The following is a 57671-nucleotide window of genomic DNA, read 5'->3' as shown; positions in this document are numbered from 1 at the left end:
TGAAAAAGGAAATCCAACATTAGAACTAAACGATAACGGTGGATACTTCGACCTTGCGCCGATGGATCTAGGGGAAAACTGTCGTCGTGATATCGTTCTTGAACTTGAAGAAATGGGATTTGAAATTGAAGCATCTCACCATGAGGTTGCTCCAGGGCAGCACGAAATTGACTTTAAATATGCAAATGCAATTCGCTCATGTGATGACATTCAAACATTCAAACTTGTTGTAAAAACAATTGCTCGTAAACATGGTTTACACGCAACATTTATGCCAAAACCACTATACGGTGTGAATGGTTCAGGTATGCACTGTAACTTATCATTATTTAAAAATGGTGAGAATGTATTCTTTGATGCAAACGGTGACTTACAATTAAGCGATGATGCTCGTCACTTCATCGCAGGTATTTTGAAACATGCACCAGCATTTACAGCGATAGCAAACCCAACTGTAAACTCATACAAACGTCTAGTACCTGGATATGAAGCGCCTTGTTACGTAGCATGGTCTGCACAAAACCGTAGTCCGTTAGTACGTATCCCTGCATCTCGTGGTATTAGTACACGCGTAGAAGTACGTAGTGTTGACCCAGCTGCAAACCCATATTTAGTAATGGCTACATTATTAGCTGCAGGTCTTGATGGAATTAAAAACAAATTAACTCCACCAGCAGCAGTAGATCGTAACATCTATGTAATGACAAAAGAAGAGCGCGAAGAAGCAGGTATCGTTGACTTACCAGCAACATTAGCGCAAGCATTAGTTACATTACAATCTAATGAAGTAGTATGCGGTGCACTAGGAGAACACTTACTTGAGCACTTCATCGAAGCGAAAGAGATTGAGTGGGATATCTTTAGAACACAAGTTCACCAATGGGAACGCGATCAATATATGTCTCTATACTAAGAGGCTTGAACCCTTGATACAACTCGTATCAAGGGTTTTTTAATTTCTAATTATTACACTTTTATGTGGTTGCAAAATGAAAAAAGCCACATAAAAGCCACGAATTAATAACAAGTAGTGATATCATAGAAAAACATTATCAGATAAACGTAAGTTTTATATAATTTGTGAAATAAAAAAGCCTTGATACTACGGTATCAGGGCTTTTTTAGTGAAGTTATTGGATATATTAACTACTAGATAATGGATTGTTTTTGGTTATTTTGAATCATGTTACTAAGAAAATCTTTTCAAAAGAATTGATTTTATCTTTTTTTTAATCACTTGTGCTATAACTTAATAATTCTTTACTGCCTGTACAACGCGACCAATTATTTTTACATCTTCAGCTGAAAGGTCGTAAGTTTTTGGTTCGTGGATAGGCTCGTTACTCAATGGTATTAAAGTAATGATGCTTCCGGATTTTGAAATCTTTTTCACGGTAGCATCATAACCATTGACTTTTACAACAGCAATTTGTCCGTTTTCAACATAAGGAGTTTCCTCTACTAAAACATAAGAACCATCAGGGAATTCGAGATTCATGCTAGTGCCTTTTACAGTAAGATAAAAATACTTTTTACGCTTGTTTAAAAATGTACTCAGCATGGGTAAATAGCCTTCGATATTTTCTTCAGCGAATATTGGTGTACCAGCTGCTACAGAACCAATGATAGGAATATGAATAATGTTTGATTGATCTTTTTGGATGGTTTCATAAATAGAAACTTCTTCTTTAACAGTATTGTCCTCTTGAGTTGCGAGTCTTTCTAAATCATCAGTAGTGATTCCTAATCCCTTACAAACTTTTATGACATTATCAACAGACGCTTTACCAATCCCTCTTGATAACATGGATTGCAGTGTTGTGGGGGGGAGACCTATTTTTTCGGCGAAGGCTCTTTTGCTATAGCCAGCTTCTTTTATTAAGCGTGTTACAACCTCTGCTTTTTTCATTACTTTCACCATCTTTCTTATTAAAATGTATACGATATTGCGTATTTCTGTATATATCATAACCTAACTAAAATTGTTAGTAAATAGAAAAGTATACGAAAATGAGTATTAAAATGCGTTTTTTGTTGACTAAATACGAAATTGAGTTTATATTTAAATGGAAATGAACGCAATATCGTACAAAAAAACAGGTGGTGAGTCAATGTATCCGAATTTGCGTGCAGAGATGGCGAGAAAAAGAATTATGATTACACAAATTTCTTCGCATCTGAAACTTCGCCACGCAACAGTGAGCGACAAAATAAATGGTAAATTTCGTTTTTATTATGATGAAGCTTTTGAAATTAAGAAAACTTTTTTTCCAGAACATAGTTTGGAATATCTTTTTGAATTTGAAGAAAATGAAGCGAATTGAAATCGGAGGAGATTTACTTAAAATGTAACCCTATAATCGAATTATTGAATGATGATTTAATAAGAGGGTTCATATCAAAGTATTTAATTTAAATTCCGATAACTAGTTAATTTGTAAAAAGAAAGTAACGAATTATGCGTAGTGCGAAATTATCTCAATGCAATAAAGATAGTCCAAAATTAGTAGTGAGGAGGAGATGAGGATGGGGCAATTAACTGACTCATCAGTACATAGTTCATTAGTATTTGAAGTTAATGGCAAAGTAGTAACGGATAGTTTGGTAATTGCGAAGATATTCAAAAAAAATCACTTCGACGTTTTGAAGGAAGTTCGAAAACAAATTGTATATGTAGGTGAAGAGTTTGGAGGAGAAAATTTTCACGAGTCCACTTATTTTAATTCAAAGAACAGGCGAATCCCTAAATATGATTTAACAGAAGAAGCATTCACGTTACTTGTTATGGGATATACCAGTAGAGAAGCGGTTGGAATGAAAATTAAATTTATGAAAGAGTTCAAACGAATGAAGCAATATATACAAAATCAACAAAATGTGCCAAAGGATCCAATGGGGGTTTTAAAGTTAACATTTGCTGCGTTAGAAGGACATACTCAGGAGATACAAGAGATAAAGTCTGAGGTGAAGGGTTTGCGAGAAAATACGCCGCTTTATGCTATCGAGTGTGAAGAGATAACAAGGGCTGTAAAAAGGTTAGGTGTTATGTTATTGGGAGGTAAAAATTCAAATTCTTATCAGGATATCGGCCTTAGAAGGAAGTTATATAGAGATATTTATAGTCAGTTACATCGGGAATTTGGTGTGAATAGTTATAAAGCTATTAAACGTTATCATTTGGATAGAGCAATACAAATTATTAATGAAGAATATTCAATTCCAACTGTTTTAAATGAAGAAATTACAGTTAAAAACTCACAAATAAATATGGCAGACATTCAGTAGGAGGAAAGAACATGCAAAGAAAGATTTTAGTAATTACTAGCAGTTTAGCAGGGTTACCAACTGTCAGTGAATTTAAAACAAAAGAAGATGCAAAAGAGCAGGTTAGAAAGCTTATTCAAAAAGGAATGAGTCAAAATGTGATTCGTATAACACAAGAAATTCCAATGAATATCGAAATTCAAGTGGATGTTGAATTTGAGGAATAAGAGAGGTTTAGAAGAAAATAGATATGGATAGCATGATTGTTTTGAATGAATGCATAAGAAAAGAATCCGTTGCAGCGGATTCTATAAGAAAAAATATCTCTAGATAAGTATAACATTGAATAGCGTTTTTGAGAATTTATGAGGTGGCTAGTATGGGGATTATTCGAGTGAAAAAAGATAGTAATTATTCCGTTATAAATAATACTGGTTTAAAAGATGAAAGGTTGTCATGGAAAGCGAAAGGAATCTTAGCCTATGCGCTTACATTACCAGACGATTGGACTTTTCATATTAGCGAATTAGCTCGACATGCTAAGGATGGAGAAGATTCGCTCCGTACAGGTTTTAAGGAATTAAAAGAATTAGGTTATGTAAAACGTTATCCTGTTCGTGATGGGAATACGAAAAAAATTACAAGGTGGGATACGGAAATTTACGAAACGCCACAAAGGAACATGCCACAAGTGGAAAACCAAGATGTGGTAAAGCCATATGAGGAAAATCAGAAACTACTAAATACTAATAGACTAACTACTAATAAACGAAATACTAATGATTATGATGATATGGATAAATTAGAATCTCGTGTATTCATCAATGAGAGGGTTAAAGTAAGTTGTAACTTTATTAAGGGGAGGGGCATTCCGTTAAGTGAAATTGCAATTGCAGAGTTGGGGAGTTTTTGTAATTTGTTTAGTGATGAGTTAATTCAGCATGCAATTAATAAAGCCGTTGATGAGAATGCGCCAAGATGGAACTACATTAAGGCTATATTGAGGAATTGGAAGGAGCAAGAAGTTAAAACATTAGTTGATGTGGCCATACTAGATAGACGTTTTGAAATGAGCAAGAAAAAGAAATATAACGGGACAGGTAGGAAGTATTCAAATAGAAAAGAGATTGTACCCGATTGGTTATATAAAGATGATGAATCAACAAATCTAGAAGAGGAAAGAAAAACTGTGCAGTCTATTGATGAAGAGCGTGAGAGATTACAAGAAGTGTTAAATAAATATAGGTCATAAGAAAAAACGTTAGATGATTTTGTTATTTTGAAATATATTACCTTAATAAAAAATAATACATTTATATTCTTTAAAGATTCCCGATGCATAGTGAACAGTATTATAAAGATATTAGTGAATGTTTGGATCAAGTATGAACCATTTGTAATTTCAGTTTATTTCTTAAAGTTCTATGGGAACTGTTAGAAGTTTTTTCAAAAGGATTCAGGAATTAATTACAATATCTGAATTCTAAAGATGTAAGGAACTTATCAATAGAGGGTAAAAAATGTTAGGAAAGGGTTGTGTTTATAAAATGAAAGATAATTTACAAGTAATAAAGATTGAAAAAGTTAATAAGCATATTCATTCTATTAAATTAGTATTAAGAGACTTTGTAAAAAGAACGAAAGTGGGTGAATCGGTAAGTGTTCGAATGGCTCAAAGATTATAAGAAGTTAGAAGAAGAAATTACTTATTTAGAATACAACTTAGATAAATCAAAAGCCGAATTGAAGCGTTGGATTAGTGGTGATTTGCAAAATGTACGATTAACCGCTGAATCGGAAGGGGCTAAGGTAGAAGGACGAATTGAAGTAATTGAATATGAATTAGCTTATAAGATGAATGAAGAGTATGATTTAAAGCTTTTAATTAATAAATTTACAGGACTGGATCATCAAATACTTAAAATGAAATATGTTGATGGAATGACTTTAGAACAAATAGCGTTTGAATTACATTATAGTACAGGCTATATTCGCCGAAAACATGCTGAAATAAGAAAGATTGTCAAGTTTTTAGATGGGTTTTAATGTTACCTTTTTGTAGGATACATGCAGTGTACAGAAAGTATTGAAAAAGTGATTTATAGTAGTAATATAAGATTTCGACGAAAGGGCAACTATTTTTATGGTTGCTCTTTTTGTTGTGAAAGAAGGTGAGTAACGTGAAGTGATTTTATAGATAAATGGGCATTTGGCTTCCGGTTATATTTAGTAAAGTAGTAGGTTTACAGGCGAAAATAATAGCAAATAAGGAGATGTTTAATGATGAATTTATTAGCTGCTTCAGTCAAAACAAAGAATTTGCCACAACAAGTGTTACGTTGGCAATCAATGGTAGAAAGTGAATGTTCCGCACAAGGAGTACCTGAGTTAGTTCCTTACGTACTTGGAATTATTATGGTGGAAAGTGGAGGGAACTCTGAAACAACACCCGATATTATGCAGTCCAGTGAATCACAAGGTTGGCCAATGAATACAATTAAAAATCCTAAGGATTCAATTTATTACGGAGTAAAGCATTTAAAGGGAGCTTTTGATGATGCAAAGAAAAATGGTATTACAGATTTAAGTGCCATTGTTCAATCGTATAATTTTGGACGAGCTTACCTTCGCTGGTTAGCTTCTAACAATAAACAGCATTCATTACCGGTAGCAGATTTGTATTCTAAAACAGTTGTTGCGCCATCACTCGGAAATACAACTGGTGCTATGGTGAAATATAGTCACCCTATCGCTGTTGCCTACAATGGAGGTTATCGATATAAAAACGGGGGGAATTTCTTCTACTCTGAAATTGTTAAACAATATGTAGATTTTGATGAAGGAACTGGTGGTGGTGACAATAAGCCGTTACAACCAAAAGGACTGGGAATTGCAACGTCTAAATACCCAGAAGGATGGGGCATCAATTTATATAGTGGCCCTGGAAAAGATGCTTGGTTCACAGGTCATGTCATTAATACAAAAATGCCATATTTAATTATAGATGCTGCTTGGTATGGCGGGAATGAAAATATGCTTTGCTTAGGTTGGGAAGCCTGGGCGAAAGAAGAACACTTTGAAGTGCAGTGGTTCCATGCTTACTCAAAATATCCAGCAGGTTATGGTATTAACACATATGATGGTCCAAATGGAAATTATAAAGGAAATGTGGATGGATCTTATCCATATGGTGTTTTTGCGAGAAAAGATGGTTACATTGATATTGGACAAAACACATGGGTAAAAGAAGAACATTTTAATGTAAGGTAATAACAAAGGTTTTTTATTATTTGATTTTAAATTATAAATTTTAATATATAGAAAAAATATAAAAGGGTGCTTTTTTAAGTGCCTTTTTATATTACGTATGAATAGAAAGGAAGATTATTATGGCAAAATTTATTTATCCAACAGATACAACGAGAGTAACAAGTGGCTTTCGGGGGAGCAGACCAGATCATCATGGGATAGATCTTGCTGAATCGGGCTATCATCCAATTTATGCAGCAGCTAGCGGACGAGTTAGTCGTTCTTATATTTCATCCAGTTATGGTGAATGTATTATGATTGTGCACACTATTGATGGGGTTACATGGGAAACAGTATATGCCCATATGCGTAGCGGTTCTCGAACGGTGAAAGAAGGTGATTATGTTACGCAAGGACAAACTATTGGAGTTATGGGTAGCACAGGAGAAGTTACTGGTCAACATCTACATTTTGAATTGCATAAAGGGTCTTGGAACATCAATAAGAGTAATGCTGTGAATCCATTAGACTACTTAGGAAAAGGAGACGGTGGTGGTACAACTGACCCTTCTGATAAACCACTACAACCAAAAGGGCTGGGAATTGCAATGTCTAAATACCCAGAAGGATGGGGCATCAATTTATATAGTGGTCCTGGAAAAGATGCTTGGTTTACAGGTCATGTCATTAATACAAAAATGCCATATTTAATTATAGATGCTGCTTGGTATGGCGGGAATGAAAATATGCTTTGCTTAGGTTGGGAAGCCTGGGCAAAAGAAGAACACTTTGAAGTGCAGTGGTTCCATGCTTATTCAAAATATCCAGCAGGTTATGGTATTAACACATATGATGGTCCAAATGGAAATTATAAAGGAAATGTGGATGGATCTTATCCATATGGCGTTTTCGCGAGAAAAGATGGTTACATTGATATTGGACAAAACACATGGGCAAAAGAAGAGCATTTTAATGTAAGATAATATCTTTAAATCAGCATGTATTAAGTAGGATGAAAAAACTTGTTATCATACCTCTTGAGATGAGAATAGTATCTGTAAAATGCTGGGTGGAATATAGGGTGCGATTTTTGAAAGAGCAACTGATGTAAAAAGTTGCTCTTTTTCTTTTTTTGAATGTGAGGACCATAACCCATTATATAGAATATGGCCTGTCTGAGTATTTAGTTTCTAGATGTACTTAATAATTCAGTGGAATTTTAAATGATAAAAAATAAAAAAAGGAGATAATCAGTAATGGAAATTAGAAAAAAATTAGTGGATCCAAGTAAATATGGTATAAAGTGTCCCAATACAATGACACCAGAATTCATCACAGTACATAATACGTACAATGATGCATCAGCAGAAAATGAGATATCGTATATGATTGGGAATAATAATTCAGTGTCGTTTCATGTTGCAGTAGATGACAAAGAAGCAGTACAAGGTATTCCGTTTGATCGTAATGCTTGGCATGCAGGTGATGGTAACGGAAATGGTAATCGTAAATCTATCGGAGTGGAAATTTGCTATTCTCTAAGCGGTGGGGATAGATATTACAAGGCGGAAGATAATGCAGCAATTGTTATTGCTCAGTTAATGAAACAATTCAATATACCGATTAGTAATGTACGTACACATAAATCGTGGAGTGGAAAGCATTGCCCACACCGAATGCTCGATGAAGGAAGAGTGGATCAATTCATTGAGAAGATAAACAAAGCATTTAATGAAGGTAATAATAAACCACTACAACCAAAAGGACTGGGAATTGCAACATCTAAATACCCAGAAGGATGGGGTATCAATTTATATAGTGGTCCTGGAAAAGATGCTTGGTTCACAGGTCATGTCATTAATACGAAAATGCCATATTTAATTATAGATGCTGCTTGGTATGGTGGGAATGAAAATATGTTGTGTCTAGGTTGGGAAGCGTGGGCGAAAGAAGAACACTTTGAAGTAGAGTGGTTCCATGCTTACTCAAAATATCCCGCAGGTTATGGCATTAACACATATGATGGTCCAAATGGAAATTATAAAGGAAATGTGGATGGATCTTATCCATATGGCGTTTTCGCGAGAAAAGATGGTTACATTGATATTGGGCAAAACACATGGGTAAAAGAAGAACATTTTAATGTGAGATAAGGATATGAGAGTAGGATCACTCGTATGATTCTCTTTGATTTTTGAAAAGGAGATGAGAACGATGGAAGAACAAATCTTCAATTCAATGATTCAACAAGGAGCATTCGCAGCTTTATTTGTGTGGATGCTGTTTACTACGCAAAAAAAGAATGAACAGCGCGAAGAACAATATCAAAAAGTTATTGAAAAAAATCAACAGGTCATTGAAGAACAAGCAAAAGCATTTAGTTCGTTGTCGAAGGATTTATCAGATGTTAAGCGGAAAATATTGGGAAACGGGGATGAGAAATAAAATATGATATTAAAGTATTTTTCACGTATGCAGGTTCTCAAATAGGAATTCGATTAATATATAATAATGAGAAAAAGCCCTAATACCGATAAGTATTGGGGCTTTTTCTCATTAGCTATAGTGAATAAGGCTGTGGTGGATTCTTCAAGAGGAAAGAGTGAATGAAGTCTAATGTTAATGTAAATGAAATGAAACCTTGAATGATACTTAGTTTATAGCACAGTCTTATTCAGGGGTTCGTTAGTTCATTTTCTAAATTTAGGGAATAAATATAGTTTAGTACCTTGCAATAAATAATACTAAGTGGTATATTATGGATAAAACAGGTACCGTGTATTGAACAGTACTAAGATAGGGAAGGAGGATGGCACTTGAACGTTCAGTTTAAAAAAGGTGTGCTTGAACTTTGTGTATTAGCACTTGTAAAACGTAAAGATAGTTACGGTTATGAACTTGTTCAGCAAATTTCTAATAAATTTTTAATATCGGAAGGGTCAGTATATCCTTTGTTACGTCGTTTGACGAAAGAAGGGTATTTTCAAACGTATTTAAAGGAATCTACGGAAGGGCCACCTCGTAAATATTATCAATTAACAGAGCAAGGGGAGACGCAATTTCATTTGTTAGTAACAGAATGGCGTGATTTTGCGAAAGGGGTACAAGAAATTATTGAAGGGGTGGAATGGGATGAGTAAAGAAGGGTTTCTTAAAGAATTATCAAGTTATCTTAGAAAGTTACCAGAGGAAGAGAGGCAAGATATTTTATTGGATTATGAAGAGCACTTTCAGTTTGGACTAGAAGAGGGGAAAACTGAATCAGAAATAATTCAGGGCCTTGGTTCTCCGAAAGTAATCGCAAAAGAGTTACTTGCGATGTATCGCTTCGATGAAATGAAAAAAAATCCATCGACTTCAAATGTGACAAGAGCTGTTATGGCAGCGATTGGACTTAGTTTGTTTAATTTTATTATTGTGTTAGGCCCGTTAGTCGCAATTATTGCTTTTATATTTTCTTTTTGGATCGGTGGTATTGCAAGTGTAGTAACACCATTTTTCGTTATTGGAAAAGTATTTATGGGTACTTTTATATGGTTGGATCTTTTCGTTAGTATAACGTTTGTTGGAGTAGGTTTATTGTTATGTATTATCGCTTTTTATAGTACAAAGTGGTTTAAGAGATTGTGTGTACGATATGTAATATGGAACTTCAAAATGATAAAAGGAGAATAAATGATGAAAAAACTATTTTTAATCGCTATCGCTTGTATCATTATTGGAGTAATAGGAATTTCCCAAACATATGAAAAAGCAGTACAAACTGCTGAAAAAGGCGATAAAGAAAATGTAATTAAAAACGAAACATTAAAAAATATAGAAGTTAAGTTAGATGCCGGGGATATTATTGTCCAAAAATCTCCTGACTCTTCTTTTTATATCAAGCAATCAGGAGATGTACGTAAACAAGAGATTCGTATCGCAGAAGATGGTGACACATTAAAAGTTATTGGGGAAAGAGAAAAAGGTGCTTCATTTGATTTTTCTTTTTACGATTTTAGGTTTCAAACGTCTAAATTGACTCTCCTTGTGCCCGAACGCTCTTACCAAGATGTAAAAGTAAATTCATCTGCTGGACAAATCGAAATGAGTGATGTGAAAAGTGATAGCGTAAGTGTTAGAACACTTGCTGGAGAAGTAGAGTTGAAACAAATAACGGCTAAGACTGTGGAGGGATCGACAAAAGCTGGTGAGGTGAACTTTAAGAAGGTATTAGGGAAAGTGACCGCAAAAACAACAAGTGGGGAAATAAATATTCAAGATCATGATTCTCAGTATAATCTAGAAGCAAGTTCAACTGCGGGAGATATAGATATTACTTTATCGGAAAAACCACAAGATGCGGTAATTACTGGGCAAAGTGCTGCCGGAGATGTAACAATTTTTAATGAAGAAAATAAAAATGTAACAATTGGAAATGGTAGTAAAAAGATTAGCGGTAAAACGGCTGCTGGAGATGTGACGATTGAAACTCGTTAATAAGAAATAGAATGCATGGAAATCTATCAAAATACAAAAAAAGAAGATAATTACCGTATATAAATAAGGTAATTATCTTCTTTTTATTATTTTTAATGTAAATCACGATATACGCCAATTACTTTCCCGATAACTGACACTTGTTTTAAAATGATAGGTTCTAATGAAGAATTTTCTGGTTGTAGACGGAAATGGTCTTTTTCTTTATAGAAACGTTTAACAGTTGCTTCGTTATCTTCTGTTAAAGCGACTACAATTTCACCATTATATGCAGACTGTTGTTGGCGAACAACAACTAAATCTCCATCGAAAATACCAGCTTCAATCATACTATCTCCAGAAATACGTAACATGAACACTTGGTCTGCTCCAGCAACAATACTAGCTGGAAGTGGGAAATGTTCCTCTACGCTTTCGACCGCTGTAATTGGTAAACCAGCAGTAACTTTTCCGACAATTGGAACTTGAATAACAGATTGTGTTTCCGTATCCATTCGGTCTTCACCTAAAATTTCAATGGCACGTGGTTTTGTTGGATCGCGTCGAATGTATCCTTTTTCTTCTAATCGTGATAAATGTCCGTGCACTGTAGAACTAGAAGCGAGGCCGACTGCTTGACCAATTTCACGTACGGAAGGTGGATATCCTTTTTCTTGTACTTTTAGCTTAATAAAGTCGAGAATGTCTTGCTGGCGTTTCGTTAACTTTTCCATGTTTTCTAACACCTCGTTTTCTTTCATTTTTCTTATTAATAAGTATAACATGTGAAAAAACATTCTACAAACATAAGTTCGAACAAATGGCGGATTTATGTTACACTATAGGGAAATAATAGGGAGAAAGAGGGGTTCAAAATGAATGCAATTATTTATGCACGTGTAAGTACAACGAAAGAAGCGCAAGAAACATCATTATTACGTCAAAAAGATGAATTATTGCATTTAGCTGAGCGCTATCAAATGAATGTTACTAAGGTGATTGAAGAGCAGGCTAGTGGATATACAATTGAACGTGACGGTATATTAGAGGTGTTGGATACAATTCGAGACGAACAAATCGATGTGTTACTTATACAAGATGAAACGCGCCTTGGTAGAGGAAATGCGAAGATTGCATTAATGCATTGTTTACATAAAGAAGGCATAAAAGTATATACGCATACACATAATGGTGAATTACAATTGTCGGATTCTGATTCGATGGTATTAGATATTATTGGTATTGTTGAAGAATATCAAAGAAAGATTCATAATTTGAAAATTAAACGAGGTATGCAACGTGCAGTAGAAAAAGGTTATCGTCCAGAAAATAATTTAAAAAATCGTCATTTAAGTGTAGGAAGAGAGAAAAAAGAAGTGCCAATTGAGGAAATTGTACGTTTGCGAAAAAGTGAACTCACGTTTGAAGAAATTGCAGCAACATTACGTGGATTTGGTCATAATGTTTCAAAGGCGACTGTACATCGTAGATATGTAGAGTATACGAAGCAATTGCTTGATAAAGAAGAGTAACTATTGTATGATAATAATCAGTTTTGATTAGAAGGGGGATTCGAGATGATTAATCACGAACTCGTTGAACGCATTAACTTCTTAGCGAAAAAAGCAAAAGCTGAAGGTTTAACTGAAGAAGAGCAACGTGAGCGTCAATCGCTACGTGAACAATATTTAAAAGGATTTCGTCAAAATATGTTAAACGAACTTAAAGGTATTAAAGTTGTTAACGAAGAAGGTACAGATGTTACACCGACGAAATTAAAAGCTTTAAAAAAGCAAGATAATGCAAAATTAAATTAAAAGATGGGCGAAGCCCATCTTTTTTATTTGTAAAAATCGTCATTTAATAACTTTCCAGTTGTTATTAACTGTTGCTTCTATCGTTCTATGTTCCAATATATAATTAGCGATAAGTTCAGACATATCTGTGGGTATATCTTTTACTACCGGTTTGCTTTGAAACATAAAGAAATTTCCCCCGCCACTTGCACGATAATTATTCATTACAACGTCATATTCTTCATTCATATTAAGAGGAGCACTGTTATGCTGTAAAGATTCTACTCTTTCACCAATTGGTTTTGAAATGTTTAATACGTATGAAATCCCTTCCCACATATCATAATTATAATGTTGTGGCTTTGGTTCTATGTAGGTAGGACTTACGGTGATGGATCCATCTGTTTTTAATGTGAAATAAGAAGCAGAGAGTTCAAGAGCATTTTTTATATCTGCTCCAGTTATTCTAATTACTTTTAATGTGTTTGGATAAATATAATTAGAAACGATATCACGCATTGTTACATGTTCAGGGAAACCTGGAGATGTATTATGGAACAAACTTGTACAAGAAATTGATACATTAGCTATATCCATCTGTATTTTATTTATGAATTCGATAAAAGGATGATCATGCAAACGAGTTTGCATAGCATCAGAAATTTGCATGTCCCCCTGAATGATTCCAATAGGTTGATCAAGCCACCTTTGTGTTTTCTCTTCGTAATCGGCTACCAATGAAAGTACATCTTGGTCCGCCTCAACTCCTTGTACAGATAATAATTCAGAACAACTCTCTTTTTTCACCCATTTATGTTTCGTTTTTTCGAATGTTACTTTTACTTTTCCGACTGAGTGTCCATTGCATCCGGTCTGTAAAATTGTTACACCGTTAGCCATTGTGTGAGAAATTTCTCGGTGTTGATGACCTGTTAGTAAAAGATCTATGCCTTCAATTTCATGGCACATTGCATATCCTTGGTTTTCACCTGTTAACACTTCAGTCGGTTCCCCGGTTTGTAAATCTCTTTCAAATCCACCGTGATAGGCTACGACTAATAAATCGGGTTTCTCATGTTCGCGAATATAAGAAACCCATTTTTTTGTAGTCTTTAATGCATCTTCAAATAGTAAATCTTTAATGTGATGGGCCTGTTCCCAATTTGGGATGTAATGTGTTGTTACCCCTAAAATAGCAATTTTTATATTGGATTCAATCTGTTTGATTAAATAAGGTTTTCCGAAATAGGGTTTTTTTATGTTTTTATCTAAAATGTTTGCTGATAGGTACGGGAAGTTCGCAGTAGTCACAGCATTATTTAATATATCCATCCCGTAATTAAATTCATGATTGCCGATAATTGCAGCGTCATACTGTAAGTAATTCGCTAATAAGGACATTGGATTTTTTTTGTTTTTTTCGTATGTAACGTAATGATAAGTAAATGGTGTTCCTTGAATAAAGTCGCCATTATCAATTAAAAGAACGTTTGTATTTTGGGAACGTTCTTTTTTTATAAGAGTAGAAATTTTAGCTAAACCAAGTTCTGCTGGGGAGTTATCTTGGTAGTGAATGGGATAAACAGTGCCATGTATATCGCTTGTTAATAAGATGTTTAAAGTTACAGTTTGATTTTGTTCCAATATGACTCACCTTTTCTATTGTTATCTTCCAATTAATCATATCAAATATGTGAAGTGAATTTTGATGTGAATGTATAGAATGTGTAAAGATTCTGTAAATAACCAATTGTGTATCAAAATATGTGATATATTTCTTCATGTTTACGGAAGGTTATTTTATAACAAGAAAAATGGAGGCATTAATATGTTGAAAAAAGTTTTTGCAATGAGTACAACAGTTGTACTAGCGGCGGGATTATTAAGTGGCTGCGGGACGAAAGAGTCAAGTGCAAGTAAAAATGAAGATACGAAAAAAGGTTATGTACCAAAGACCTTAAATGTTCAATTTGTTCCTTCTCAAAATGCGGATACGTTAGAGGCAAAGGCAAAACCATTGGAAAAGCTATTAAGCGATAAATTAAATATTCCGGTAAAAGTTAGTATTTCAACTAACTACAATACAATTGTAGAAGCGATGGCATCTAAACAAGTAGATGTAGGATTTTTACCGCCAACAGCGTACGTATTAGCACATGAAAAGAAGGCTGCAAATGTAATTTTGCAAGCACAACGTTTTGGAGTAGAGGATGAAACAGGAGCTCCTACAAAAGATTTAGTAGACTATTATAAATCTGAGTTTGTTGTTAAAAAAGACTCTAATATAAATAGTGTAAAAGATTTAAAAGGTAAAAAAATTGGTTATCAAGATGTAACATCATCAGCAGGATATGTATGGCCTGCAGCTGTTCTATTAAAAGAGGGAATTGATCCGCTAAAGGATGTGAAACCTGTTACATTAAAAGGCCATGATCAGTCACTTATTGCACTTTTAAATGGTGATGTAGATGCAGCTGTTGTATTCCAAGATGCTCGTAATATTGTAAAAAAAGATTATCCGAATATATTTGATCAAACGAAAATAGTGAAATTTACTGAGAAAATTCCGAACGATACAATTTCTGTACGTTCTGATTTAGATGCAGAGTGGAGCAAGAAATTACAAGATGCTTTCATTGAAATTGGAAAAAATGAGGAAGGCCGTAAAATCATTAAAGAAGTATATTCTCATGAAGGATATATTAAATCTGATGATAGTAAATTTGATATTGTTCGTGAATATGGAAAGACAGTGAAGACGCAATAATACATAGTGAAGTGGCGGCTAGCTGGAAGGTGTGAGATTTCAGTTAGTTTGCCGTTTTTTAGTTATTGATAATACATTGAAAGTAGGTAAGATGTGTGATAGAGTTTCGAAATGTTTCCAAAATGTATCCGAATGGAACAAAGGGATTGAATAATATAAATTTAAAGATTCAAAAAGGTGAGTTTATTGTAATGGTCGGATTATCCGGAGCTGGAAAATCTACACTTCTCAGATCCGTAAATCGTCTTCATGAGATTACCGAAGGAGAAATCATTATTGAAGGTGAGTCTATTACTGCTGCGAAAGGAAAAGGATTAAGGCGTATGCGCCGGGATATCGGTATGATCTTCCAAAGTTTTAACCTTGTAAAGCGATCAACAGTATTAAAAAATGTATTAGCTGGTCGTGTTGGATATCATTCCACATTACGTACAACGTTAGGTTTGTTTCCGAAAGAAGATGTGGAGCTCGCATTTCAAGCGTTAAAAAGAGTGAATATTTTAGAAAAAGCATATGCACGTGCTGATGAATTATCAGGAGGACAACAGCAACGTGTATCGATAGCTAGAGCATTGGCACAAGAAGCAAAAATCATATTGGCAGATGAGCCTGTTGCATCGTTAGATCCACTTACGACAAAGCAAGTGCTAGATGATTTGAAAAAAATTAATGAAGATTTTGGAATCACGACAATTGTAAATTTACATTCTATTGATTTGGCTAGACAATATGCGACACGCATTATCGGATTACATGCAGGAGAAATTGTTTTTGACGGTTTAGTAGAAGAAGCAACGGATGAAAAATTTGCTGAAATTTATGGGGACGTTGCTCAGAAAAGCGAATTATTAGAGGTGGTAGTAAAATGAATGACGTGACGATATATTCAAATGAAATACCGAAGCCGCCGAGTAAATTGAAACATATGTTAACGTTTATTTTAGTTATTTTAATGCTGTGGAGTAGTAGTGTACAAGTAGATGCATCATTTTCAAAACTGGTAGACGGTTTTCCTAATATGGTAGATCTATTGAAAGAAATGGTGCCACCTGATTGGAGTTATTTTCAAGTTATTACAACAGCGATGTTAGATACAATACGTATGGCGATTATTGGGACGACCTTAGGAGCGATTTTAGCTATTCCACTTGCATTGTTTGCAGCAAGTAATGTGTTTACTAACACATTTTTATACAGTCTAGCTCGAATGATTTTAAATTTTATACGAACGATACCAGATTTATTATTGGCGGCTATTTTCGTAGCGATTTTTGGAATTGGGCCACTTCCAGGTATTTTGGCTCTTACTTTTTTTTCAATTGGACTTGTAGCGAAATTGTTGTATGAATCAATTGAATCAATTGACCCTGGCCCATTAGAAGCGATGACAGCTGTAGGGGCTACTAAGGTGCAATGGATTGTTTATGGAGTCATTCCACAAGTAAAAGCACACTTTGTTTCCTATGTACTATATACATTTGAGGTGAATGTACGTGCAGCGGCTGTCCTAGGTTTAGTAGGAGCAGGTGGTATTGGACTATATTATGATCGTACACTTGGATTTTTACAATATCAACAAACTGCATCTATTATCATCTATACTCTTGTTGTTGTATTGGTAATTGATTATGTAAGTACATTGTTGCGGGAGAAATTATAATGAGTAAAACGACTATAATCGTACCAAAACCGAAGAAACCGAGTATATATCGCTGGGTTATTTTTATAGCAATTACATTTGTTTATGTTTGGGCCTTTTCAGGAGTACCACTAGAGGGAATAAAGGAAACGACGGGAGAAATCACGAAAGCAATTATGACAGGGATATTGAATCCAGACTGGTCGTATGTATCTTTGCCAGATGGTGAAGATTTATTACATGGATTAATTGATACGTTGGCAATTGCAATATTAGGAACATTTATTTCTGCATTTTTATCTGTTCCGTTTGCCTTTTGGGCGGCAACGAATATGAGTAGTGGAAAATTAACTTCAGGATCTGGGAAATTTGTACTTAGTTTTGTTCGTACGTTTCCTGAATTAGTTATGGCTCTTTTATTTATAAAAGCTGTTGGACCAGGCTCTTTTGCAGGAGTATTAGCTCTAGGATTACATTCTATTGGAATGTTAGGGAAACTATATTCAGAAGGAATTGAAAACATAGATAAAGGACCGACGGAAGCGTTACTAGCAACAGGGGCAAATCGATTTCAAATACTTTGGTATGCAGTGTTACCACAAGTGTTACCGGATTTTCTATCGTATACGTTATACAGATTTGAAATTAATGTAAGGTCCGCTGCGATATTAGGTGTTATTGGAGCAGGGGGGATTGGTACACCGTTAATTTTTGCGCTGAGTTCACGGAATTGGTCTCGTGTTGGGATTATTTTATTAGGTATCATTTTAATGGTAATTATAATTGATTTGATTTCAAGTTCGATTCGGAAACGGATTGTTTAACTTATTTGAAAAGCATCGAAGTTAGATGCTTTTTTATGTTTTTAAAAACATAATGAAAAAAGTAAGTATAGAAAAGAAATTTGTATAAATATACAGATAATTCCCTTTCTTTTTAAAATAAAAATAATGAAAAAGTATGTCATATTGAATACCCATACATTCCCGGAAACATTGATTTTTTTATAAAAAATCAAAAAAATATCAACATATTTGTCGATACATGTTGTATAATCTTGCGTGGGAAGCTATCATATAAATGTATAAAACGTTTACTAATATAAGCGAAGGGAAGAATAGCATGTCACATTCAATCGAACAACTTTCTATCAACACGATTCGCACATTATCCATCGATGCGATTGAAAAAGCAAACTCTGGTCACCCAGGAATGCCAATGGGTGCAGCACCAATGGCTTATACATTATGGACTCAATTTATGAAACACAATCCAAATAACCCAACGTGGTTTAACCGTGATCGTTTCGTATTATCTGCAGGTCATGGTTCAATGTTATTATACAGCCTACTTCACCTATCTGGTTATGATGTAACAATGGATGACTTAAAGAACTTCCGTCAATGGGGAAGCAAAACTCCAGGACATCCTGAGTACGGTCATACAGCTGGTGTAGATGCAACGACTGGTCCACTTGGACAAGGTATTGCAACTGCTGTAGGTATGGCAATGGCTGAAAGGCATTTAGCTGCTAAATATAACCGTGATGCGTATAATGTAGTAGATCATTATACATACGCTATTTGTGGTGATGGAGATTTAATGGAAGGCGTTTCTGCTGAAGCATCTTCATTAGCTGCTCATTTACAATTAGGTCGCCTTGTTGTGCTTTATGATTCAAACGATATTTCATTAGATGGCGATTTAAATCGTTCATTCTCTGAAAGTGTAGAAGATCGTTACAAAGCATACGGATGGCAAGTAATCCGTGTTGAGGATGGAAACGATATTGAAGCAATTGCGAAAGCAATTGAAGAAGCGAAAGCTGACGAAAAACGCCCAACGCTAATTGAAGTAAGAACGACAATTGGTTTCGGTTCTCCAAACAAATCAGGAAAATCAGCTTCACATGGTTCTCCACTTGGTGTAGAAGAAACAAAATTAACGAAAGAAGCATATGCTTGGACTGCTGCGCAAGATTTCCACGTAGCAGAAGAGGTGTACGACAACTTCCGTAAAGCAGTACAAGATGTTGGTGAAACTACGCAAGCAGAGTGGAACACTATGCTAGGTGAATATGCACAAGCATACCCAGAATTAGCAAACGAATTCCAAGCAGCAATGAACGGTCAACTTCCAGAAGGTTGGGAGCAAAACTTACCAACTTATGAATTAGGATCAAAAGCAGCAACTCGTAATTCTTCTGGTGCTGTAATTAATGCAATTGCAGAATCTGTACCATCATTCTTCGGTGGATCTGCTGACCTTGCTGGTTCTAACAAAACATACATGAATAACGAAAAAGACTTTACAAGAGACGATTACAGCGGTAAAAACATTTGGTACGGTGTACGTGAGTTCGCAATGGGTGCAGCAATGAACGGTATTGCACTACATGGCGGTTTAAAAACTTACGGTGGTACGTTCTTCGTATTCTCTGATTACTTACGTCCAGCAATTCGCCTTGCAGCATTAATGCAATTGCCAGTAACGTATGTATTCACACATGACAGTATCGCTGTTGGTGAAGATGGTCCAACACATGAACCAGTCGAGCAATTAGCAGCGCTTCGTGCAATGCCGAACGTTTCTGTTATCCGTCCAGCTGATGGTAACGAATCTGTTGCAGCTTGGAGACTGGCTTTAGAATCTACAAACAAACCAACTGCTTTAGTATTAACTCGTCAAGACCTTCCAACATTAGAAGGTGCAAAAGATGATACCTATGAAAAAGTAGCAAAAGGTGCATATGTAGTTTCTGCAAGCAAGAAAGAAACGGCTGATGTTATCTTACTTGCAACTGGATCTGAAGTAAGCCTAGCTGTTGAAGCTCAAAAAGCATTAGCAACAGACGGCGTTGACGCAGCTGTTGTCAGCATGCCATCTATGGATCGTTTTGAAGCTCAAACTGCAGAGTACAAAGAATCTGTATTACCAAAAGCAGTAACAAAACGTTTCGCAATTGAAATGGGTGCTACATTCGGATGGCACCGTTACGTAGGTCTTGAAGGAGATGTGTTAGGTATCGATACATTCGGTGCTTCTGCTCCTGGTGAGAAGATTATGGAAGAGTATGGATTTACTGTAGAGAACGTTGTTCGTAAAGTAAAAGAAATGCTTTAATGATTTCAGAAAAATCTCTCCGGCATGGAGAGATTTTTCTATGTAAATGAGTTTTTTCGACAGAAAAAGTTTTTTATCTCTCCACAGTCAGACAATCATTGCAAATTTTCTTATATATAATGAAGAGAAAAGGTTGTCCAGATTGGGAGGGGAAAAATGAAAACGTATGAATTGTATTTAATTCAAGAGGATATTGCGAAATCTTATTTTGGTCGTGAATATTTGTTTTTTGATTTATTTGCTCGATTTTCAGAATCTGGGTCCCTTTCGGAGAAAAAAGTGTTATATAAACAAATGATGTATATAACGAAACCATTGCAAGTAATGAAAATTCATCATAAATTAGAACAAGCTTTGCGCGTTCTTGGTAAATATGATAGAACACATCATACACATACACTTTATACGGGAGCGGAGTACGGTGAAATAATGGTGAAACCGCACTATATTCGTATGAATACCTCTGGAAATGTCTCTATGGAAACGACTTTCTTTGAGGTGTTAAGAAAGTGTGAATTAACATTTTTAGCTATGGATTATGAAAATACAAAGTACGGATGGCTGAATCCTCTAAAACAAGTACGAACATATGTGTAAAAAATGTCGAATTGTATCTTGTCTTATTGAAAAGGTTTTAGTACACTGTAAGGTAGACAACATGAAGGAGGAAAATATATGCCAATTTGGTTAGGTATTCTAGTGGGCGTAGTAGCACTAGTAGCAGGCGTGGCGTTAGGATTTTTCATTGCCCGCAAATACATGATGAATTACTTACAAAAAAATCCACCAATTAACGAACAAATGTTAAAAATGATGATGATGCAAATGGGACAAAAACCTTCCCAAAAGAAAATCAATCAAATGATGAGCGCGATGAACAAGCAACAAATGAAATAAGCGCTAAAAGACACTCACTAAGAGTGTCTTTCTTTTTGTTAGTTACAGTTTTTAAAACTTTTAAAAATTCTGTATTTTTGGTAAACTGAAAACATCGCTCATTTTAAGGGAGGAGGAAAAAAATGAAAGTGTTTATGAATTTAGCGTGGTTTTTTAAACAAGAAAAACGAGCGTACATAACCGGAATTATTTTATTATTTGGCGTTGCACTTTTAGAACTTGTAGCACCAAAAGTAATTGGAATCGTTGTAGATGAAATTAATGATGGAACATTGACGACCAATAAGTTACTAAATTGGGTTGTACTATTAGTAATTGTAGGTATTACGATGTACATATTACGTTACATATGGCGTATTATGATTTTCGGGTCTTCGTTAAAATTAGCTCGCCAATTACGAAAAAATTTATATGAACATTTTACAAAGATGAGTCCATCTTTCTATCAGTCAAATCGAACAGGTGATTTAATGGCACATGCGACCAATGATATTCAAGCGATCCAGCAAACTGCTGGAGCGGGTGTTTTAACGCTTGTTGATTCATTAGCTGTTGGGGGATGTGTACTCGTAGCGATGGGTTTTACAATTAATTGGAAGTTAACATTGTTAAGTTTAATTCCGATGCCGATTGTAGCCATTTCGACAAATTATTATGGAACGTTATTACATAAAAGGTTTCATAAAGCACAGCAATCGTTTTCGGAAATTAATGATAAAGTGCAAGAGAGTATGAGTGGAATGAAAGTGATTCGATCGCTTGGACAAGAGAAAGAAGATTTGCAGGCGTTTCGAAAAAAATCAGAAGATGTTGTGCATAAAAATGTGTTAGTTGCACGTATTGATTCGTTATTTGATCCGACAATCGCTTTTATCGTTGGATTTTCTTTTTTAATTGCAGTATGTTACGGATCGGTATTAGTTGTAAGAGGTGAATTAACAGTAGGTGATCTCGTTACATTTACGACATATTTAGGTACCCTCGTTTGGCCAATGTTAGCGTTTGGATGGTTGTTCAATATTATGGAGCGTGGGCGTGCTTCATATGACCGTGTAGAAAAAATTCTTTCACAAAAATCAGATGTAGTAAATAGAGAAGATGCTGTACATACGATAGCGAGCGGTAATGTTTCGTTTGCCGTTGATTCATTTTCGTATAAGAAAAATGAACTGTTACATTTAAACGATATTCACTTTGATTTGAAGAAGGGCGAAACGCTAGGAGTTGTAGGACGTACAGGTGCAGGGAAAACGACTTTATTAAAATGTTTAATCCGTGAGTATGATCATTTTAATGGTGAATTAAAAGTTGGGGGGCGAGATATTCGAGATTTAACACTTCATGGTGTCCGTTCTGCTATTTCATATGTGCCACAAGATCATTTTTTATTTTCAGCAAGTATTGGTGAGAATATTGCTTTTGGAAAGGCGGATGCTACATATAATGAAATTACCCAAGCTGCAGATATTGCTTGTATTCATAATGATATCCTCCAATTTTCAGAAGGATATGAAACAGTAGTAGGGGAAAGAGGCGTTTCGTTATCTGGTGGTCAAAAACAGCGAATCTCTATTGCTCGTGCTTTATTAACAAATGCTGAAATTTTAATTTTGGATGATTGTTTATCAGCGGTAGATGCAAAAACAGAAGAGACAATTTTAAGTGCCTTAAAGAGGGAAAGAGCAGGGAAAACGACGATTATTACTGCACACCGATTAAGTGCAATTCAGCATGCCAATCTTATTCTTGTTGTTGATGAAGGTAGAATTGTACAAAGAGGTACACATGAGGAATTAATGAAGGAAAACGGCTGGTATAAGGAAATGTATGAAAGCCAGCAATTAGAAGCTTTAGTCGAGAAAGGAGGCGTATGATGGTAGAGAAGAAGCGAAGTGATTTAAGTAGATTGCTTTCTTATATGAAGCCATATAAAGGGTTGCTATCTTTAGCATTTATCTTTTTAGTTGGTGCGACAGTAACGGAAATGATGGGGCCTTTTTTAATTAAACAATTCCTCGATGAACACCTAGTACCGCGGGATTTTGAACGATCAGCGCTCGTTACTTTATTTGTAATTTACATAGTTGCTCATTTATTAAAAGTATTATTTACGTATTTAAATCTATTGTACTTTCAGAACATTGCTTTTAAGATTGTTCAAGATATGCGAGTTGAAGTATATGAACATGTTCAAAAACTGTCATTAAGTTTCTTTGACCGTACGCCAATTGGTACGCTCGTATCGCGCATAACGAATGATACGGAAGCGATTAAAGATTTTTATGTGAGTGTATTATCAACATTTGTGAAAAATGTAGTCTTTTTAGTAGGTATTTTAATAGCGATGTTTTTATTAGATGTAAAATTAGCGTTATTTTCTCTCGTATTAATTCCGATAATGTTTGCGATTATGGTATTATATCGCCGGAAAAGTGCAGCTTTTTATTTAGAAGTACGTAATCAACTAAGCGTGTTAAATGCAAAGTTGAACGAGTCCATACAAGGAATGAATATTGTTCAAGTGTTCAGACAAGAAAAACGTATGAGAAAAGAGTTTGAAGAAGTGAATAATAAACATTATAGTGCAGGACGACGTACGTTGAAGTTAGACGCATTACTTTTACGACCAGCTACAGATTTAGTACATATTGTAGCTATTGCGTTAGTACTAGGTTTATTTGGGATTGATGCTTTAAAGAGCCCTGTTGAAGTAGGAGTTTTATATGCTTTTGTTAACTATATACATCGTTTCTTCCAACCTGTAAATGAGATGATGATGAAATTGTCCTTTTTCCAACAGGCACTTGTTTCATCATCACGTGTATTTCATTTAATGGATGAAAAAGATTTAGCACCAGTTCAAAAAGGAAATGAGAATCCTCAAGTAGTGGATGGAGAGATTGAATTTAAAAATGTTACTTTTTCGTATGATGGAAAGCGTGACGTTTTAAAAAATGTATCATTTCACGTGAAACAAGGGCAAACGGTTGCTTTTGTTGGGCATACTGGTAGCGGAAAAAGTACGATTATGAATTTGTTAATGCGATTTTATAATATTAAGTCTGGAAATATTGTAATAGACGGTGTAGGTTTAGAAAAATTTGAAGAACGAGAAATTAGAAAGAAAATAGGACTCGTATTGCAAGATGCATTTTTATTTGCTGGAAATGTAAAGCAAAATATTCGTATGTATAATGAAGAAATTACGGATGAAGAAGTAAAAGAAGCTGCTCGATTTGTTCAAGCGAATACGTTTATTGAAAAGTTACCAGATCAGTATGAAACAGAAGTAGTAGAAAGAGGAGCAGCATTTTCAAGCGGTCAACGGCAATTAATTGCTTTTGCTAGAACGATTGCAACGAATCCGAAAGTATTAGTATTAGATGAAGCAACAGCTAATATCGATACAGAAACAGAAGAGGCTATTCAAACAGCGTTGCAACAAATGCGAAAAGGTAGAACGACGATAGCTATTGCGCATAGGTTATCTACAATTCAAGATGCAGATCAAATTTTTGTGATGCATGATGGAGAGATAGTAGAAAGAGGAACACATCAAGAATTACTGAGTGAGCAAGGTTTGTATTATAATATGTACTTGTTACAAAATAAAGGGAGTTTGCAAAAGGCCTTGTAAATACAAGGTCTTTTTTATTTTGTATACAAAATATATTTACTCTTTGTTTCTGTAGCATAAATGTCGTGTCCTCTTATGAAACTTGTACATATTGTATGTATACGAAGTAAAAAAATTGATAGGAGATTTTATATGCAAAACAGATCAAGTTCAAATGTTACGTTTATTGATGTGTCTCATTGGGAAGGGAATATTGATTGGAATGCAGTGAAGGCATCTGGAATTCCAGCAGCGTATGCAAAAGCGACAGAAGGTGTAAATTACATTGATCCTACTTTTACTAAAAATGTACAAGCAGCCCGAAATGCGAATGTATTAATTGGTGCATACCATTTTGCACGCCCAGAACAAAATGATGCAATTTCAGAGGCGAAATATTTTGTGAGTATATTACAAAATAACCAGACAGACTTAATGCCAGTTCTGGATTTAGAATCACCAAAAGATCCGAGTGATAGTAATTTAACTGGTAGCGCTATATCCAATTGGGCAAGGAGCTTCATAAATTATGTGAAACAGGCTACTGGAAAAGATGTAATGTTATATACAGGAGTTTGGTATATTAACGAGTTCGGAATTAGCGGATTAAGCGATATTCCGCTTTGGATTGCTAGATACTCGAGTACACCTCCTGCTGATGCTGGTGGATGGACAGCGTGGACAGCATGGCAGTACACAGATTCTGGACAAATTTCAGGTGTAGGAAATTGTGATGTATCAGCTGCAGTTTCATTAGAAGCTTTACAAGGGAATGGATCAAGTGGTGGAGGTAATGTTTCTTCGCCTAATAATGCAACTCCAGTGTACGGAGTTGCTATAATTAATGGAGATAATGTGAATTTGAGAAGTGGACCATCTTTGCAGTCTAGTGTAATTCGCCAATTGAATCGTGGCGAAACATATGAAGTTTGGGGAGAACAAGATGGATGGCTTTGTTTAGGGACAAATCAGTGGGTATATAATGATCCGAGTTATATTCAGTATAAACATTATGTGGCGACTATTACTGGTGATAATGTAAATTTGCGTGATGCTCCATCATTAAAAGGAAATGTTATAAGACAGTTACATCATGGTGAATCGTATCGAGTATGGAGTAAGCAAGATGGATGGCTTTGCTTAGGGACAAATCAATGGGTATACTACGATCCAAGTTATATTCAGTATGGTGTACAATAGAGTGAAAATAAAAGGTGCCCCGTCAGAGGTGCCTTTTATTAAAAATATACAACTTTTACAAAGTCTATATCGAAACCATAGTATACTATAGTAGATATATTTATAAAAAATAATCGAAAATGAAATAAAGGGGTAAAAATATGAATTATGTGCTAATAGGTGCGGTTTTAATATTATTAGCTGTAGTATTTGTGCTGTTTTATAAAAATAAACAGTTAGAATCAGAGAGTCAGCAAGTAGAATTTGAAAAGAAACAAGCTATTGAAACGTATAAAAATGAAATTGCAGCTACGGTGATAGAGCATACAGAACAACAAAATAATTTAAAAAATATGGAACAGAAAAAATACAATGATTTACAAGTAAGTGCAAATAGAGAAATTGAAAATATGCGTATGATGAAAAATCAATTAGCTATGCAGCATAGTAAAGAACGTAGTGAAATGCAAAATAAACATAATAATGAAATACATATGTTTCAAAAATTAATTGCAAATTTACGAGAATATACTAAAAACGGCGCTGAAATGAATACGTACGAGACATTACATTATATGAAACGGGGATTTATAGAGCAAGGCATCATATTAGATGCTGAATTTCAAATCATGCCGAATGTTTTTATTAAAAATAATAGTGAAATAAATGATAATCGAATCCATCATCTCATCTTGTGCAAAACTGGTATTTATCTACTTGAGACGAAAGAATGGGGAGAGAAATTAATTCATGGTTTAACGAAAGAAAATGCTGGTATATATTCATTTATGATTGATGAAATGGGTAAGTATCAACAAGAAGTTGAAAAAGAAGAGACATTTGAATATATAGTAGGTAAAGATTCGTCAACTATACAAGTGAAAAATGAAGGGAATCCAGTATATAAGGCGAAGAAACTATCTCAAATTTTATACAGTTGTTTGAAAGAAATGCAGGCTAATAGTATAAAAGAAAAGGTAAAACCAGTTGTATATTTTTATAATAAAAATGGAAAAGCAATAGTAGACCTTTCTAGTGAGGAAACACCTAGATTAAAAGATCGGGAGCAAATTGTAACGTTCTTCAGAAATGAAATCTTAGCAGGGAAAGTAGTATATACAGTGCAAGAATTAGAACAGATTCGAGAAATGATTAGCCGGATGAATTATATAGTGAGTTAAAAGGAGAGATCTTTCTGAACGCTATGCTACGTGGCATTTTGTATGTCTATTTTTGTTTGTATATAGTAATGTACATTGTATTTATATTCGTCATTGATATGGTCCATATACGCTTAAGTGTAAGGAGCATTTTTGTAGTATTTATACCATTTGTTTTATTAGTCATGATTCAAAGGGCTATTTTATATGTTTCTAAAAATCGTAATGAAGAAAAGAAGCAAATGTTGGGGGGTTTTAATAGTAGCACTCATACCATTAATAGTGTGCACTGTACAACTAAGTGTAAATGAATATACATCAAAGTTTAATCAAAATAGATGGTTAAATCATGCAGATAAGCGGGTACATATGGTAGATGATCTATTACAAAAATATAAATTAATAGGGAAATCAAATGAAAAAATTACACAATTGTTAGGAGCTCCAACGGAAACGAGAAGTGGGGAAGAAGGGGTTATCACTTTGTATTATCTTGGGACTGAACGTGGCTTTATTCCAATAGATAGCGAACAGCTTGTTTTACAATTTGATAGAGATGGTAAAGTCATGGAATATACGGTGCATAAAGATTAAAGAAACGTAGAGGGAAGCTATATGTTATAGCTTCTTTTTTATTTTTCAATATGTCACGGAAGGTGGAGAAGGTTTTTGAATGGAATAAGGAATGAAAGCGGAGGTGATGCATATATATAGATGCATTGGGTGATTATTCGCCCGATTGGTGAGGGTTAATAATCAATAAGTACGGACAAAAACCCCACTGATTAAAGTTTCACTTTATCATATTGTATAAATGAAAAGGAGGTAAGACGGTGAAAGCAATCCCGACTGATGTCCTGAGTAAAGAATTGATGGAAAGAGAAGGAGTTATCTCTATTACAGTAAAGGAATTTGAAAAGATAGAAGTAGCTGGAGTGGTGGTCGCTGGTCCAGCAGTTATTTTGATCAATCAAGATTAAGTACATATCATTGAAATAAAAAGCATCCGTCTAGGATGCTTTTTATTTGTATGTAAGGATAAATATGATGGATAATTGTGTTACTGGAGGGAAAGTCTGTGGCAATTATTATAACAATGTTAGTAATGGGTATTTTATTAGGATTTGTTGGAGCTGGAGGAGCTGGGTTTATTATTGCGATACTCACTTTAGTATTCCAAATTCCTATTCATGTTGCTCTTGCAACATCTTTAACTGCAATGGCATTTACGACATTATCAGGTGTTGTAAGTCATTACCGTGAAGGCAATGTTGCACTTATTATAGGCGGGATTGTTGGGGGATTTGGCGCAATTGGCTCTTATATTGGTTCTAAATTTGGTTCACTTATACCAGCACATCTTCTTCATTGGTTTACAGCTGGGATGTTATTTTTATCGGCAATTTTTATGTTTATTAAATTAATTATGTTCCAAAACAAAGAACAGTCGTCTTTATATAAACATAAAGAGTTTTCCGTGAACTACTTGTTGAAATGTGTATGCCTTGGATTAGTTACTGGAATGATGGCTGGTTCATTTGGGATTGGTTCTGCACCGTTTATTCAACTTGGATTAATGGTTCTATTGGGACTTACGATTCAGCAATCTGTAGGGACAACAATGCTTGTTATATTACCGATTGCAATTGGAGGCGGGCTAGGATATAGTTCGGAAGGATATTTAGATTATATATTGTTATTGCAAGTATTGATTGGGACCATGTTAGGGGCATACATTGGCGCGAAGTTTACAAATTATGCACCGCGAACGCTTTTGAGGTTTTCGATGATTATGACACCGGTTTTAGCTGGATGTATGCTATTGATGGAATAAAGTGAAATTATAATCAGTAGGGGGTTACTACCTATAAATAGCGGGATAAAATTAATATAGCAAACTATTAATATATTTTACGAATGAATTATATAGGTAATTCATATTTCCCATATAAAAGGATTTGTTTTAATATTATGAGTGTAAAGTTCGAGTATTCGAAGTACTACTTGAATTATATCCCTATCCCTTTTCTAAAAATGCGAACAAGTTTTGCCCTATTCTATTCAATAGTTAATTGCATAGAAATATATTGTTCGATGACCATTATGGAACGTACATAATGGGAAAATCCCGATCCTTAAAGAGGATGCCCCTAATCTTCATGTGAAAATATGATCGGATATGAAAGCTGACCAATTTATGGTCAGCTTTCTTTTTGTTCGAAAATTATTTCTTCTTTAATCTCTGTTTGCAATAATACAGTTTTTCCGAAGCGACGTTTGCATTCCGCGCGCACTTTTTCAAGGGCTAGTAGCTGAGTAGTGGCGGGAACTGTGACAATAGCTTGGCGAGGTTTTCGATTTTCTTCACAAAAGACACATTCCACAACATAATTAGAAATCATATTTTCATCCTTCCAGTTTTAATTTCTAAGAAGGGATTGTCTATGAAGTTGATGTAACTTTTCGTCATTGTTTTATTATTTTCCTCTTTTTTTCAAGGGGAAAATAATAAAGAAGGCGAATTTTAGTAGGGGAGGGATGTTTATGGAGAGATGGATAGGTAGTGCAGCGGTATGTGTAAATGAAAAAAATGAAGTTTTAATGGTATTGCAGGGCAAAGAGGGAGAAGAAAAAAGGTGGTCTGTCCCAAGTGGAGGACTTGAAAAGGGAGAGACACTAGAAGAATGTTGTATCAGGGAAGTTTGGGAAGAAACAGGTTACAATGTGGAAGTTGTAAATAAAATATATGAAAAAGAGGGTATTACATACGGAATTCCAGTGTATGTCCATTATTATTTTGTTAAACAAATAGGCGGTAATATGAAAATCCAAGATCCTGATGAGTTAATACATGAAATTGCTTGGAAAGGGATATATGAAGTTGAACAATTGTGTTTAGCTTTTCCAGAGGATTATGAATTGCTGTGCCAATATATAAATAAAGAAGCAAGTATGTAAATACTTGCTTCTTTAATGTATCCAAGACAAGAAAAGCGGAACGATAACTAAACTAGCGCCTGCTGTTAAAAGCATGGATAAACTTGCAATTGTTCCTTCCACAGGACCGATTTCGAATGCTTTTGATGTACCGGTTCCGTTTGCGCTCGTTCCTAACATAATACCTTTTGCAATTGCTGTTTTAATACGGCAAATACGTATGAGAGAAGGACCGAGCAATGCTCCTGTTAAGGCAGTTAAAACGACAAATACAGCAGTTAATTGTGACATACCACCAATCATTTCTGAAATAGCCATTGCGATTGGTGTTGTTACGATATGTGGCGCTAAACTATGTTCTAGTGATGAATCAATTTGAAAATAATTTGCTAGTAGTGCTGAAGTAATGACTGATAAAAACGAACCGACAATGACATTAAGTAAGATAGCCATTCCATGTTTCTTTAATAAATCAAAGTATTTATAGATTGGCCATGCAAAAGCAACTGTTGCGGGTTTTAATAATTCAGTTAACCAGTGACCACCAGATTCATATGTTTCATAAGGTGTATCTAATCCGAGCAATAAAGCAATTAAAATAATGGGACAGACGAGAAGAGGAGAAAGTAGACTCCAATTCCAGCGTTGATACATTTTTTTTGATAGCCAATATGTGAATAGTGTTAATAGTAAACAAAGAAATCCGATCATTGCGTTGATCCTTTCCGCTTTAGTAGCAATTCTGTTAAAAGTCCTGTAACTAAGGTAACGCAAAGAGTGCTAATCATAATAATTAAAATGAGATCGATTCCATATTGTGTTAGTGTATCTCTGTAACGTATGACAGCGACTGCAGAAGGGATGAAAAATAAAATAAGTTCTTTTAATAAAAAATCTGCTCCGTCCTGTATCCATTCTTTTTTAACTAGGTTAAATTTTAATGAAATTAATAATAAAAAAATACCGATTATACTTCCTGGAACTGGGAGGTGTGCCTGTTTTACAATCCATTCACCTGTCCAAGCGAAACAAAATAGTAATAAAATTTGTCCGCTTAACTTCCACCATTTCATACAGTAACCACCTCTTTCTTTTTTTACATAAAAATTGTAAAAAAGAATTAACAATTTCTACTATACGTTCATTCAAAATATTTGTCTAATATATAAATTATATGTTATTAATATATTAGACATATTAATCGAAAGTGAAAAGGGTGTCCAAAAATGGAATTACGGCATTTGCAATATTTTGTTGTTGTGGCAGAAGAGTTACACTTTGGACGGGCGGCTGCTCGTTTACAAATGACACAACCACCACTTAGTCAACAAATACAGCAATTAGAAAAAGAAATGGGAGTTACATTATTTTCAAGAACGAAAAGAAAGGTTGAACTAACAGAAGCAGGAGAAATGTTTTTAAAAGAAGTAAAAAAGGCGTTTGAACAAATTGAAAAAGCAGTAGAAGTTGCACAAAGTGCGCAAAGGGGAGAAGTAGGATCACTTTCAATTGGTTTTGTAGGTGCGGCGATATATGATATTTTACCATCAATTGTTAGGGAATATAGAAAGAAATTTCCGAGAGTGTCTGTTGCATTACATGAATTGTCAACACCAGATCAAGTTCATGCACTTCATGATAACCGTATCGATATTGGCTTTTTACGTCCACCAATTCCAACGCAATTATTAGAATTAGAGCCAATTCAAAGGTTATCATGCACCTTATGTTTACCAAAGGCACATCCACTTGCAGAGAAAGATAAAATACATATAGAAGATTTACGAGATGAGCCGTTTGTATTTATTACGAGACCAGTATGGCCAGCTTTGTATGATACAATTTTATCTCTTTGCAGAGAAGTTGGATTTAGTCCGCGTATTGTACAAGAAGCAACAGAGTATCAAACAGTTATGGGGCTTGTAGCAGCAGGAATTGGAATTACAGTAATACCGGTGTCGGCAAATAAGTTATATAAAACAGAAGTTGTATATAAAGAGTTATATGATTCTAATTTTGTTGCAGAAATGTCAGTGGCTTACAAAAAAATGAATAGTAATCCAGAGCTGCTAGAGTTTTTAAAAATTGCAAGAGAGAAGAAAAGAATAGAAGTAGAAGACGAGTAATAGTAGTAACAGAAAATGGATTTAATTCAGATCCATAAAAGTACACCTTATTAAACAATAAAGCGGAAATGCAACTTAAGTTGCATCTCCGCTTTATTGTTCTTTTTTTAGCTCGATACTAAATAGATAAACGTGTTCATTTTCTTTTAAGAGTAGATCAATACCTGTTTCTTCATCAATGGTAGGAATGCTTACAGTTTCTTTACTGGTTTGGATTACAGCAGCTAAAACTGTTTTTAGATTGTATTTTAAATTTTTTATGAATTGGATTGTAGTAGTTGCAGAGCTATTTACGCTTGGTGGCGCTTCTTCAGGAACAAGTGTTGAACCACCATTAATATTAATATACCATTGCCCTTTTTCTTGTACATCTTCATTAGAGTGGGGGTATGGCGATATGAAAGAGAGTTTTATTTTCTTGTCTAGAAAATGTGAGGTAGCAATGTAAGCAATTTCTTTTGTTTTTTTACCATTGTTATAATAATCAATTGTAGCATTTATTTCATCTTTATCATTTTTAAGCGTAATGTTATAAAACATGCTATTTCCTTCTTGAAAAGGAGTCATTTGTAAAATAGAAGCTTGCTCTTTTGTTAATTTGTATGGCTCAACAATGGCAACTTCATTGTTTTTTAGTTGGCTACAACTTGTGAGTAATAATAAAGACAAGATTGATAGTAATTTTATACGCATGCAATCTCCTCCTTTTTACAATTATATTCTAAATGTGATTTTTTTATCATTTCGTTTTCTAGGACTAAAGACTTAGAAGAAATTCCGATTGTAGTGCGATGTTTAAAATGTCATATTTTTATACACTAGTAGTATAGAATGCGTATGTAATAAGGTAGGGGAAGAATTTTATGTCTTTATGTCGGTTAGCGAGAAAAAATATTAGAACATTTGCTACCAAAAGGATGAAGCAATTTATTTGGATTGCTATGAGTACTATGATTTTGTTTTTTATGATATCGTTACAATTTAATGAAGGAGCCATTTGGAAAGTAGGGGATACATTTGTATTTCAAATGTATTTTTACACACTGTTTATTGTACTAATTTTCATATGTATTTTTACTACATATAAAATGATGTCCTCCCTTTTGCTAGTGAGGAGAGAGGAGTTTACATCTTATGTAGCAGAAAATATGAAAAGAAAAGAAGTACTATGTTTATTATGTCAGGAGCAATTATTCATTTATGGAGCAGCATTTGTTTTCGGATTAATTAATGGGATGCTATTTTTGAAATTATTCACGGTTATCTTTATGAAAATCGCAGGGATACAAGGAGTAAATAGTGCGCCAATTACAATATATGCAGTTGTAATTATTAGTATAATTATGATGACTGTCGTTTTAATAACGATGATGCAATGTTATCGATTTGTTCGAAGTTTAAAAGATGAAAATTCGTTGCGATTAAAAGAAAGGGCATGAGAAATCATGCTTTTTTCTATTTTACACATAAAAATAATCATGTTACAGTGAAAAGACCTGACAAAGAATGGGAAGGAAAGGTTGTATAGAATGACAAATGAACAATCAATTGTAAAAGTCGATCGGTTAACGAAGCGAATTGGCTCAAAGACACTTGTACAAAATATTAGTTTTGAAGTGAAAAAAGGCGAGGTTGTCGGTTTACTCGGACCAAACGGTGCTGGAAAAACGACTTTAATGAGAATGATGGTTGGTATGATCCGTATGACAGAAGGTGAAGTATGGATTGATGGTCAATCTGTGAAACAGCAATTTGAAAAAACCGCTGCGAAAATTGGGGCGGTAATTGAGACACCCGAATTTTATCCTTTTTTGAGCGGGTATGAAAATTTAACATATTTCGGACGAATGAATGGTAATGTGACCGAAGAACGTATCGATGAAGTAGTGAAATTGTTAGGAATGGGACAAGTAATTAATCGTAAAGTAAAAGCATATTCACTTGGCATGAGACAACGTTTAGGAATCGCTCAGGCGCTTATTCACGATCCGGATGTGTTGGTACTAGATGAACCGACGAATGGATTAGACCCTAGTGGAATACATGAAATGAGAATGTACATAAAAAAAATTGCACATGAACAAGGAAAAGCTGTACTTGTATCGAGTCACTTACTTTCAGAAGTTGAATTAATGTGTGACAGAGTTATCATTATTCAGCACGGGGAATATGTGGCTACGCAAAACATTCAGCATAGTCAAAGTGAAGAGATGGAGACAATCCGTATACGTGTAGATGATGCGAATAAAGCAGCGGAAATGTTAGGGCATGATGTTTTAGTAAAAGATAATGAATTAATTATTCACGTAAAAGATGAAGAAATCCCAAATGTTATTCGTACATTGCTTGAGAAAAACATTCAAGTGTATCGTGTATATGAAGAAAGAAAAACGTTAGAAGAGCAATTTTTAGAATTAACAGGGGGAAAAGATATTGTTTAATTTAGTATATAACGAACTGTATAAAATATTTAAGCGGAAGCGAACGATTATTCCATTTGCAGTTATTGCAGTATTAATAATCGGATTAGGATGGGTTACGGTAAAGTATTTTGAACCGGAAACAAAAGGATGGAAAGTAGATTATACAGAACGTACTGTAGAAATTGAGAAAAAGCTTGGCATGAAAAAAGAAGCTATTTTAGCAGAAAAATCAGGGGATGAGCTTGTAAAAGAATACCAGCTTAAAATGAAGCATTTAGATACGGATACAGCACCGGCAAGCAGTTCTCCATTTTCTTTCATGAGAGATACAGGTTTTATCGTATTTCCAATTTTGCTCCCATTTATCCTCGTGTATGCAAGTACAATTTTTGCGAATGAATATAGCTGGGGAACATATAAATTTTTAACAATCCGTCCGGCGAGTCGATTTAAAATTTTAACAGCAAAGTTTTTAGCAATCGTTATATTTGCAGCTTTATTATTTATATTTAATATGATTTTCTCCGCTTTATGTGGACTTGTTATTTATAAATTCCAACAGCCTGCATGGAGTGAGTTTATTTTCCAAGATGGAAATATTATAAAACAAAATATTTTTGTAGAAGCAAGTAAATATTATGTTTTATCGTGGTTACCAACGGTTGTGTACGCATCGTTTGCATTTATGATTTCTGTGTTAACGAGATCTAGTGGAGGTGCAATTGGTATTTCGCTATTCCTTGCTTTATCAGGCAATATTGCTTTATTAGCAGCCACTAGATATAACTGGGCGAAATATTTATTGCCAGCAAACACAGATTTATATAGTATTTCAAAGAATGGAAGTTTTATTGATGGAGTAACATTCCCATTTGCATCATGTATGTTACTACTTTATTTGTTCGTATTTTTATGTATTTCATATACTGTGTTTTTAAAACGCGATTTAACTTAATTAGAAAAGCCGTTCAGGGTGCTGAGATGCACTTTGAAGTGCACCCCAATTGTTAGACACAGCCTAACAATTGGAGGTGCATTTTTTATGGCTAAATTTTCTTCAAAAGAAAAAATCCAAGCGGTGAAACGATATTTAGATGGTACAGAAAGTGGAAAAACAATTGCTAAATCTATAGGAGTTAACCCTAGCGTACTTCGTGAGTGGATTAGACGATATGAGTCTTCAGGTGAAAAGGCCTTTGAAAAGTGCTATACATTCTACCCAGCCCAGTATAAACTAGATGTACTTTATTATATGAATGAACACGGGACATCTATCAGAGAAACAGCGGCACTTTTCAATATACCGTCTTATGAAACACTTCGGAAATGGAAAATAGCTTATGAAACAGGAGGATTGGATGCCCTACAATCAAAGAAAAAGGGGCGTCCAACCATGAAAGATAAAAAAATAAAACCAGTAGATGAAGGATCAATCGAAGCCTTACAAGCGGAAAATGAGCGTTTACGTATGGAAAATGCATATTTAAAAAAGTTGAATGCCTTAGTTCAAAACAAAGAAAAATCACCAAACAAGACAAAGCGCAAGTAATCTACGAGTTAAGGCATGAATTTCCTATCAAGGAGTTACTTCAACTCGCAAACATTCCACGTAGTACGTACTATTACTGGATGAAACGTTTTAATCGTCCTGATCCAAATGCGGAGGTAAAAGAACGGATTCAAGCTATTTATAATGAACACGATGGGTGTTATGGTTATCGTCGTATTCGTGATGAACTTATGAATCGTGGACACAAAGTAAATCATAAAAAAGTGTATCGCCTTATGAAATTATCACGTATACAATTGGTTCAAGACCGACCTATTCCCTTGTTTCAGCGATGTTGGAACAAGCTCTTTATTGTGTAACCGATCCGGATAAACTCCTCATTCACTCTGATCAAGGTTGGCACTATCAAATGAAACAATACCGTCATTCTCTTAAGAATTGTGGCATAACTCAAAGTATGTCTCGCAAAGGAAACTGTTATGACAATGCCGTTATTGAAAATTTCTTCGGTATCATGAAATCGGAATTTCTGTATCGAAAAGAATTTGAAAGTATAACACATTTCAAACAAGAATTAGCAAAGTATATAGAATACTATAATCATAAAAGAATTAAGGCAAAATTAAAGGGTATGAGCCCAGTACAATACCGGGCTCATACCCTAGAGGCTGCCTAATGAAACGACCTGTCTAACTTTCGGGGGTCACTTCACTTTGAACGGCTTTTTTTATGAGAATTGTTTAAGTGCTCTTTCGGCTAGTAAAGCAAAGTATTCTGCACTTATAGGCAGTGCCTCTTCATTAATTGTAAAAGCAGGATGATGCCATTCATGTGTACCGCTCGTTCCCATAAAGACGAATGAACCTGATATTTCCTGTTGGTAAAATGAAAAATCTTCTCCAGCCATTGACGGACTAGGCGAGATGATATTAAGATTCATCTTTGTGGCAACTTGAGTAGATAAGTCTGTAAGAGCTTTATCGTTGTGAACAGCAGGAGGACCTGAAAAAAAACGGAATTCCGTTTTTACACCTAATGCATCAGATACACCTTTAATAATACGCTCCATGAGTGCTGGAATCTTTTCACGTGTTTCAGCTTGGAACGTGCGAATCGTTCCTTCTAACGTAGCTTTTTCAGGAATCACGTTCCACGTATTTCCTGCATGAATATTTGTAACACTAACAACCGCATTATGAGATGAACTTATATTTCGGCTTACAATTGTTTGCAGTGCCATCACAATTTGAGAGGATGCGACAATAGGATCTACGCCAGCATCTGGTACAGCCGCGTGTGTACCAACCCCGTGAATTTCAATTTCAAATCGATCAACTCCGGCCATCAGTGGACCATCTTTAATGCCAATTGTACCTACTGGTAAATCAGGTTTATTATGCATGCCGAAAATCGCTTGCACATTACGTAAATGTCCAGCATCAATAACTTTGCAAGCGCCATTACTACTTTCTTCAGCTGGTTGGAATATGAAGCGAACCGTTCCATTTAGGGAAGATTCTCTTTCTTTTAATAAGAAAGCAGTACCTAAAATAGCAGCTGTATGAAAATCGTGTCCACAAGCATGCATTTTCCCTCGTACTTTAGATGCATAGGACAAATGTGTTTCTTCTTGAATAGGAAGGGCATCAATATCAGCACGAACTGCTACAATTGGTCCGTTTTTATTACCAGACACTTCAGCGATAATTCCTGTTTCTAAATTGGAATCAATGATAGTAATGTTTTTTTCTTCTAACCAATTTTTTATGGCTTTTGTTGTTTCGAACTCTTCATATGATAGTTCTGGATACTCATGTAAATGTCGACGGATGGAAATAAGTTTTTCTTTTAGTTGATTTGAAATAGATACCATGTAGTATGCCTTCTTTCTTCAGCAAAATCTTTACCATAAGTATACAACAATAAAAGAGAGGATTTTCAAATGAAAATCCTCTCTCGTTCATGCTGCGACTTTTTTATGCGTATGATGTTTACGATAACGTCCACGCATTGCGTATGCAATTTGCGGGATTGCAATCCCGATTAAAATAAGTGATACACCGAACCATTGTGAAGATAGTACAGCCTCTTTTAAAACGAATACTGACATAATTGTTGTAACTGGTAGTTCCGCTGCACCAAGAATAGTTGCTAAGCCAGAACCGATTTTTGGAATACCGATTGTAAAGGCAATAGATGGAATTACGATACTAAATGTTCCTAATCCTAAACCGTATTTCCAAAGACCTTGAGAAATGGCACCATTAAAAATAAATGTTGGTGGGAATACAATCATGACTAAAGTTAAGGCACCAGTCATTAAGAGAACACCGCGCGGTAATGAAGGTACTTCAACAGCAACTTTTCCGCTTACGAAAATGTATGTTGCGAATGTAACAGCAGATAATAAACCTAAAATAATCCCAGTCGTATCGAAAGCACCTGCTGATTGTTCAAGTAAACCACTTGATAAAAATGTCCCTACAAGTAAGAAAATAACAGAAATAACTTTTTCTCTTGAAGGTAATGCTTTTGTTGCGACTGCTTCAATGATAATTCCGACCCAAACGAATTGGAATAAAAGAATAATTGCAATAGAAGCTGGTACAGTTTTTAATGAAGCATAATAAAAAATTCCGGTAAAACTTGCAGATGTTCCTGCAACGAATAAAAGTAATGCTTGCTTTAAAGGAACGCGATGTCTAGAAAATAGAAGTGTAATAGCAAGCAAAATAATCCAACCGAACAAATATTGGCTGCCAATTACCTCTCCAAGTGAAAATCCTTCTGCATATGCAAGCTTAACAAAAATAGCTAAAATTCCATAACTACACGCTCCTAATAAAACTAAAAGAGAATAACGAAGCATGAAAAATTCCTCCCATCTATATGAAGTTGTTCCGTATCGAAAATATATAACTAGAGGGAAGTATACAAAATTAGAAATAAAGGGTCAAATGAAAGAAAAGTATGACATTTTATAGAATAATAATAAAAGTATGATATTTATGCATAATCTTGAAATTATTAATAGTAGAAGTATTATAAAATCAACTTTGCATTGTATAGAGACAGCATTTGAAAAAAATATTTTTTAAACCAATATGTATATAGACGTACTAGTAGCGTGCTAATTATTTGAGAAACTATGTTACCTTTGTTATGGTAATAACAATTAAAGGAGTTTCATAATCCATTTGAGTTTTTTCTATATAATAGAAGGAAATGAAAACGTTTTATTAGAAACTGTGAGGAAGTGCGGTTTTTCTTATTGCCACGTTGTAAAAGTGATTTCACGAATTGTTCATAGTATTTTTATGTGTTTTTGTTACAATATTTAGGGAGAGGAGTGGAATGATGCAAGATATTAGTATTTTTTTAGCGTTTGGCGCCGGGTTCTTATCATTTATTTCCCCATGTTGCTTACCGCTTTATCCGGCATTTTTATCGTACATAACAGGTATGTCGGTTTCTGAATTGAAAGAAGAAAATGCAATGCTTCGCAAAAGAAGTATGATACATACAGCGTTTTTCTTACTTGGATTTTCAATTATATTTATTGCAATTGGATTTGGTACAAGTTTTATTGGAGGAATCTTTACTGACTATAAAGATTTAATCAGACAGTTAGGTGGTATCTTTATCATCGTGTTCGGCTTAATTATTGTCGGGGTGTTTAAGCCGAAATTTTTAATGCAAGACCGTAAATTTACATTTAAAAATCGTCCAAGTGGCTATTTTGGATCAGTACTAATTGGATTAGCTTTTGCAGCAGGGTGGACGCCATGTACCGGACCAATTCTAGTGTCCGTAATTGGATTAGCAGCAACAAACCCAGAATCAGCAATGATTTACATGATTGCTTACATACTTGGATTTGCTATCCCGTTTTTCGTACTGTCATTCTTTATTACGAAAATGTCTTGGATTAAAAGAAATAGTATGGCCTTCATGAAAGTCGGAGGATATATTATGATTGTTATGGGTGTTTTCCTATACTTTAACTGGATGACGAAAATTATCGTATATTTCTCAAGTTTATTTGGTGGTTTTACCGGTTTTTAGTATTATTCTGCGAAAATGTTGGAAATACTAACGGAAAAGCATATAATGAAAGTATATTTTGCATATAGCCACAAAAAAGGATGAGAAAATATGAACATAGTTCTTTTATCAAGTATCGTTGCTGTTTGTATGGCTGTCGGTGCGATGTTTATTCGTTTAAAAGCAGCTAAGAAACCTGCAACATTGAAAAAAATTATACTTCCGCCATTTTTTATGAGCACGGGCGCATTGATGTATGTTTTTCCTGAATTTCGATTAACCCCAGCAGAAATGTTAGAAGCAATTGGTGTCGGTTTGATTTTCTCTATTTTTCTTATTAAAACATCTAAATTTGAAATTAGAGGACAAGAGATTTATTTGAAGCGTTCAAAAGCCTTTGTTTTTATATTAATTGGATTACTTGTAGTGCGGATTGTATTTAAAACATACTTAAGCCAATCTCTTGATTTAGGACAACTTAGTGGCATGTTCTTCTTACTTGCGTTTGCGATGATTGTGTCATGGAGAATTGCAATGTACCGTTCCTTTACGAAATTACAGAAGGAAATGGAAAAAGAAGATGGTTTTTATAATGAAAAAGATATGAAGCTAACTTAAAAACTGTATATGTACCAAATAAAAAGACAGCGTCAAAGGCGCTGTCTTTTTTATCGAAAATAATATGAAGTTACTTTGCGAGTAAAGATCGATAGTTAGAATAATCAATCTTTTTTTCTTGTAGTTTTTTAATTAAAAATTTATGATCACGCTTTGGTGTGGCAATGATATATCCTTTAATAATTAAGTCTTGTGTAATTTGAGAGGCATTTTCTTGTAATGCAAGTTCCCCGATTTTTCCAGCGATCTTTGATTTTGCAACATCGCGAAATAGTTCTGGAACAGGACTTACAAGCTCTTCTAACAATTGTTTTTGTTCGTCAGCCCATAAATGTCTCGTTTTATTTATGTAGTGTTCTTCCCAATCCAAAATGGACATGCCGTCTTCTTTTGGTAATCGTTTTAAAAATTTTCTGAACATAAAGTATCCACCGATAGACATAAGCCCTAATAAAATAACCGTCCATAATACAATGAACCAACTGAACCATCCTTCGAGCAAGCATATCCCCCCTTAATGATAGCGGTTTTCTTTTATTCATATTATATACAGTGAGATTCATAGAAAGCAAGAACGCTTGGTCATTTTGACCAAGCGTTATAGTTTAAACGAAGTATAGTTGTTCAACACATAAATTATTATTATCGTCTTCAACATACTCAATAATAAGTGTGCCAACTTTACGATCTTTATCTTCAGTTGTGAAAATAGAGTAAGAAGTAAAACGTGTTTTTGATAGGCCGCTTATATGTGTAGGTAAAGAAATGTAGTCGTTATCGCGGAAGAATTCCATCAGTTCAATATCCTCAAATTCTTTTCGGTCAACTTGTTTGTTTGTATAGCGGCGTTGAAGTTGTTTTAAAGACTCATTCCAAGAAATTGCTTTTGTGTCGTATACCATTGTTCTATCTCCTTACTGTATGTAATCATTAAGAACATACGTTCTAATCTAGTATACTCTTTTTATTAGAAAAGGGAAAGCAAAAAATAATGTAAGCTTGGATTTCCAAGCTTACATTATTGATGCGTCCGTCATAATCTCTATTTTTCATTATAAGTTAGATAAGAATAAGAAACAAGATGATATATATAATGTTGAGAGTTTTCAAGATTCTGTATATTATAGATGTACTAAAGTGTAAGGGAATGAGAGGCGTGGCATACGTAATTTCACTACAAGGGCCGATGGCTAGCGGAAAAACAACATTAGCAAAAAGGTTAGAAAAGAGAGGGTTTCAAGTTATATATGAAAATCCATATCCAATTGTAGAGAAGCGAAAAAAATTGAATTTAGATATGAATTCAAAAGTAGGGTTTATTATGAATCAAAAAATGTTTATGGAAGCAAAAATAAAGGAGTTTCAAAATGTGAAAGATTCAGTCGAAATTTTTGATCGCGGACCAGAAGACATTGAGTTTTTTACACTCTTTTATCCAACGATTATAGGGGAAGAGTGGGATATAGAAGCTGAATTGAAAGGTGAATTATATAAATTAAGAGAATGCCGTTCGGATGCGATTTTTTACTTAGATGTTACGAAGAAGAATGTATATGATAGAAAAAATAATGATAGAACAAGAAACAGAAGTACGTTTGAGGAGCAATTTCAATTAGTAGAAACTGAAAAAGACTGGTATAAACAATTTCCGGTAACTTATGTGGACACGAATAGATTAACAGTGGACGATCTAGAGGTATATTTTATGGACTGGTTAAAGGAGAGAGGGCTATGAAAAAAATACTTTTATTTGTATACCCAACATTTGCAGAGTTTGAAATAACGGTAGCTACAGCATTGCTGAAAAATAAATTTGAAATCATTACAGCGAGTGTAACAAAAGAATTGATTATAAGTGAAACAGGTTTGCAAGTGCAACCACATATAGAATTAAGGGAAGTGCGTGTAGAAGAATATGAGGGGATTATTATTCCAGGCGGAGATGCGATACATATGAAGGATGCGGAAGGACTCTTTTCAGTCATCCGTCAATTTCACGAGCAAGAAAAATTAGTAGCTGCTATTTGTGCTGGACCGTATGCGCTAGCAAAAGCAGGCTTATTCAAAGAAATCTCGTATACAGTGACCATAGATTATCAAAAGCTTGATTGTTTTCCAGTAGAAAATTTTGTGTATAAAGAAGTTGTGCAACACTCAAATATTATTACAGCACAGGGGCATGCTTTTGTGCCATTCGGAATAGCGGTTGCCTCTTATTTTGGAGTAGCGAACGAACATAATACAAACTTTTATGGTGGTAAGGGTAATGTAATGATGGAGAATTTGTTATGAGAAAACGTGAAACAGCTAGCGAATGCTAGCTGTTTATTTTTGACATCGATAAATTGCTAACGTTTTCGGATCGCGCCATACACCGTTATGAAGTGATAATTCATTTTCTACTTCTTCTTTTAGCCATTCCTTCATTTCCGTGTGAAGATATGTATTATCAGGTATATTTAGCGACGGAAACATGCTAGAAATATAGTTTACTATTGGGGTAGCATGATGAAAAACGAGCGCATTATGAATAACTGTTTCTCCAACCGTTGGAAAAACGGATTGTAATATCTCTTTACCATTTTCTAAACAAAATGGAGTGACTGATGATGTTGTTTTCGGTAAATCAAATGCGTCTAACATGCGGTTACACATTTCAACTATACGAGGTAATGTAACGCTAGAATTTGTTGTAGCTAAAAGTGAGCCACTGGGACGAATTACTTTATGGAATCCTTGAATTGTTTTTTCAACATCTTTCATGTGATATAACATATGTCTTGCGATTATTAGGTCATAATAATTTGTTTCGAAAGGGAGTTTACCAGCATCCCCTCGTTTCCATTCTATTAATTTATTCGTCTTAGCAGCTTCAGCAAGCATAGCTTCGGATTGATCCAACCCGGTTAATGGGCCTTTATGACCATTTGTTTGTAAAAGGGAAAGGAATTTTCCGCTAGCGCACCCAACCTCTAATATGCTTTCTTCCCCTTGAAGTTGTAAATGTTCAATAACGATTTCATCTAAATTCACTTGTTTTTCTTCGTAATGTTTATGCGTATCGATACGTGTTTGTAAATTGTTACTGACGCTATATTGCCTTTTTACATCATTCATTTTTTCATATTCCACTTTCGTACAAAATTGTTGGATCGCATGTGTTAATACATCCGTTTTCTTTAAACCTTCGTAATGGAGTGCTGATTCAAACCTTTCAAGTAATTTTTCTTCAATTCGAAAATGAATATCTTTTCGCTTCGTCATTGAAATCTCGCCCCTTTGTATCTGTTAGTGAGACTATAGCACGCCTGAAAAATTTGTGTAAATCATTTGTGTACACAAATGGAGGAGATTAAAAAAATGTTTGAATGTGAGTTTAAACTATTGACGATTTAACCGTTTTCATATATTCTTAAATTAAGTAATATTCAAATAATTCAAAAGAAATGAGAGAGTCACATGCTTCTTCAAGGAACACATCGAATTGGTCGTATGGCCATGCTGTTGGCACTTGCGGATGAGAATGAAAGTCCTGTATTATCCATTCCAAAAGGTTGGAAGTATTGTACGGGGAAAGTGGGTTCGATGAATTCGCAAAAGGTTGTCGCAGCAATGGAAACAGCGGCTAAAAGCAACCAAGTTATTGAAACAGACGTTTACAGAGAAACACATGCACTTTATCATGCAATTATGGAAGCTTTGTACGGAGTGACGAGAGGTCAAATTCAGTTAGCAGACGTTCTTCGTACAGTAGGACTTCGTTTTGCGATTGTGCGCGGTACACCATACGACGGAAAAAAAGAAGGCGAATGGGTTGCTGTTGCGCTTTATGGAACGATTGGTGCACCTGTAAAAGGATCTGAGCATGAGGCGATTGGTTTAGGAATTAATCACATATGATTTGCCCATAGTCTATTAGTTAGAAGGGGGCCTTACTTTTTTAGGACAAAAGTCTGTCTTAAAAAGATAAGGTCCCCTTTTGCCTTTTTAAGGAGGAAAAATGATGATTACGTTAACAGGACATACATTGACAGTTGAAGAAATGAAGAGGTTATTACTGGAAGGGGAAGGTGTAACAGCTTGTCCAACTAGTATGCAAAAGGTGGCAGAGTGCCGCGAAGTAGTTGAGAAAATTGTAGAGGATGGAAAAGTCGTTTACGGTATTACAACTGGATTTGGAAAGTTTAGTGACGTGCTTATTCAAAAAGATGATGTAAAGGCACTTCAACACAATTTAATTCAGTCACATGCATGCGGGATAGGCGATCCATTCCCTGAAGAAGTATCACGCGGTATGTTAATTTTACGAGCGAACACGATGCTTAAAGGAGTATCAGGCGTAAGGCCGCTTGTTGTAAATATGCTTCTTGAATTTGTAAATCGCAAAATTCATCCAGTCGTTCCGCAACAAGGTTCACTTGGTGCGAGTGGAGATTTAGCGCCTTTATCTCATCTTGCGCTCGTATTATTAGGTGAAGGTGAAGTGTTCTATAAAGGGAAAAGAGTCCACGCAATGGTTGCTCTTACAGAAGAAGGTCTTGAGCCGATTGAACTTGAAGCAAAAGAAGGGCTTGCATTAATCAATGGTACGCAGGCGATGACAGCACAAGGAGTTCTTTCTTATATAGAAGCAGAAGCAACGGCGTATCAAGCTGAATTAATTGCTTCGATGACAATGGAAGGGTTACAAGGCATTATTGATGCATTTGATGAAAATGTTCATAAAGCACGTGGTTATAAAGAGCAAGTGGAAGTAGCGAGCAGAATTCGTGACATCCTTCATGATAGTAAGTTAACGACAAAACAAGGAGAACTACGTGTACAGGATGCCTATTCACTTCGTTGTATCCCGCAAGTACACGGTGCTTCTTGGCAAGTTTTAAATTATGTGAAAGAAAAGTTGGAAATTGAAATGAATGCAGCGACAGATAACCCACTTATTTTTGATGGCGGAGAAAAAGTAATTTCAGGTGGTAACTTCCACGGTCAACCAATTGCATTTGCGATGGACTTCTTAAAAGTAGGGATGGCAGAACTTGCAAATATTTCAGAGCGTCGTATTGAGCGTTTAGTAAATCCGCAATTAAATGATTTACCTCCATTTTTAAGTCCAGAACCAGGACTTCAGTCTGGTGCAATGATTATGCAGTATGCAGCAGCATCACTTGTTTCTGAAAATAAAACGTTAGCACATCCAGCGAGTGTAGATTCAATCCCGTCGTCAGCTAACCAAGAAGATCATGTAAGTATGGGAACAATTGCTTCACGCCATGCACATCAAATTATTCAAAATGCAAGACGTGTTCTTTCAATTGAGATGATTTGTGCGATGCAAGCGGCAGAATATCGCGGAATTGAAAATATGAGTACAGTGACGAAGAGCTTCTACCATCAAGGGCGTCAGCAAGTACCTTCTATTACAAATGACCGCATATTCTCAACGGATATTGAAAATATTGCACATTGGTTAAAAACGAATTATTCGATAAAAGAAAGATTAGATGTAAACGCAGCACTATAAAATGAGAAAAGGGAGAGATTGAAATGGAAAAAGTACAACAAACAATTCGCGCGCCAAGAGGTACAGAGTTACAAACGAAAGGTTGGGTGCAAGAAGCAGCACTTCGAATGTTAATGAACAATTTAGATCCTGAAGTTGCTGAAAAACCAGAAGAACTAGTTGTATATGGCGGAATTGGCCGTGCGGCTCGTAACTGGGAAAGCTACCATGCAATTGTTGATTCATTAAAAACGTTAGAAAGCGATGAAACGTTACTTGTTCAATCAGGAAAACCAGTTGCCGTTTTTAAATCACATGAAGATGCACCGCGCGTTCTGTTAGCGAACTCAAACTTAGTACCAAAATGGGCGAATTGGGATCACTTCCGAGAACTAGAGAAAAAAGGTCTTATGATGTACGGACAAATGACAGCTGGTAGCTGGATTTACATTGGAACACAAGGGATTCTACAAGGAACATATGAAACATTTGGTGAAGCAGCTCGTCAACATTTCGATGGTTCATTAAAAGGTACATTAACACTTACTGCTGGTTTAGGTGGTATGGGTGGTGCACAACCTCTTGCTGTAACGATGAATGGCGGTGTTGTCATTGCTATTGATGTAGATAAGCGTAGTATCGATCGTCGTATTGAAAAGAGATATTGTGACATGTATACAGAATCATTAGAAGAAGCATTAACTGTTGCGAACGAGTATAAAGAGAAGAAAGAACCAATTTCAATTGGCTTGTTAGGAAATGCGGCAGAGATTTTACCAGAACTAGTGAAGCGTAATATTACGCCAGATTTAGTTACGGACCAAACATCTGCTCATGATCCATTAAATGGTTATATTCCAGTAGGTTACACATTAGAAGAAGCAGCGAAACTTCGTGAAGAAGATCCAGAACGTTACGTACAATTATCAAAAGAAAGTATGACAAAGCACGTAGAAGCAATGCTTGCGATGCAAGAAAAAGGCGCAATTACATTTGATTATGGAAATAACATTCGCCAAGTTGCATTCGATGAAGGTTTGAAAAATGCTTTCGATTTCCCAGGATTCGTTCCAGCATTTATTCGTCCATTATTCTGCGAAGGAAAAGGACCATTCCGCTGGGTGGCACTTTCTGGTGACCCTGAAGATATTTATAAAACAGACGAAGTAATTTTACGTGAGTTTGCTGATAATGAGCATTTATGTAACTGGATTCGTATGGCACGTCAGCAAGTCGAGTTTCAAGGACTTCCATCACGTATTTGTTGGTTAGGTTACGGTGAGCGTGCGAAATTTGGTCGCATCATTAATGAAATGGTTGCAAATGGTGAATTATCAGCACCGATTGTTATTGGTCGTGATCATTTAGATTGCGGATCAGTAGCATCTCCAAACCGTGAAACAGAAGCGATGAAAGACGGTAGTGATGCAGTAGCAGACTGGCCAATTTTAAATGCATTAATTAATAGTGTAAATGGTGCGAGCTGGGTATCTGTTCACCATGGTGGTGGCGTTGGTATGGGTTATTCACTTCATGCTGGAATGGTTATCGTTGCAGATGGAACAGAAGCAGCAGCAAAACGTATTGAGCGCGTATTAACTTCTGATCCTGGTATGGGTGTTGTTCGTCACGTTGATGCAGGATATGACTTAGCTGTGGAAACTGCGAAAGAAAAAGGCGTTAACATTCCGATGATGAAATAAGGAGGAGAAAACATGCTGGACACTTTACTAATAAATATCGGTCAATTACTAACAATGGATCAAGAAGATGGCTTGTTAAGACGGGAAGCGATGAACACGCTTCCTGTTATCGAAAATGGTGTGGTTGGAATTGAAAATGGTGTTATCACTTTCGTTGGAACAGCGGAAGAAGCGAAAGGACTTCAGGCGAAAGAAGTTATTGATTGCGGCGGGAAAATGGTTTCTCCTGGTCTTGTCGATCCGCATACTCACCTTGTATTTGGTGGATCTCGTGAAAATGAAATCGCACTAAAATTACAAGGAGTTCCGTACTTAGAAATTTTAGAACAAGGCGGAGGTATTCTTTCAACTGTAAATGCAACGAAACAGGCGTCGAAAGAAGAACTTGTTCAAAAAGCCAAATTCCATTTAGACCGTATGCTATCTTTCGGAGTTACAACTGTAGAAGCAAAGAGTGGTTACGGATTAGATGATGAGACGGAATGGAAACAATTAGAGGCAACAGCACAATTACAAAAAGAGCATCCAGTCGATTTAGTTTCCACATTTTTAGGCGCTCATGCAGTTCCTAAAGAGTATAAAGGTAGATCGAAAGAATTTTTACAGTGGATGTTAGACTTATTGCCAGAAATGAAAGAGAAACAATTAGCTGAATTCGTTGATATTTTCTGCGAAACAGGTGTGTTCTCTGTCGAAGAATCAAAAGAGTTTTTATTAAAAGCGAAAGAACTTGGCTTTGATGTGAAAATTCATGCAGATGAAATCGATCCACTTGGTGGTGCGGAAGCAGCTGCTGAAATTGGTGCAGCATCAGCCGACCATTTAGTTGGCGCTTCTGATAAAGGAATTGAAATGCTTGCAAACTCTAATACAGTAGCCACTTTATTACCGGGAACAACTTTCTATTTAAATAAAGAAAGCTTTGCCCGCGGCCGAAAAATGATTGATGAAGGTGTTGCAGTTGCGTTAGCTACAGACTTTAACCCAGGTAGCTGTCCAACTGAAAATATTCAGCTTATTATGAGCATTGCGATGCTAAAACTGAAAATGACACCAGAAGAGGTTTGGAATGCCGTAACGGTTAACTCATCATATGCCATTAACCGTGGTGATGTAGCTGGGAAAATTAGAGTCGGTCGTAAGGCAGATTTAGTTTTATGGGATGCTTATAATTATGCTTACGTACCGTATCATTACGGCGTAAGTCATGTAAATACAGTATGGAAGAATGGTAATATTGCATATATAAGAGGTGAACAATCGTGGAGCACGGCCACTATTTAAAGAAGAATGCAAAGTTTATCGATCGTGAAGTGACGAAATGGAGTGAGATGATTAAAGATTGGGAGGAAGGTGTAGAAATATTCGGTGCTGCCTTAATTGGAGCACCCCTTTCTAAACCATCTATTAGTCATTCAGGAGCAAGCTTTGCTCCAAAAACAATTCGTGCGATGTTAGATGCATATAGTACGTACGCAATTACAGAAGAACACGACATGAAAGAAAGCGTCTTATATGATTGCGGCGATATTACGATGCATGTAACGGATATAAAAGAAAGTCATAACAGAATTACAAAAACAGTTGGTCATATTACGAAAGCAAATCCGAACATGATACCAATCGTTCTTGGTGGTGATCACTCGATTAGTTTTCCTAGTATAACAGGATTTGCAAACAGTAAAGGAAAGGTCGGTATTATTCAATTTGATGCCCATCATGATTTACGTAATTTAGATGATGGTGGTCCGTCAAATGGTACACCGTTCCGTAGTTTACTAGAAAATGGTATCATTACAGGAAAACAACTTGTTCAAATTGGAATTCGTAATTTTTCTAACGCACGTGCGTACCATGAATATGCAATAGAGCATGGTGTAACAGTGTATACAATGAAAGACGTACGAGAGCGAGAAATAAAAGATATTATCATGGAAAGTATTGAAGTATTAAGAAAACAAGGTGTGACTTCTATTTATATTTCTCTTGATATGGATGTACTAGACCAAGCGTTTGCACCAGGTTGTCCAGCAATTGGCCCTGGCGGAATGGACAGTATGTCTTTACTTGATGCGATTGAATTCCTTGGTAAAGAACCGCTCGTTCAAGGAATGGATATAGTAGAGATTGATCCAACTCTTGATTTTAGGGATATGACGAGCCGAGTAGCTGCGCAAGTAATTATGAGTTTTCTTTTAGCGAGGGAAACAATTAGTAAGCGGGTTAGTATATAGACGGAAGAGTAGATCTTTATCTATGCCTTATCAAAAACACATTACTACTCAAATGTAGTGATGTGTTTTTATATTAAAAGAGAATGTGTGTGGAACCGTTAATAAAATTGCGGGTTGTTATAGTGTATTCTGTAAAATTAATTTCTTGCTTCTGAAGTGTTGACGTGTAAAATAATTTTATGATAAAATAAAATTTTGCTAAAAAACTAAAAACATGTTAAACTTGAGAAGGTTACCATATATGGAGGTGGATTATTTGTTTCAAATTGGCGATAACATTGTTTATCCAATGCAGGGAGCAGGTATAATTAAAGCCATAGAAGAGAAGGAAATCTCAGGAGAAAAACAACAGTATTATGTTATAAAAATGTCGGCTAGTAATATGGAACTAATGATTCCAGCAGGGAGAATATCGAATTCGAATATACGACCAGTTACGGATATAACCGCATTAGTACACATAATGGATATTTTTCAACATGGGGAGTCAGATAGATTACTTACGTGGAAACAAAGGTATAAATTGAACACGGATAAAATAAAGACGGGTAAAATGCAAGAAGGTGCTGAAGTTGTGCGTGATTTAATGCGTATACAGAAAGAAAAAGCACTTAATGCAAGCGAAAAGAAGATGTTAGATAACGCATATGAATTTTTGATTAGTGAACTGGGATTAATTGAAGGTATCACAGAAAATCAGATAAAAAGCTTTTGTTAAGGTTCATTACAAATAATGTATTATATCCCAAAAAAGATCTTGAATTTTTTGGGAACATAGTTATAGAAAATTTATCATTTCAAAGACATTCAACTCTTTCACACCACTTTTAGAGCATTACCCCTATTGTTATTACTACAATCAAATCCATTTTTATTTTTTAATTTCATTTATGAATGTTCGAAGTTTAATTGAATACTTCGATAAAATAGTTACTTGATTTTTGCAATCCTGATTCACACTGGCACGGACGAGGAGCCGTAAGGATGAAAGAGAGGTAGGGCTTTCATTGTTTTAGGTATATAAGTTATTATTTTTAGAAGAATACTGAACTATATTCACTTCTATTGATAAGGTATTTTTTATATTAAAGAGATAAATGAATTGACAACCATATATGTTCAACAAAAAAGGTTTCCTTCTAAGGAAACCTTTTTACAGGCTGTGGAGAAAGTCTTCTCCACAGCCTGTTTTTGTGTCTGAACCTCTTTTTATGTGTCAACACTGATAAAAAGAGGTAAAGGAGAGATTTTTTATGATGGGTGCTTTAAAAAATCATCGTGATGAACGTGTATCTGTTTCTGTAGAAGAGTTGGTTCCACAAGATCATTTCCTTCGTGCGATCGAAGCGACAATTAGTTTTGATTTTATTGAAGAGAAGTTACGCCCTTATTACTGTGAAAACAATGGACGTCCGTCAATCCATCCTATCGTTTTATTTAAAATGATGTTTATTGGATATTTTTACGGTATTCGTTCGGAGCGTCAATTGGAAAAAGAGATTAAAACGAATATCGCCTACCGTTGGTTTTTAGGGTTTTCTCTATCAGATACTATTCCGGATCATTCTACAATCAGTTGGAATCGTCGTACTCGCTTTATTCATACAAATATTTTCGAAGAAATTTTTGATGAGATCGTGAGGCAAGCGACAGAGCACCGGATGGTGGGAGGACGTGCGCTGATGACAGATTCTACGCACATTAAGGCCAATGCTAATAAAAATAAGTTTGTACATAAATATAAAAAAGAAAAGGCAAAGTTTTATATAGATGAACTAGAAGCTGCGGTAATTGAAGATCGTGAGGTACACGAAAAAAAGAATTAAAACCCAGAAAGGAAAGTGATACTCCCACTAAAAAAACTCGTATAAGTACTACGGATCCAGATAGTGGATTTTTAATGAGAGATGGAAAACCGAACGGTTTTCATTTCTTAGACCATCGTACGACTGATGCGAAGTACAATATTATTACAGATACTTATGTAACGGCTGGAAATATGGCAGATTCCGAGCCATATTTAGCGCGTCTACAAGCTCAAATTGATAAATTCGGATTTAAAGTGGAAGCTGTAGCTCTTGATGCAGGCTATTTTACAGGGTATATCTGTAAGAAATTATCGGAGAGAAATATATTTATGGTGATGGGGTATCGCCGATTTGGAAAACGAAATAAAGAAGTACCAAAAAGCCAATTTAAATATGTAGAAGAAATGAATGCATTTGCTTGTCCGATGGGGTGTATTTTAGAGTATGCGACAACGGATCGTGAAGGATATCGTCACTATAAATCCAACCCAGAAGACTGCGCTGTTTGTCCGCTACGTGAGGTATGTTTTTCAAAGAAACAAAAACAAAAAGTTATCACTCATCATATATGGGAGAAATATAAGGATATCGCTAGAAAAAACAAACTAACAGTTACAGGGAAAAAGTTGTACAAAGTACGCTGTTCAACTATAGAGCGAAGCTTTGCGGACGCCAAAGAACTACATGGCTATCGATATGCTCGATTTCGGGGGCTGAAGTCTGTCCAAATGCAGGCTTATCTCACCGCAACTTGTCAAAACATGAAAAAAATAGCCCTCCATCTGACCAAAAAAGGTCTGGTGGAGGGCTATTTTTTTGAAACTCTATTATTTTATGTTGTTTTTATTCGCTAAAATCAAAATGATTCCAGAGTGTGGGGAACCCTAAAGGGTTTCCCAACACTCTGAAAAAAGGTTTCCTTCTAAGGAAACCTTTTTAATATTATTTATAGCATTTTATTTTTTTGATATTCGAATTTTTTATTGTAAAGTCGTAAAAATTGACGTTACTATCTAAAAGTAAGTATGATGCGATTATAGTAAGATTTTTTAGGGGGAAGAAAGATGACAAGTTCAAGTAATAAAGCAGCGAGTATTTATGAAGGAACAAATGTAAACGCTGGGGGATCTTTTGAAAACGTTGAAGAAACAAAGTTGTTTGATCCAATTCAAATTGGAGCTTGGTCTCTTCGTAATCGTATAGCAATGGCACCAATGACAAGATGCTTTGCAGATAATGAGACTGGAGCAGTGGGTGCTGATGTAGTGGAATACTATAGAAAGCGTGCTGCTGACGGAGTTGGATTAATTATTACAGAAGGAATTGTCATTAGTCCAAGAGCGAAAGGGAATCCAGGAGTACCAGGAATTTATACACAAGAACAAATCGATTCTTGGAAACCTGTTACAGAGGCAGTACATAAAGAAGGCGGGACGATTATTGCTCAAATATGGCATGTTGGGCGTATGAGTCATCATGAAATAATTGGTGGCCAAATGCCGCAAGCACCATCTGCTATCGCTGCAGAGGGAAATGTTCCACGTTTTCGTAAACCGTTTGATACGCCAGAAGCAATGACGTTAGAAGAAATACAAGAAGTGATTGGTCAATACGCACAAGCTGCGAAAAATGCAATCGAAGCTGGATTTGATGGAGTAGAAATTCACGGTGCACACGGATATTTAATTGATCAATTTACGTATGAGTCTGCGAATAAGCGAACAGATAAATATGGCGGTAATTTAAAACAAAGGTTAACGTTTATGAAAGAAGTAACGGCTGCTGTAATAGAAGCTGTTGGAGCTAATAAAACACTTCTTCGCTTCTCTGCTTTCAAAGGTGATAATCCTACTTATATGTGGGAAAACCCTGAGCTTGCAATTGAAACGTTCGTAAATATGTTCAAAGAAGTTGGATTAACGATGATCCATCCTTCAACGATGAATTATACGCAAGAGATTGCTGACGGAAAGAATTTTCATCAATTAGTAAGAAAATATTGGGATGGTACGATTGTTGGAGTTGGTAATTTAAATCCGAAAGAGGCCGAAAAAGCGTTGCAAGAAAGAACGATTGATGTAGCGGCATTCGGAAGACCGTTAATTGCAAATCCAGACTTTGTTCATCGAATTAAACATGCTGAAAGTTTAGTTGAATATGATGCAAAAGAGCATCTTGCTACGTTAGTATGAATAAAGATAAAAGGAGAGCACATCGAGTGTTCTCCTTTTATTATGGGATTTCATAGGGGGAAGCGGGATGAGTGAAACGCTACTCGTTATTATTAGTATATTACTATTTTTAATGTTGCTTTTAATCGTCTTTTTTATCATTACATTTTTTATAAAAAAACGAACACATCATTCTATTTTAAAATTACATCCGTACTTAGGAAGAATGCGCTACTTACTGGAAAAGATAGGGCCTGAATTTCGGCAATATTGGTTTGATCATGATACGGATGGAAAGCCTTTCTCACGTTATGATTTTCAAAGTGTTATGTTTTTAGCGAAATACCGCTCTGAAATACTTGGTTTTGGATCAAAACGAGATTTTGAAGCTTCTGGCTATTATATTGCTAATACATTATTTCCGATATTAACTGAGGAATTAAGTGTGAATTTCACGCAAGAGCGAGAAGGTAGAAAGTACGTGATTCATAAAGAAGGATTATTTTCAAGAAAAGAAAAATTGACAGCGGATACAACGAATCTTTGGCTGTATGAAGAAGATGATGCAATTATAGTCGGTGAGAACCGTAAATATCCGTGGAAGCTACATGGCATGTTTGGTGCATCTGCGACTTCTTACGGCGCGATTGGAGAAAATTATATTTTAGCGAGTGGTTTTGGAGCAAAAATGGCAGGCGGATCGTGGATTAATACTGGTGAAGGCGGCGTTATTCCAGAACATTTACATACAGGAGCAAATATCGTTGCGCAAATTGGTCCAGGGTTATTTGGATACCGTGATGAGGACGGTGATTTTTCAATGGGAAAATTCATGGAGAAAGCGAAAGAAAGTAATATTAGAGCATTCGAATTGAAATTTGGGCAAGGTGCTAAAATACGTGGTGGTCATCTAGAGGGACAAAAAGTAAATGAGAAAATTGCTTCTGTTCGCAACGTCCGAAAGGGAGAGACGATTAATTCACCGAATCGATTTTCATTTTTAAAGAATGCAACGGATACACTTTGTTTTATTCAACAGTTGCAAGAAAGCGGCGGTAAACCAGTTGGAATGAAAATTGTAATTGGTCAGCAGGAGCCTTTGGAAGATTTAATAAAAACAATGAAAGAACTAAACATTTACCCAGATTTTATTACAATAGACGGTTCAGAAGGCGGGTCAGGAGCAACTTATAAATCGATGGCAGATTGTATGGGACTGCCGCTTATTCCAGCATTACTTACATTTATCGATACAGCAAACCATTATGGTGTCCGTAACAAGTTTAAAGTATTTGCATCGGGTAAATTAATCACACCAGATAAAGTGGCAATTGCTTTAGCGATTGGGGCGGATGCTGTAAGTTCAGCCCGCGGATTTATGATGGCAAGCGGCTGTATTATGGCCCTTCAATGTAATTCTGGCCAATGTCCATCTGGTGTGGCCACGACGAATCCGCATTATCAAAAAGCGTTAGATCCGTATGAGAAGAAGTGGCGAGTCATGAATTATATTATTAGTATGAGATATAGTTTATTTTCATTAGCAGCGGCAGCGGGAGTGAAGAGCCCGCGCCATTTAACTAGAGAGCATATTGTGTTTAAAGACGAGATGGGGAGAGTAGTTCCTCTTTCGGAATTGTTTCCTATAGTAAATTAAATCTAAAAGTATATTTGATATGTAAGATTTTTCAGAGGAATAATCATATTGTTTGGAAAAATTAGGAGTATAATAGGGGAGTATTTTTAAAAATGACTATTTTTAAGGAGAGATTCACGTGCAGCAAGGTTCGTACAGTATTACAATTTTTTTACTCGTCATAGGGCTCGTTATATTTAGACGCATGCGTTCTATGAATCGACCAATTAAAAATAAAGGAAGACGATTACTATTGCCATTATTCTTCTTATTACCAGGTTTTTCTTTATATGCTGCACCGATACAACTTGTTGGTTGGCAAATTGGTATAGCAGCTGGGATCGGTCTGTTATTGTCAATTCCACTTATTATTTTAAGTGGGTATGAAGTTAGAGAAGATGGTCAAATTTATGCGAAAAAAAGTATCGCTTTTATTGCTACATTTTTAGTTATCGTTCTTTTACGTGCTTATTTTAGAAGACATTTACAAGGTTTAGATCCAAAGTCAATTGGCATTCTTTTCTACACTCTTGCGGTTTGTTATATAGTACCCTGGCGTATTGGATGCTATATGAAATTTCGTAAAGTATATGTAGAGAAAGAGAAAATTGAGATGTCAATAAGCTAAAAGTCATACATTTGTATGGCTTTTTCTTTTAAAATTTATCGGGTAAACGAATGAAAATAAGGTGTGAAAAAACATCGTTTTATTTTTTGAATATTTTTACTTTAATTTCTTAGAAAATCATTGTAATCCACTGGGATAAAGGCGTTTATAAAGATTTTCACATGTAATGAAAAGTGCTCGTTCACTTGAAAGAACAAAAAATGTTTGTTAAGGTAGGGAACCATAAGCGAAAACAAGAAAATAGAAAAAGTCATTTTTCGAAATTTTGAATGGCTTATGGAATAAGGGAGAGATTTGGTGAAGATTGAAATTATGGTTTCGCTTGCTATTTATATGGCAGGTATGTTGTATATCGGATATTGGTCTTATAAGAAGACATCCGATTTATCAGATTATATGTTAGGCGGAAGGGGACTTGGTCCAGCAGTTACAGCTTTATCAGCTGGTGCTTCTGACATGAGTGGTTGGATGCTAATGGGATTACCTGGTGCGATGTATGCAACAGGATTATCAAGTGTATGGATTGCGATAGGTTTATTAATAGGTGCTTATGCAAACTATTTAATCATTGCCCCACGTTTACGAACTTATACAGAAGTGGCAAATGATTCAATTACGATTCCAGATTTTTTAGAGAACCGGTTTAAAGATCGTACGAAAATACTTCGTTTTGTCTCCGCTATCGTCATTTTAGTATTTTTCACATTTTATGCGTCGGCTGGTTTAGTTTCAGGTGGACGTTTGTTTGAAAATTCTTTTAACCTTGATTATAAAATTGGTTTATTTGTAACAGTGGGTGTCGTTGTTGCGTATACACTATTCGGTGGCTTTCTAGCTGTAAGCTGGACGGACTTTGTGCAAGGTTGTATTATGTTTATTGCGCTTGTACTAGTGCCAATTGTTGCTTTTACGGATGTCGGTGGTGTAACAGAAACATTTAATACGATTAAGCAAGTCGATGCATCGCATTTAGATATGTTTAAAGGGACCACGATACTTGGTATTATTTCATTTTTAGCATGGGGACTTGGGTATTTTGGTCAACCACATATTATCGTCCGCTTTATGGCAATTACCTCTATTAAAGATTTAAAGACTTCTCGTAGAATCGGTATCGGTTGGATGACGATTTCAATTATAGGTGCAATGCTTACTGGTCTAATTGGTATCGCTTATTATGCTAAA

At 35.3% G+C, this 57671-nt stretch carries 62 protein-coding genes and 2 pseudogenes (2 of these 64 cut by a window edge); 52 read left to right on the top strand and 12 right to left on the bottom strand.

Features of this window, described 5'->3' with window-relative positions:
- On the top strand, positions 1 to 913 hold the 3' portion of the coding sequence (gene glnA / locus MHI26_RS18865) for a type I glutamate--ammonia ligase (protein ID WP_000092763.1). 422 nt of this gene lie to the left of the window's left edge; the window shows 913 of its 1335 coding nt (coding positions 423-1335); its start codon lies off the left edge, out of view; its stop codon occupies positions 911 to 913.
- A gap of 336 nt (positions 914 to 1249) precedes the next feature.
- On the opposite strand, the gene MHI26_RS18860 is transcribed toward glnA, so the two are convergent.
- Complete coding sequence (locus MHI26_RS18860) at positions 1250 to 1909, bottom strand: LexA family protein (protein ID WP_098292108.1); 660 nt, start codon at positions 1907 to 1909, stop codon at positions 1250 to 1252.
- A gap of 202 nt (positions 1910 to 2111) precedes the next feature.
- Here MHI26_RS18860 and MHI26_RS18855 point away from each other — a divergent pair, with 202 nt between their 5' ends.
- From MHI26_RS18855 to MHI26_RS18795, 13 genes are all read left to right on the top strand, one after another.
- A complete protein-coding gene (locus tag MHI26_RS18855) occupies positions 2112 to 2324 on the top strand; it encodes a hypothetical protein (protein WP_000283431.1) in 213 nt (70 codons plus the stop codon).
- Between the two features lie 202 nt (positions 2325 to 2526).
- Positions 2527 to 3285 (top strand): ORF6C domain-containing protein, encoded by a 759-nt coding sequence (locus MHI26_RS18850; protein WP_000531299.1) that lies wholly within the window; start codon positions 2527 to 2529, stop codon positions 3283 to 3285.
- A gap of 11 nt (positions 3286 to 3296) precedes the next feature.
- Entirely contained in the window at positions 3297 to 3491 is a 195-nt protein-coding gene (locus MHI26_RS18845; protein ID WP_001189064.1) for a hypothetical protein, read from the top strand.
- A 152-nt stretch (positions 3492 to 3643) separates the two neighbouring features.
- Positions 3644 to 4516: a DnaD domain protein gene (locus MHI26_RS18840; protein WP_000511423.1), complete on the top strand. Its 873-nt coding sequence runs from the start codon at positions 3644 to 3646 to the stop codon at positions 4514 to 4516.
- A 268-nt stretch (positions 4517 to 4784) separates the two neighbouring features.
- Positions 4785 to 4949 (top strand): hypothetical protein, encoded by a 165-nt coding sequence (locus MHI26_RS18835; RefSeq protein WP_340808800.1) that lies wholly within the window; start codon positions 4785 to 4787, stop codon positions 4947 to 4949.
- Positions 4924 to 5310, top strand: coding sequence for a hypothetical protein (locus MHI26_RS18830; RefSeq protein WP_000464433.1), 387 nt, complete (start codon positions 4924 to 4926; stop codon positions 5308 to 5310). The genes MHI26_RS18835 and MHI26_RS18830 overlap by 26 nt, the downstream gene beginning before the upstream one ends.
- 237 nt (positions 5311 to 5547) lie before the next feature.
- The gene (locus MHI26_RS18825) at positions 5548 to 6534 is read left to right on the top strand and encodes a lysozyme family protein (RefSeq protein ID WP_176520926.1); all 987 of its coding nucleotides are present in this window, start codon (positions 5548 to 5550) and stop codon (positions 6532 to 6534) included.
- 119 nt (positions 6535 to 6653) lie between these two features.
- On the top strand, positions 6654 to 7496 hold the full coding sequence (locus MHI26_RS18820) for a M23 family metallopeptidase (RefSeq protein WP_097889000.1): 843 nt from the start codon (positions 6654 to 6656) through the stop codon (positions 7494 to 7496).
- A 273-nt stretch (positions 7497 to 7769) separates the two neighbouring features.
- Positions 7770 to 8666, top strand: a complete 897-nt coding sequence (locus MHI26_RS18815; protein WP_061667546.1) for a peptidoglycan recognition protein family protein — start codon at positions 7770 to 7772, stop codon at positions 8664 to 8666.
- A 61-nt stretch (positions 8667 to 8727) separates the two neighbouring features.
- On the top strand, positions 8728 to 8958 hold the full coding sequence (locus MHI26_RS18810; protein WP_000392445.1) for a BhlA/UviB family holin-like peptide: 231 nt from the start codon (positions 8728 to 8730) through the stop codon (positions 8956 to 8958).
- A gap of 371 nt (positions 8959 to 9329) precedes the next feature.
- A complete protein-coding gene (locus MHI26_RS18805) occupies positions 9330 to 9653 on the top strand; it encodes a PadR family transcriptional regulator (RefSeq protein WP_001102628.1) in 324 nt (107 codons plus the stop codon).
- Positions 9646 to 10188: a DUF1700 domain-containing protein gene (locus MHI26_RS18800; RefSeq protein WP_000031383.1), complete on the top strand. Its 543-nt coding sequence runs from the start codon at positions 9646 to 9648 to the stop codon at positions 10186 to 10188. Before MHI26_RS18805 ends, MHI26_RS18800 begins: the two co-directional genes overlap by 8 nt.
- Positions 10189 to 10992 carry a DUF4097 family beta strand repeat-containing protein gene (locus MHI26_RS18795; protein WP_003307568.1) on the top strand — a complete coding sequence of 268 codons (804 nt, stop codon included), beginning with the start codon at positions 10189 to 10191 and terminating at the stop codon, positions 10990 to 10992.
- A gap of 92 nt (positions 10993 to 11084) precedes the next feature.
- Here MHI26_RS18795 and lexA read toward each other — a convergent pair whose 3' ends face one another.
- On the bottom strand, positions 11085 to 11705 hold the full coding sequence (lexA, locus tag MHI26_RS18790) for a transcriptional repressor LexA (RefSeq protein ID WP_000413738.1): 621 nt from the start codon (positions 11703 to 11705) through the stop codon (positions 11085 to 11087).
- A 141-nt stretch (positions 11706 to 11846) separates the two neighbouring features.
- Here lexA and MHI26_RS18785 point away from each other — a divergent pair, with 141 nt between their 5' ends.
- The gene (locus MHI26_RS18785; protein ID WP_000991471.1) at positions 11847 to 12503 is read left to right on the top strand and encodes a YneB family resolvase-like protein; all 657 of its coding nucleotides are present in this window, start codon (positions 11847 to 11849) and stop codon (positions 12501 to 12503) included.
- A 45-nt stretch (positions 12504 to 12548) separates the two neighbouring features.
- Positions 12549 to 12788, top strand: a complete 240-nt coding sequence (locus MHI26_RS18780; protein WP_000607015.1) for a DUF896 domain-containing protein — start codon at positions 12549 to 12551, stop codon at positions 12786 to 12788.
- Positions 12789 to 12827: 39 nt separating this feature from the next.
- Here the strand turns inward: MHI26_RS18780 and MHI26_RS18775 are convergent, their stop codons facing one another.
- Positions 12828 to 14411 (bottom strand): bifunctional metallophosphatase/5'-nucleotidase, encoded by a 1584-nt coding sequence (locus tag MHI26_RS18775; protein WP_061667545.1) that lies wholly within the window; start codon positions 14409 to 14411, stop codon positions 12828 to 12830.
- A 184-nt stretch (positions 14412 to 14595) separates the two neighbouring features.
- Between MHI26_RS18775 and MHI26_RS18770 the strand changes: the two genes are divergently transcribed.
- The 14 genes and pseudogenes from MHI26_RS18770 (at position 14596) to MHI26_RS18705 (ending at position 28982) form a co-directional block, all read left to right on the top strand.
- Positions 14596 to 15534, top strand: coding sequence for a phosphate/phosphite/phosphonate ABC transporter substrate-binding protein (locus MHI26_RS18770; protein WP_000915063.1), 939 nt, complete (start codon positions 14596 to 14598; stop codon positions 15532 to 15534).
- A 95-nt stretch (positions 15535 to 15629) separates the two neighbouring features.
- Complete coding sequence (gene phnC / locus MHI26_RS18765; RefSeq protein WP_061667544.1) at positions 15630 to 16403, top strand: phosphonate ABC transporter ATP-binding protein; 774 nt, start codon at positions 15630 to 15632, stop codon at positions 16401 to 16403.
- The gene (gene phnE, locus MHI26_RS18760) at positions 16400 to 17194 is read left to right on the top strand and encodes a phosphonate ABC transporter, permease protein PhnE (RefSeq protein ID WP_001000775.1); all 795 of its coding nucleotides are present in this window, start codon (positions 16400 to 16402) and stop codon (positions 17192 to 17194) included. Before phnC ends, phnE (MHI26_RS18760) begins: the two co-directional genes overlap by 4 nt.
- Complete coding sequence (phnE, locus tag MHI26_RS18755) at positions 17194 to 17997, top strand: phosphonate ABC transporter, permease protein PhnE (protein WP_061667543.1); 804 nt, start codon at positions 17194 to 17196, stop codon at positions 17995 to 17997. The genes phnE (MHI26_RS18760) and phnE (MHI26_RS18755) overlap by 1 nt, the downstream gene beginning before the upstream one ends.
- Positions 17998 to 18295: 298 nt before the next feature.
- Positions 18296 to 20296 (top strand): transketolase, encoded by a 2001-nt coding sequence (gene tkt / locus MHI26_RS18750; protein WP_000019765.1) that lies wholly within the window; start codon positions 18296 to 18298, stop codon positions 20294 to 20296.
- 156 nt (positions 20297 to 20452) lie between these two features.
- On the top strand, positions 20453 to 20893 hold the full coding sequence (sirA, locus tag MHI26_RS18745; RefSeq protein WP_000860652.1) for a sporulation inhibitor of replication protein SirA: 441 nt from the start codon (positions 20453 to 20455) through the stop codon (positions 20891 to 20893).
- A 78-nt stretch (positions 20894 to 20971) separates the two neighbouring features.
- On the top strand, positions 20972 to 21193 hold the full coding sequence (locus MHI26_RS18740; RefSeq protein WP_001123317.1) for a YneF family protein: 222 nt from the start codon (positions 20972 to 20974) through the stop codon (positions 21191 to 21193).
- A gap of 122 nt (positions 21194 to 21315) precedes the next feature.
- On the top strand, positions 21316 to 23067 hold the full coding sequence (locus MHI26_RS18735; RefSeq protein ID WP_000862465.1) for an ABC transporter ATP-binding protein: 1752 nt from the start codon (positions 21316 to 21318) through the stop codon (positions 23065 to 23067).
- Complete coding sequence (locus tag MHI26_RS18730; RefSeq protein ID WP_000229519.1) at positions 23067 to 24830, top strand: ABC transporter ATP-binding protein; 1764 nt, start codon at positions 23067 to 23069, stop codon at positions 24828 to 24830. The genes MHI26_RS18735 and MHI26_RS18730 overlap by 1 nt, the downstream gene beginning before the upstream one ends.
- A 132-nt stretch (positions 24831 to 24962) precedes the next feature.
- The gene (locus tag MHI26_RS18725) at positions 24963 to 26009 is read left to right on the top strand and encodes a GH25 family lysozyme (RefSeq protein ID WP_001181395.1); all 1047 of its coding nucleotides are present in this window, start codon (positions 24963 to 24965) and stop codon (positions 26007 to 26009) included.
- Between the two features lie 140 nt (positions 26010 to 26149).
- Positions 26150 to 27169 (top strand): NERD domain-containing protein, encoded by a 1020-nt coding sequence (locus tag MHI26_RS18720; protein WP_001110281.1) that lies wholly within the window; start codon positions 26150 to 26152, stop codon positions 27167 to 27169.
- A 23-nt stretch (positions 27170 to 27192) separates the two neighbouring features.
- Positions 27193 to 27742: pseudogene (locus MHI26_RS18715) on the top strand (hypothetical protein).
- Between the two features lie 239 nt (positions 27743 to 27981).
- The gene (locus MHI26_RS18710; protein ID WP_000644411.1) at positions 27982 to 28128 is read left to right on the top strand and encodes a BC1881 family protein; all 147 of its coding nucleotides are present in this window, start codon (positions 27982 to 27984) and stop codon (positions 28126 to 28128) included.
- A gap of 98 nt (positions 28129 to 28226) precedes the next feature.
- On the top strand, positions 28227 to 28982 hold the full coding sequence (locus MHI26_RS18705; protein WP_000974668.1) for a sulfite exporter TauE/SafE family protein: 756 nt from the start codon (positions 28227 to 28229) through the stop codon (positions 28980 to 28982).
- Between the two features lie 367 nt (positions 28983 to 29349).
- Here MHI26_RS18705 and MHI26_RS18700 read toward each other — a convergent pair whose 3' ends face one another.
- Complete coding sequence (locus MHI26_RS18700) at positions 29350 to 29550, bottom strand: DUF3903 domain-containing protein (RefSeq protein ID WP_000625226.1); 201 nt, start codon at positions 29548 to 29550, stop codon at positions 29350 to 29352.
- 142 nt (positions 29551 to 29692) lie between these two features.
- On the opposite strand from MHI26_RS18700, the gene MHI26_RS18695 reads away from it, so the two are divergent.
- Positions 29693 to 30106, top strand: a complete 414-nt coding sequence (locus MHI26_RS18695) for an NUDIX hydrolase (RefSeq protein WP_000442974.1) — start codon at positions 29693 to 29695, stop codon at positions 30104 to 30106.
- A 12-nt stretch (positions 30107 to 30118) separates the two neighbouring features.
- Here the strand turns inward: MHI26_RS18695 and MHI26_RS18690 are convergent, their stop codons facing one another.
- Positions 30119 to 30796 (bottom strand): LrgB family protein, encoded by a 678-nt coding sequence (locus MHI26_RS18690; protein WP_000578965.1) that lies wholly within the window; start codon positions 30794 to 30796, stop codon positions 30119 to 30121.
- The gene (locus tag MHI26_RS18685; protein ID WP_000872375.1) at positions 30793 to 31158 is read right to left on the bottom strand and encodes a CidA/LrgA family holin-like protein; all 366 of its coding nucleotides are present in this window, start codon (positions 31156 to 31158) and stop codon (positions 30793 to 30795) included. The genes MHI26_RS18690 and MHI26_RS18685 overlap by 4 nt, the downstream gene beginning before the upstream one ends.
- Positions 31159 to 31311: 153 nt before the next feature.
- On the opposite strand from MHI26_RS18685, the gene alsR reads away from it, so the two are divergent.
- Positions 31312 to 32211, top strand: coding sequence for an acetoin biosynthesis transcriptional regulator AlsR (gene alsR / locus MHI26_RS18680; protein ID WP_061667542.1), 900 nt, complete (start codon positions 31312 to 31314; stop codon positions 32209 to 32211).
- 93 nt (positions 32212 to 32304) lie between these two features.
- Here alsR and MHI26_RS18675 read toward each other — a convergent pair whose 3' ends face one another.
- Positions 32305 to 32904, bottom strand: a complete 600-nt coding sequence (locus tag MHI26_RS18675; RefSeq protein WP_061667541.1) for a hypothetical protein — start codon at positions 32902 to 32904, stop codon at positions 32305 to 32307.
- A 170-nt stretch (positions 32905 to 33074) separates the two neighbouring features.
- Between MHI26_RS18675 and MHI26_RS18670 the strand changes: the two genes are divergently transcribed.
- From MHI26_RS18670 to MHI26_RS18655, 4 genes and pseudogenes are all read left to right on the top strand, one after another.
- Positions 33075 to 33650, top strand: a complete 576-nt coding sequence (locus MHI26_RS18670) for an FtsX-like permease family protein (RefSeq protein WP_000050613.1) — start codon at positions 33075 to 33077, stop codon at positions 33648 to 33650.
- A 90-nt stretch (positions 33651 to 33740) separates the two neighbouring features.
- Complete coding sequence (locus MHI26_RS18665) at positions 33741 to 34652, top strand: ABC transporter ATP-binding protein (protein WP_000180625.1); 912 nt, start codon at positions 33741 to 33743, stop codon at positions 34650 to 34652.
- Positions 34645 to 35589, top strand: coding sequence for an ABC transporter permease (locus MHI26_RS18660; RefSeq protein WP_000482756.1), 945 nt, complete (start codon positions 34645 to 34647; stop codon positions 35587 to 35589). Before MHI26_RS18665 ends, MHI26_RS18660 begins: the two co-directional genes overlap by 8 nt.
- A gap of 87 nt (positions 35590 to 35676) precedes the next feature.
- Positions 35677 to 36820: pseudogene (locus MHI26_RS18655) on the top strand (IS3 family transposase).
- Positions 36821 to 36871: 51 nt separating this feature from the next.
- Here the strand turns inward: MHI26_RS18655 and MHI26_RS18650 are convergent.
- Both MHI26_RS18650 and MHI26_RS18645 read right to left on the bottom strand, forming a co-directional pair.
- On the bottom strand, positions 36872 to 38017 hold the full coding sequence (locus MHI26_RS18650) for a M20 peptidase aminoacylase family protein (RefSeq protein WP_061667843.1): 1146 nt from the start codon (positions 38015 to 38017) through the stop codon (positions 36872 to 36874).
- A gap of 87 nt (positions 38018 to 38104) precedes the next feature.
- Entirely contained in the window at positions 38105 to 39013 is a 909-nt protein-coding gene (locus MHI26_RS18645) for an EamA family transporter (protein ID WP_000947037.1), read from the bottom strand.
- Positions 39014 to 39335: 322 nt separating this feature from the next.
- Here MHI26_RS18645 and MHI26_RS18640 point away from each other — a divergent pair, with 322 nt between their 5' ends.
- The 3 genes from MHI26_RS18640 to MHI26_RS18630 all read left to right on the top strand — a co-directional run bounded on the left by MHI26_RS18640 (position 39336) and on the right by MHI26_RS18630 (position 40806).
- A complete protein-coding gene (locus MHI26_RS18640) occupies positions 39336 to 39485 on the top strand; it encodes a peptidase T (RefSeq protein ID WP_080546855.1) in 150 nt (49 codons plus the stop codon).
- Between the two features lie 16 nt (positions 39486 to 39501).
- On the top strand, positions 39502 to 40209 hold the full coding sequence (ccdA, locus tag MHI26_RS18635) for a cytochrome c-type biogenesis protein CcdA (protein ID WP_001152676.1): 708 nt from the start codon (positions 39502 to 39504) through the stop codon (positions 40207 to 40209).
- 90 nt (positions 40210 to 40299) lie between these two features.
- Positions 40300 to 40806 carry a CcdC family protein gene (locus tag MHI26_RS18630; protein WP_001028440.1) on the top strand — a complete coding sequence of 169 codons (507 nt, stop codon included), beginning with the start codon at positions 40300 to 40302 and terminating at the stop codon, positions 40804 to 40806.
- 70 nt (positions 40807 to 40876) lie between these two features.
- Here MHI26_RS18630 and MHI26_RS18625 read toward each other — a convergent pair whose 3' ends face one another.
- The gene (locus MHI26_RS18625; protein ID WP_000889373.1) at positions 40877 to 41308 is read right to left on the bottom strand and encodes a DUF2621 domain-containing protein; all 432 of its coding nucleotides are present in this window, start codon (positions 41306 to 41308) and stop codon (positions 40877 to 40879) included.
- 103 nt (positions 41309 to 41411) lie between these two features.
- Positions 41412 to 41708 carry a hypothetical protein gene (locus MHI26_RS18620; protein WP_000262400.1) on the bottom strand — a complete coding sequence of 99 codons (297 nt, stop codon included), beginning with the start codon at positions 41706 to 41708 and terminating at the stop codon, positions 41412 to 41414.
- Positions 41709 to 41953: 245 nt separating this feature from the next.
- Between MHI26_RS18620 and MHI26_RS18615 the strand changes: the two genes are divergently transcribed.
- Both MHI26_RS18615 and MHI26_RS18610 read left to right on the top strand, forming a co-directional pair.
- Positions 41954 to 42541 (top strand): AAA family ATPase, encoded by a 588-nt coding sequence (locus tag MHI26_RS18615; RefSeq protein ID WP_042972608.1) that lies wholly within the window; start codon positions 41954 to 41956, stop codon positions 42539 to 42541.
- On the top strand, positions 42538 to 43098 hold the full coding sequence (locus MHI26_RS18610; RefSeq protein ID WP_061667844.1) for a DJ-1/PfpI family protein: 561 nt from the start codon (positions 42538 to 42540) through the stop codon (positions 43096 to 43098). Before MHI26_RS18615 ends, MHI26_RS18610 begins: the two co-directional genes overlap by 4 nt.
- Positions 43099 to 43131: 33 nt before the next feature.
- On the opposite strand, the gene MHI26_RS18605 is transcribed toward MHI26_RS18610, so the two are convergent.
- Positions 43132 to 44070, bottom strand: a complete 939-nt coding sequence (locus tag MHI26_RS18605) for a class I SAM-dependent methyltransferase (RefSeq protein WP_061667845.1) — start codon at positions 44068 to 44070, stop codon at positions 43132 to 43134.
- Positions 44071 to 44265: 195 nt separating this feature from the next.
- Here MHI26_RS18605 and hutP point away from each other — a divergent pair, with 195 nt between their 5' ends.
- The 11 genes from hutP to putP all read left to right on the top strand — a co-directional run.
- On the top strand, positions 44266 to 44706 hold the full coding sequence (gene hutP / locus MHI26_RS18600; RefSeq protein ID WP_000926516.1) for a hut operon transcriptional regulator HutP: 441 nt from the start codon (positions 44266 to 44268) through the stop codon (positions 44704 to 44706).
- 103 nt (positions 44707 to 44809) lie between these two features.
- Positions 44810 to 46327 (top strand): histidine ammonia-lyase, encoded by a 1518-nt coding sequence (gene hutH / locus MHI26_RS18595; protein WP_000631877.1) that lies wholly within the window; start codon positions 44810 to 44812, stop codon positions 46325 to 46327.
- Positions 46328 to 46350: 23 nt separating this feature from the next.
- Positions 46351 to 48009, top strand: a complete 1659-nt coding sequence (hutU, locus tag MHI26_RS18590; protein WP_000416935.1) for a urocanate hydratase — start codon at positions 46351 to 46353, stop codon at positions 48007 to 48009.
- A 12-nt stretch (positions 48010 to 48021) separates the two neighbouring features.
- The gene (hutI, locus tag MHI26_RS18585) at positions 48022 to 49293 is read left to right on the top strand and encodes an imidazolonepropionase (RefSeq protein WP_000887558.1); all 1272 of its coding nucleotides are present in this window, start codon (positions 48022 to 48024) and stop codon (positions 49291 to 49293) included.
- Positions 49272 to 50243: a formimidoylglutamase gene (gene hutG, locus MHI26_RS18580; protein WP_061667846.1), complete on the top strand. Its 972-nt coding sequence runs from the start codon at positions 49272 to 49274 to the stop codon at positions 50241 to 50243. The genes hutI and hutG overlap by 22 nt, the downstream gene beginning before the upstream one ends.
- Positions 50244 to 50499: 256 nt before the next feature.
- A complete protein-coding gene (locus MHI26_RS18575) occupies positions 50500 to 50961 on the top strand; it encodes a CarD family transcriptional regulator (protein ID WP_170264802.1) in 462 nt (153 codons plus the stop codon).
- Positions 50962 to 51496: 535 nt separating this feature from the next.
- Positions 51497 to 52905, top strand: a protein-coding gene (locus MHI26_RS18570; RefSeq protein WP_097821175.1) for an IS1182-like element ISBth7 family transposase whose coding sequence is annotated in 2 segments (ribosomal slippage) — positions 51497 to 52055 and positions 52055 to 52905 — 1410 coding nt in all. Because the reading frame shifts where the segments join, the coding sequence is not laid out codon by codon here.
- A 210-nt stretch (positions 52906 to 53115) separates the two neighbouring features.
- Complete coding sequence (locus tag MHI26_RS18565; RefSeq protein WP_061665798.1) at positions 53116 to 54243, top strand: alkene reductase; 1128 nt, start codon at positions 53116 to 53118, stop codon at positions 54241 to 54243.
- Positions 54244 to 54310: 67 nt separating this feature from the next.
- Positions 54311 to 55879, top strand: a complete 1569-nt coding sequence (locus MHI26_RS18560; protein ID WP_000005155.1) for an FMN-binding glutamate synthase family protein — start codon at positions 54311 to 54313, stop codon at positions 55877 to 55879.
- Between the two features lie 118 nt (positions 55880 to 55997).
- Entirely contained in the window at positions 55998 to 56486 is a 489-nt protein-coding gene (locus MHI26_RS18555; protein ID WP_001183916.1) for a cytochrome c biogenesis protein CcdC, read from the top strand.
- 297 nt (positions 56487 to 56783) lie between these two features.
- Positions 56784 to 57671: the 5' portion of a sodium/proline symporter PutP gene (gene putP / locus MHI26_RS18550; RefSeq protein WP_061665797.1), read on the top strand. It continues 591 nt past the right edge of the window; the window shows 888 of its 1479 coding nt (coding positions 1-888); its start codon is at positions 56784 to 56786; its stop codon lies off the right edge, out of view.

This window comes from Bacillus sp. FSL K6-1218 (assembly GCF_038006445.1).
GTDB lineage: Bacteria > Bacillota > Bacilli > Bacillales > Bacillaceae_G > Bacillus_A > Bacillus_A thuringiensis_S.
The sequence above is the reverse complement of the archived record's forward strand: the minus strand, read 5'-3'. Positions and strand labels throughout refer to the sequence as shown.

Coding starts and splice junctions, on each gene's coding strand:
- MHI26_RS18735 (WP_000862465.1), top strand. CDS start 21,316: ATGAAAGTGTTTATGAATTTAGCGTGGTTTTTTAAACAAGAAAAACGA.
- MHI26_RS18785 (WP_000991471.1), top strand. CDS start 11,847: ATGAATGCAATTATTTATGCACGTGTAAGTACAACGAAAGAAGCGCAA.
- MHI26_RS18565 (WP_061665798.1), top strand. CDS start 53,116: ATGACAAGTTCAAGTAATAAAGCAGCGAGTATTTATGAAGGAACAAAT.
- MHI26_RS18670 (WP_000050613.1), top strand. CDS start 33,075: ATGTCTTTATGTCGGTTAGCGAGAAAAAATATTAGAACATTTGCTACC.
- MHI26_RS18650 (WP_061667843.1), bottom strand. CDS start 38,017: ATGGTATCTATTTCAAATCAACTAAAAGAAAAACTTATTTCCATCCGT.
- MHI26_RS18725 (WP_001181395.1), top strand. CDS start 24,963: ATGCAAAACAGATCAAGTTCAAATGTTACGTTTATTGATGTGTCTCAT.
- hutI (WP_000887558.1), top strand. CDS start 48,022: ATGCTGGACACTTTACTAATAAATATCGGTCAATTACTAACAATGGAT.
- MHI26_RS18840 (WP_000511423.1), top strand. CDS start 3,644: ATGGGGATTATTCGAGTGAAAAAAGATAGTAATTATTCCGTTATAAAT.
- phnE (WP_061667543.1), top strand. CDS start 17,194: ATGAGTAAAACGACTATAATCGTACCAAAACCGAAGAAACCGAGTATA.
- MHI26_RS18620 (WP_000262400.1), bottom strand. CDS start 41,708: ATGGTATACGACACAAAAGCAATTTCTTGGAATGAGTCTTTAAAACAA.
- alsR (WP_061667542.1), top strand. CDS start 31,312: ATGGAATTACGGCATTTGCAATATTTTGTTGTTGTGGCAGAAGAGTTA.
- MHI26_RS18770 (WP_000915063.1), top strand. CDS start 14,596: ATGTTGAAAAAAGTTTTTGCAATGAGTACAACAGTTGTACTAGCGGCG.
- MHI26_RS18645 (WP_000947037.1), bottom strand. CDS start 39,013: ATGCTTCGTTATTCTCTTTTAGTTTTATTAGGAGCGTGTAGTTATGGA.
- MHI26_RS18800 (WP_000031383.1), top strand. CDS start 9,646: ATGAGTAAAGAAGGGTTTCTTAAAGAATTATCAAGTTATCTTAGAAAG.
- hutU (WP_000416935.1), top strand. CDS start 46,351: ATGGAAAAAGTACAACAAACAATTCGCGCGCCAAGAGGTACAGAGTTA.
- MHI26_RS18685 (WP_000872375.1), bottom strand. CDS start 31,158: ATGAAATGGTGGAAGTTAAGCGGACAAATTTTATTACTATTTTGTTTC.
- MHI26_RS18700 (WP_000625226.1), bottom strand. CDS start 29,550: ATGATTTCTAATTATGTTGTGGAATGTGTCTTTTGTGAAGAAAATCGA.
- hutP (WP_000926516.1), top strand. CDS start 44,266: ATGCTTCTTCAAGGAACACATCGAATTGGTCGTATGGCCATGCTGTTG.
- MHI26_RS18825 (WP_176520926.1), top strand. CDS start 5,548: ATGAATTTATTAGCTGCTTCAGTCAAAACAAAGAATTTGCCACAACAA.
- MHI26_RS18695 (WP_000442974.1), top strand. CDS start 29,693: ATGGAGAGATGGATAGGTAGTGCAGCGGTATGTGTAAATGAAAAAAAT.
- MHI26_RS18810 (WP_000392445.1), top strand. CDS start 8,728: ATGGAAGAACAAATCTTCAATTCAATGATTCAACAAGGAGCATTCGCA.
- hutH (WP_000631877.1), top strand. CDS start 44,810: ATGATTACGTTAACAGGACATACATTGACAGTTGAAGAAATGAAGAGG.
- MHI26_RS18610 (WP_061667844.1), top strand. CDS start 42,538: ATGAAAAAAATACTTTTATTTGTATACCCAACATTTGCAGAGTTTGAA.
- MHI26_RS18665 (WP_000180625.1), top strand. CDS start 33,741: ATGACAAATGAACAATCAATTGTAAAAGTCGATCGGTTAACGAAGCGA.
- MHI26_RS18615 (WP_042972608.1), top strand. CDS start 41,954: ATGAGAGGCGTGGCATACGTAATTTCACTACAAGGGCCGATGGCTAGC.
- MHI26_RS18690 (WP_000578965.1), bottom strand. CDS start 30,796: ATGATCGGATTTCTTTGTTTACTATTAACACTATTCACATATTGGCTA.
- ccdA (WP_001152676.1), top strand. CDS start 39,502: ATGCAAGATATTAGTATTTTTTTAGCGTTTGGCGCCGGGTTCTTATCA.
- MHI26_RS18730 (WP_000229519.1), top strand. CDS start 23,067: ATGGTAGAGAAGAAGCGAAGTGATTTAAGTAGATTGCTTTCTTATATG.
- MHI26_RS18820 (WP_097889000.1), top strand. CDS start 6,654: ATGGCAAAATTTATTTATCCAACAGATACAACGAGAGTAACAAGTGGC.
- phnE (WP_001000775.1), top strand. CDS start 16,400: ATGAATGACGTGACGATATATTCAAATGAAATACCGAAGCCGCCGAGT.
- MHI26_RS18845 (WP_001189064.1), top strand. CDS start 3,297: ATGCAAAGAAAGATTTTAGTAATTACTAGCAGTTTAGCAGGGTTACCA.
- MHI26_RS18720 (WP_001110281.1), top strand. CDS start 26,150: ATGAATTATGTGCTAATAGGTGCGGTTTTAATATTATTAGCTGTAGTA.
- MHI26_RS18850 (WP_000531299.1), top strand. CDS start 2,527: ATGGGGCAATTAACTGACTCATCAGTACATAGTTCATTAGTATTTGAA.
- MHI26_RS18740 (WP_001123317.1), top strand. CDS start 20,972: ATGCCAATTTGGTTAGGTATTCTAGTGGGCGTAGTAGCACTAGTAGCA.
- MHI26_RS18780 (WP_000607015.1), top strand. CDS start 12,549: ATGATTAATCACGAACTCGTTGAACGCATTAACTTCTTAGCGAAAAAA.
- sirA (WP_000860652.1), top strand. CDS start 20,453: ATGAAAACGTATGAATTGTATTTAATTCAAGAGGATATTGCGAAATCT.
- tkt (WP_000019765.1), top strand. CDS start 18,296: ATGTCACATTCAATCGAACAACTTTCTATCAACACGATTCGCACATTA.
- MHI26_RS18835 (WP_340808800.1), top strand. CDS start 4,785: ATGTTAGGAAAGGGTTGTGTTTATAAAATGAAAGATAATTTACAAGTA.
- MHI26_RS18815 (WP_061667546.1), top strand. CDS start 7,770: ATGGAAATTAGAAAAAAATTAGTGGATCCAAGTAAATATGGTATAAAG.
- MHI26_RS18560 (WP_000005155.1), top strand. CDS start 54,311: ATGAGTGAAACGCTACTCGTTATTATTAGTATATTACTATTTTTAATG.
- MHI26_RS18855 (WP_000283431.1), top strand. CDS start 2,112: ATGTATCCGAATTTGCGTGCAGAGATGGCGAGAAAAAGAATTATGATT.
- MHI26_RS18675 (WP_061667541.1), bottom strand. CDS start 32,904: ATGCGTATAAAATTACTATCAATCTTGTCTTTATTATTACTCACAAGT.
- MHI26_RS18630 (WP_001028440.1), top strand. CDS start 40,300: ATGAACATAGTTCTTTTATCAAGTATCGTTGCTGTTTGTATGGCTGTC.
- MHI26_RS18795 (WP_003307568.1), top strand. CDS start 10,189: ATGATGAAAAAACTATTTTTAATCGCTATCGCTTGTATCATTATTGGA.
- MHI26_RS18860 (WP_098292108.1), bottom strand. CDS start 1,909: ATGAAAAAAGCAGAGGTTGTAACACGCTTAATAAAAGAAGCTGGCTAT.
- lexA (WP_000413738.1), bottom strand. CDS start 11,705: ATGGAAAAGTTAACGAAACGCCAGCAAGACATTCTCGACTTTATTAAG.
- MHI26_RS18605 (WP_061667845.1), bottom strand. CDS start 44,070: ATGACGAAGCGAAAAGATATTCATTTTCGAATTGAAGAAAAATTACTT.